This is a genomic window from Arthrobacter globiformis NBRC 12137, from assembly GCF_000238915.1.
In the GTDB taxonomy this organism is placed as follows: Bacteria; Actinomycetota; Actinomycetes; order Actinomycetales; family Micrococcaceae; genus Arthrobacter; species Arthrobacter globiformis.
Map to the genome: position 1 here is coordinate 57,672 of NZ_BAEG01000010.1, position 56,973 is coordinate 114,644.

At 67.1% G+C, this 56,973-nt stretch carries 56 protein-coding genes, 1 tRNA gene, 1 pseudogene and 1 riboswitch (2 of these 59 running past the window's edge); of the genes and pseudogenes, 20 read left to right on the forward strand and 38 right to left on the reverse strand.

Features of this window, described 5'->3' with window-relative positions; genetic code table 11:
- The 3 genes and pseudogenes from ARGLB_RS01425 to ARGLB_RS01435 form a co-directional block, all read left to right on the forward strand.
- Positions 1-300 (forward strand): annotated as a pseudogene (locus ARGLB_RS01425) (branched-chain amino acid ABC transporter permease) (it extends 670 nt beyond the left edge of the window).
- Complete coding sequence (locus ARGLB_RS01430) at positions 297-1,391, forward strand: ABC transporter ATP-binding protein (RefSeq protein ID WP_003798051.1); 1,095 nt, start codon at positions 297-299, stop codon at positions 1,389-1,391. The pseudogene ARGLB_RS01425 and the gene ARGLB_RS01430 overlap by 4 nt, the downstream one beginning before the upstream one ends.
- Positions 1,388-2,158: an ABC transporter ATP-binding protein gene (locus ARGLB_RS01435; RefSeq protein ID WP_003798053.1), complete on the forward strand. Its 771-nt coding sequence runs from the start codon at positions 1,388-1,390 to the stop codon at positions 2,156-2,158. Before ARGLB_RS01430 ends, ARGLB_RS01435 begins: the two co-directional genes overlap by 4 nt.
- A 73-nt stretch (positions 2,159-2,231) precedes the next feature.
- On the opposite strand, the gene ARGLB_RS01440 is transcribed toward ARGLB_RS01435, so the two are convergent.
- From ARGLB_RS01440 to ARGLB_RS01535, 20 genes are all read right to left on the reverse strand, one after another.
- On the reverse strand, positions 2,232-3,578 hold the full coding sequence (locus ARGLB_RS01440) for an ABC transporter substrate-binding protein (protein ID WP_003798054.1): 1,347 nt from the start codon (positions 3,576-3,578) through the stop codon (positions 2,232-2,234).
- Positions 3,579-3,751: 173 nt separating this feature from the next.
- Positions 3,752-3,825 (reverse strand) — tRNA-Leu (locus tag ARGLB_RS01445).
- Positions 3,826-3,845: 20 nt separating this feature from the next.
- The gene (locus ARGLB_RS01450) at positions 3,846-4,796 is read right to left on the reverse strand and encodes an N-acetyltransferase (RefSeq protein ID WP_043417635.1); all 951 of its coding nucleotides are present in this window, start codon (positions 4,794-4,796) and stop codon (positions 3,846-3,848) included.
- Positions 4,797-4,978: 182 nt separating this feature from the next.
- Positions 4,979-6,454, reverse strand: coding sequence for an NAD(P)/FAD-dependent oxidoreductase (locus tag ARGLB_RS01455; protein WP_043417637.1), 1,476 nt, complete (start codon positions 6,452-6,454; stop codon positions 4,979-4,981).
- A 34-nt stretch (positions 6,455-6,488) separates the two neighbouring features.
- Entirely contained in the window at positions 6,489-7,886 is a 1,398-nt protein-coding gene (locus ARGLB_RS01460) for a S8 family serine peptidase (RefSeq protein ID WP_003798059.1), read from the reverse strand.
- A gap of 18 nt (positions 7,887-7,904) precedes the next feature.
- A complete protein-coding gene (locus tag ARGLB_RS01465) occupies positions 7,905-8,861 on the reverse strand; it encodes a Ppx/GppA phosphatase family protein (protein WP_003798061.1) in 957 nt (318 codons plus the stop codon).
- Complete coding sequence (locus ARGLB_RS01470) at positions 8,858-9,577, reverse strand: DUF501 domain-containing protein (protein ID WP_003798063.1); 720 nt, start codon at positions 9,575-9,577, stop codon at positions 8,858-8,860. Before ARGLB_RS01470 ends, ARGLB_RS01465 begins: the two co-directional genes overlap by 4 nt.
- A gap of 75 nt (positions 9,578-9,652) precedes the next feature.
- Positions 9,653-10,423, reverse strand: coding sequence for an FtsB family cell division protein (locus ARGLB_RS01475; protein WP_003798065.1), 771 nt, complete (start codon positions 10,421-10,423; stop codon positions 9,653-9,655).
- 92 nt (positions 10,424-10,515) lie between these two features.
- Positions 10,516-11,796, reverse strand: coding sequence for a phosphopyruvate hydratase (gene eno, locus ARGLB_RS01480; RefSeq protein ID WP_003798068.1), 1,281 nt, complete (start codon positions 11,794-11,796; stop codon positions 10,516-10,518).
- 120 nt (positions 11,797-11,916) lie between these two features.
- Positions 11,917-12,609 (reverse strand): MazG nucleotide pyrophosphohydrolase domain-containing protein, encoded by a 693-nt coding sequence (locus tag ARGLB_RS01485; protein ID WP_003798069.1) that lies wholly within the window; start codon positions 12,607-12,609, stop codon positions 11,917-11,919.
- The gene (locus tag ARGLB_RS01490) at positions 12,602-13,747 is read right to left on the reverse strand and encodes an adenosine deaminase (RefSeq protein WP_003798071.1); all 1,146 of its coding nucleotides are present in this window, start codon (positions 13,745-13,747) and stop codon (positions 12,602-12,604) included. Before ARGLB_RS01490 ends, ARGLB_RS01485 begins: the two co-directional genes overlap by 8 nt.
- Before the next feature lie 88 nt (positions 13,748-13,835).
- Positions 13,836-14,534 carry a DedA family protein gene (locus tag ARGLB_RS01495; RefSeq protein ID WP_003798073.1) on the reverse strand — a complete coding sequence of 233 codons (699 nt, stop codon included), beginning with the start codon at positions 14,532-14,534 and terminating at the stop codon, positions 13,836-13,838.
- Positions 14,535-14,636: 102 nt separating this feature from the next.
- Positions 14,637-15,254: a DedA family protein gene (locus tag ARGLB_RS01500; protein ID WP_003798076.1), complete on the reverse strand. Its 618-nt coding sequence runs from the start codon at positions 15,252-15,254 to the stop codon at positions 14,637-14,639.
- A gap of 2 nt (positions 15,255-15,256) precedes the next feature.
- The gene (locus tag ARGLB_RS01505) at positions 15,257-16,567 is read right to left on the reverse strand and encodes a thymidine phosphorylase (protein WP_085929177.1); all 1,311 of its coding nucleotides are present in this window, start codon (positions 16,565-16,567) and stop codon (positions 15,257-15,259) included.
- Positions 16,568-16,575: 8 nt separating this feature from the next.
- Positions 16,576-17,007 (reverse strand): cytidine deaminase, encoded by a 432-nt coding sequence (locus tag ARGLB_RS01510; protein ID WP_003798079.1) that lies wholly within the window; start codon positions 17,005-17,007, stop codon positions 16,576-16,578.
- A gap of 179 nt (positions 17,008-17,186) precedes the next feature.
- A complete protein-coding gene (locus tag ARGLB_RS01515) occupies positions 17,187-18,215 on the reverse strand; it encodes an NADP-dependent oxidoreductase (RefSeq protein WP_003798083.1) in 1,029 nt (342 codons plus the stop codon).
- Positions 18,212-18,643 (reverse strand): organic hydroperoxide resistance protein, encoded by a 432-nt coding sequence (locus ARGLB_RS01520; protein WP_003798085.1) that lies wholly within the window; start codon positions 18,641-18,643, stop codon positions 18,212-18,214. The genes ARGLB_RS01515 and ARGLB_RS01520 overlap by 4 nt, the downstream gene beginning before the upstream one ends.
- A gap of 34 nt (positions 18,644-18,677) precedes the next feature.
- On the reverse strand, positions 18,678-19,112 hold the full coding sequence (locus tag ARGLB_RS01525; protein WP_003798086.1) for a MarR family winged helix-turn-helix transcriptional regulator: 435 nt from the start codon (positions 19,110-19,112) through the stop codon (positions 18,678-18,680).
- Positions 19,113-19,246: 134 nt separating this feature from the next.
- A complete protein-coding gene (locus ARGLB_RS01530) occupies positions 19,247-20,446 on the reverse strand; it encodes an amidohydrolase (protein WP_003798088.1) in 1,200 nt (399 codons plus the stop codon).
- A 159-nt stretch (positions 20,447-20,605) separates the two neighbouring features.
- Positions 20,606-21,739: a mannose-1-phosphate guanylyltransferase gene (locus tag ARGLB_RS01535; RefSeq protein WP_003798089.1), complete on the reverse strand. Its 1,134-nt coding sequence runs from the start codon at positions 21,737-21,739 to the stop codon at positions 20,606-20,608.
- 257 nt (positions 21,740-21,996) lie between these two features.
- Here ARGLB_RS01535 and sdhC point away from each other — a divergent pair, with 257 nt between their 5' ends.
- The 5 genes from sdhC to ARGLB_RS01560 all read left to right on the forward strand — a co-directional run bounded on the left by sdhC (position 21,997) and on the right by ARGLB_RS01560 (position 26,459).
- Positions 21,997-22,377: a succinate dehydrogenase, cytochrome b556 subunit gene (gene sdhC / locus ARGLB_RS01540; protein ID WP_076798412.1), complete on the forward strand. Its 381-nt coding sequence runs from the start codon at positions 21,997-21,999 to the stop codon at positions 22,375-22,377.
- A 3-nt stretch (positions 22,378-22,380) separates the two neighbouring features.
- The gene (locus ARGLB_RS01545) at positions 22,381-22,872 is read left to right on the forward strand and encodes a succinate dehydrogenase hydrophobic membrane anchor subunit (RefSeq protein WP_003798094.1); all 492 of its coding nucleotides are present in this window, start codon (positions 22,381-22,383) and stop codon (positions 22,870-22,872) included.
- Positions 22,873-22,979: 107 nt separating this feature from the next.
- Entirely contained in the window at positions 22,980-24,782 is a 1,803-nt protein-coding gene (gene sdhA, locus ARGLB_RS01550) for a succinate dehydrogenase flavoprotein subunit (RefSeq protein ID WP_003798095.1), read from the forward strand.
- Between the two features lies 1 nt (position 24,783).
- The gene (locus ARGLB_RS01555) at positions 24,784-25,566 is read left to right on the forward strand and encodes a succinate dehydrogenase iron-sulfur subunit (RefSeq protein ID WP_003798097.1); all 783 of its coding nucleotides are present in this window, start codon (positions 24,784-24,786) and stop codon (positions 25,564-25,566) included.
- Between the two features lie 122 nt (positions 25,567-25,688).
- Positions 25,689-26,459, forward strand: coding sequence for an alpha/beta hydrolase family protein (locus ARGLB_RS01560; protein WP_003798098.1), 771 nt, complete (start codon positions 25,689-25,691; stop codon positions 26,457-26,459).
- Here the strand turns inward: ARGLB_RS01560 and ARGLB_RS01565 are convergent.
- The 13 genes from ARGLB_RS01565 to glyA all read right to left on the reverse strand — a co-directional run bounded on the left by ARGLB_RS01565 (position 26,416) and on the right by glyA (position 38,346).
- Positions 26,416-27,480 (reverse strand): YihY/virulence factor BrkB family protein, encoded by a 1,065-nt coding sequence (locus ARGLB_RS01565; protein WP_003798100.1) that lies wholly within the window; start codon positions 27,478-27,480, stop codon positions 26,416-26,418. The genes ARGLB_RS01560 and ARGLB_RS01565 overlap by 44 nt on opposite strands.
- A 37-nt stretch (positions 27,481-27,517) precedes the next feature.
- Positions 27,518-28,126: a 2'-5' RNA ligase family protein gene (locus ARGLB_RS01570; RefSeq protein ID WP_003798102.1), complete on the reverse strand. Its 609-nt coding sequence runs from the start codon at positions 28,124-28,126 to the stop codon at positions 27,518-27,520.
- A 4-nt stretch (positions 28,127-28,130) separates the two neighbouring features.
- Entirely contained in the window at positions 28,131-29,219 is a 1,089-nt protein-coding gene (gene trpS, locus ARGLB_RS01575) for a tryptophan--tRNA ligase (protein WP_003798104.1), read from the reverse strand.
- Between the two features lie 19 nt (positions 29,220-29,238).
- Positions 29,239-30,072 (reverse strand): exodeoxyribonuclease III, encoded by an 834-nt coding sequence (locus ARGLB_RS01580; RefSeq protein ID WP_043417661.1) that lies wholly within the window; start codon positions 30,070-30,072, stop codon positions 29,239-29,241.
- A 10-nt stretch (positions 30,073-30,082) separates the two neighbouring features.
- Entirely contained in the window at positions 30,083-30,646 is a 564-nt protein-coding gene (locus ARGLB_RS01585) for a hypothetical protein (RefSeq protein WP_003798109.1), read from the reverse strand.
- 62 nt (positions 30,647-30,708) lie between these two features.
- Positions 30,709-31,542: an ABC transporter permease gene (locus ARGLB_RS01590; protein WP_003798112.1), complete on the reverse strand. Its 834-nt coding sequence runs from the start codon at positions 31,540-31,542 to the stop codon at positions 30,709-30,711.
- Positions 31,539-32,387: an ABC transporter permease gene (locus tag ARGLB_RS01595; protein ID WP_003798116.1), complete on the reverse strand. Its 849-nt coding sequence runs from the start codon at positions 32,385-32,387 to the stop codon at positions 31,539-31,541. Before ARGLB_RS01595 ends, ARGLB_RS01590 begins: the two co-directional genes overlap by 4 nt.
- Positions 32,380-33,315 (reverse strand): ABC transporter ATP-binding protein, encoded by a 936-nt coding sequence (locus ARGLB_RS01600; RefSeq protein WP_050934220.1) that lies wholly within the window; start codon positions 33,313-33,315, stop codon positions 32,380-32,382. Before ARGLB_RS01600 ends, ARGLB_RS01595 begins: the two co-directional genes overlap by 8 nt.
- Positions 33,316-33,503: 188 nt before the next feature.
- Positions 33,504-33,839, reverse strand: a complete 336-nt coding sequence (locus tag ARGLB_RS01605; protein WP_003798120.1) for an SHOCT domain-containing protein — start codon at positions 33,837-33,839, stop codon at positions 33,504-33,506.
- Between the two features lie 305 nt (positions 33,840-34,144).
- Positions 34,145-34,810, reverse strand: coding sequence for a response regulator transcription factor (locus ARGLB_RS01610; RefSeq protein WP_003798122.1), 666 nt, complete (start codon positions 34,808-34,810; stop codon positions 34,145-34,147).
- A complete protein-coding gene (locus ARGLB_RS01615) occupies positions 34,807-35,997 on the reverse strand; it encodes a sensor histidine kinase (RefSeq protein WP_003798124.1) in 1,191 nt (396 codons plus the stop codon). The genes ARGLB_RS01610 and ARGLB_RS01615 overlap by 4 nt, the downstream gene beginning before the upstream one ends.
- Positions 35,998-36,138: 141 nt before the next feature.
- Entirely contained in the window at positions 36,139-37,038 is a 900-nt protein-coding gene (locus ARGLB_RS01620; RefSeq protein WP_003798126.1) for a bifunctional methylenetetrahydrofolate dehydrogenase/methenyltetrahydrofolate cyclohydrolase, read from the reverse strand.
- Positions 37,039-37,041: 3 nt separating this feature from the next.
- Positions 37,042-38,346, reverse strand: a complete 1,305-nt coding sequence (gene glyA / locus ARGLB_RS01625; RefSeq protein ID WP_003798129.1) for a serine hydroxymethyltransferase — start codon at positions 38,344-38,346, stop codon at positions 37,042-37,044.
- 175 nt (positions 38,347-38,521) lie between these two features.
- Positions 38,522-38,608, reverse strand: a riboswitch (ZMP/ZTP riboswitch).
- Between the two features lie 42 nt (positions 38,609-38,650).
- Here glyA and purU point away from each other — a divergent pair.
- Positions 38,651-39,511: a formyltetrahydrofolate deformylase gene (purU, locus tag ARGLB_RS01630; protein WP_003798131.1), complete on the forward strand. Its 861-nt coding sequence runs from the start codon at positions 38,651-38,653 to the stop codon at positions 39,509-39,511.
- Between the two features lie 101 nt (positions 39,512-39,612).
- Positions 39,613-39,972: a class I SAM-dependent methyltransferase gene (locus tag ARGLB_RS01635; protein ID WP_003798133.1), complete on the forward strand. Its 360-nt coding sequence runs from the start codon at positions 39,613-39,615 to the stop codon at positions 39,970-39,972.
- Positions 39,973-39,989: 17 nt separating this feature from the next.
- Here ARGLB_RS01635 and ARGLB_RS23470 read toward each other — a convergent pair whose 3' ends face one another.
- Both ARGLB_RS23470 and ARGLB_RS01640 read right to left on the reverse strand, forming a co-directional pair.
- A complete protein-coding gene (locus ARGLB_RS23470) occupies positions 39,990-40,139 on the reverse strand; it encodes a hypothetical protein (protein ID WP_175304933.1) in 150 nt (49 codons plus the stop codon).
- 68 nt (positions 40,140-40,207) lie between these two features.
- Positions 40,208-41,176, reverse strand: a complete 969-nt coding sequence (locus tag ARGLB_RS01640) for a DMT family transporter (RefSeq protein ID WP_043417641.1) — start codon at positions 41,174-41,176, stop codon at positions 40,208-40,210.
- On the opposite strand from ARGLB_RS01640, the gene ARGLB_RS01645 reads away from it, so the two are divergent.
- The 3 genes from ARGLB_RS01645 to ARGLB_RS01655 all read left to right on the forward strand — a co-directional run bounded on the left by ARGLB_RS01645 (position 41,175) and on the right by ARGLB_RS01655 (position 43,588).
- Positions 41,175-42,587, forward strand: a complete 1,413-nt coding sequence (locus ARGLB_RS01645; RefSeq protein ID WP_043417642.1) for an aminotransferase-like domain-containing protein — start codon at positions 41,175-41,177, stop codon at positions 42,585-42,587. The two genes, ARGLB_RS01640 and ARGLB_RS01645, sit on opposite strands and share 2 nt — an antisense overlap.
- Positions 42,588-42,686: 99 nt before the next feature.
- Complete coding sequence (locus ARGLB_RS01650; protein WP_003798137.1) at positions 42,687-43,007, forward strand: DMT family transporter; 321 nt, start codon at positions 42,687-42,689, stop codon at positions 43,005-43,007.
- A gap of 53 nt (positions 43,008-43,060) precedes the next feature.
- Positions 43,061-43,588, forward strand: a complete 528-nt coding sequence (locus ARGLB_RS01655) for a gamma carbonic anhydrase family protein (protein ID WP_003798139.1) — start codon at positions 43,061-43,063, stop codon at positions 43,586-43,588.
- Between the two features lie 117 nt (positions 43,589-43,705).
- Here ARGLB_RS01655 and ARGLB_RS01660 read toward each other — a convergent pair whose 3' ends face one another.
- On the reverse strand, positions 43,706-45,442 hold the full coding sequence (locus ARGLB_RS01660) for a flavin monoamine oxidase family protein (RefSeq protein ID WP_175304934.1): 1,737 nt from the start codon (positions 45,440-45,442) through the stop codon (positions 43,706-43,708).
- A gap of 33 nt (positions 45,443-45,475) precedes the next feature.
- Positions 45,476-47,014: an amino acid permease gene (locus ARGLB_RS01665; protein ID WP_050934222.1), complete on the reverse strand. Its 1,539-nt coding sequence runs from the start codon at positions 47,012-47,014 to the stop codon at positions 45,476-45,478.
- Positions 47,015-47,116: 102 nt separating this feature from the next.
- On the opposite strand from ARGLB_RS01665, the gene ARGLB_RS01670 reads away from it, so the two are divergent.
- Entirely contained in the window at positions 47,117-48,832 is a 1,716-nt protein-coding gene (locus ARGLB_RS01670; protein ID WP_003798145.1) for a PucR family transcriptional regulator, read from the forward strand.
- 7 nt (positions 48,833-48,839) lie between these two features.
- Here ARGLB_RS01670 and ARGLB_RS01675 read toward each other — a convergent pair whose 3' ends face one another.
- Positions 48,840-49,676 (reverse strand): nitrilase-related carbon-nitrogen hydrolase, encoded by an 837-nt coding sequence (locus ARGLB_RS01675; protein WP_043417669.1) that lies wholly within the window; start codon positions 49,674-49,676, stop codon positions 48,840-48,842.
- A 206-nt stretch (positions 49,677-49,882) separates the two neighbouring features.
- Between ARGLB_RS01675 and ARGLB_RS01680 the strand changes: the two genes are divergently transcribed.
- From ARGLB_RS01680 to ARGLB_RS01705, 6 genes are all read left to right on the forward strand, one after another.
- Positions 49,883-51,073: an ROK family transcriptional regulator gene (locus ARGLB_RS01680; protein ID WP_003798149.1), complete on the forward strand. Its 1,191-nt coding sequence runs from the start codon at positions 49,883-49,885 to the stop codon at positions 51,071-51,073.
- Positions 51,074-51,201: 128 nt separating this feature from the next.
- Complete coding sequence (mmsA, locus tag ARGLB_RS01685) at positions 51,202-52,758, forward strand: multiple monosaccharide ABC transporter ATP-binding protein (RefSeq protein ID WP_003798151.1); 1,557 nt, start codon at positions 51,202-51,204, stop codon at positions 52,756-52,758.
- Between the two features lie 44 nt (positions 52,759-52,802).
- A complete protein-coding gene (gene mmsB / locus ARGLB_RS01690) occupies positions 52,803-54,080 on the forward strand; it encodes a multiple monosaccharide ABC transporter permease (RefSeq protein WP_003798152.1) in 1,278 nt (425 codons plus the stop codon).
- 55 nt (positions 54,081-54,135) lie between these two features.
- Complete coding sequence (locus ARGLB_RS01695; protein ID WP_003798155.1) at positions 54,136-55,236, forward strand: substrate-binding domain-containing protein; 1,101 nt, start codon at positions 54,136-54,138, stop codon at positions 55,234-55,236.
- 211 nt (positions 55,237-55,447) lie between these two features.
- Positions 55,448-56,914 (forward strand): ABC transporter permease, encoded by a 1,467-nt coding sequence (locus tag ARGLB_RS01700; protein WP_003798157.1) that lies wholly within the window; start codon positions 55,448-55,450, stop codon positions 56,912-56,914.
- 2 nt (positions 56,915-56,916) lie between these two features.
- On the forward strand, positions 56,917-56,973 hold the beginning of the coding sequence (locus ARGLB_RS01705) for an ABC transporter ATP-binding protein (RefSeq protein ID WP_003798160.1). Its footprint extends 651 nt past the window's final position; 57 of the gene's 708 nt are visible here — the first part of the coding sequence; the start codon lies at positions 56,917-56,919; its stop codon lies beyond the right edge, outside the window.

The following is a 56,973-nucleotide window of genomic DNA, read 5'->3' on the forward strand; positions in this document are numbered from 1 at the left end:
GGCGCCGTGCAGCCCGCCAACTACGGCACCGAGCTGACATTCTTCCTGTGGACCTGCCTCCTGCTGGGCGGCATGGCCACGGTCCTGGGGCCGGTGATCGGCGCCATGATCTTCTGGGTAGTCCTGTCCCTCACGCAGGGCGTCCTGTACGGGCTGATCGAATCCGGCGCGGTGACCTGGCTGACCACTGTCCAGGCCGGCCAGCTGCGCTACATCCTGGTGGGCATCGCCCTGATGCTGCTGATGATTTTCAGGCCGCAGGGTGTCTTCGGCAATAAGAAGGAGCTGGCGTTCGCATGAGCAAGCACAGCGAAGAATCAATGGAAGCGGGCGTCGACTACATGACAGACGCCCGGCCGATCGCCGTCGGGGACAACACCCCCGGCTGCAAGAAGCGGGATGCGATCGTCGTCGCCGAAAACGTCACCCGCAGCTTCGGCGGCATCAACGCCGTCGACGTCGAATACCTGGAAATCCCGCGGCACAAGATCACCGCCCTGATCGGCCCCAACGGGGCCGGCAAGACCACCCTGTTCAACCTGCTCACCGGCTTTGACACACCGAACTCCGGCAAGTGGCAGTTCGAGGGCCAGAGCATCGCCGGGGTGTCCTCCTACAAGGTGGCCCGGATGGGGATGGTGCGCACGTTCCAGCTCACCAAGGTCATGGGCAAGCTGACCGTCATGGAAAACATGCGGCTCGGCGCGTCCAACCAGCCGGGCGAGAGGCTGTCCAAGGCCCTGTTCAAGAACATCTGGGGCGGCCGCGAAAAGGAAATCACCGAGCACGCCAACGTCCTGCTGGAGAAGTTCAAGCTCGACACCAAGAAGGACGACTACGCGGCGTCGCTGTCCGGCGGCCAGCGCAAACTGCTGGAAATGGCCCGCTCCCTGATGGTCCGGCCCAAGCTGGTGATGCTGGATGAACCGATGGCAGGGGTCAACCCGGCACTGACGCAATCGTTGCTGGATCACATCAAGAACCTTAAGTCCGAGGGCATGACCGTCCTCTTCGTGGAACACGACATGCATATGGTCCGGCACATCGCGGACTGGGTGGTGGTCATGGCCGAGGGCAAGATCGTGGCCGAGGGACCCCCGGTCGATGTCATGAAGGACCCCGCCGTCATCGACGCCTATCTGGGCGCCCACCATGACGTCGATCTCGGCGACACCGAGGGCATCAAGGCGCTTGAGCAGGAACTCGCGGCAGACGAGGAATCGATCGTCGGTACCGAGGACGCGGGCATCATCGCGGTGGACATCGTGGCGCCCACGATCACCGAAGCAGGCCCGGTCACCAAAGCCGCCCCGGATACCCGACGCACAGACGACGGACGGACAGACGCCGGATCCACAGCTGTCGGCCAGCCAGAAAAGGACAAGGAATGAGTGCCACGAGCGCGGCCCCGGCCGCAAGCAACGCAGCCGCGGACGGCGCCGTCGTCAAGGTCACCGATCTGGTGGCCGGCTACCTTCCCGGCGTCAACATCCTCAACGGGTGCAGCATCGAGGCCCGGAAGGGCGAACTGATTGGCATCATCGGCCCGAACGGGGCCGGCAAGTCCACACTGCTGAAAGCCATGTTCGGCCTGGTGAAGGTGCACTCCGGATCCGTGGTGGTCAGGGGCCAGGACCTCACAGGGCTCAAGGCGAACAAACTGGTGACCCAGGGCGTTGGTTTCGTGCCCCAGACCAACAACGTCTTCTCCACCCTCACCATTGAGGAAAACCTGCAGATGGGCATGTTCCAGCGGCCCAAGGACTTCGCGGAGCGCTTCGACTTCGTCACCAGCCTTTTCCCGGAACTGGGTAAACGCAGGGCGCAGCGTGCGGGCTCGCTGTCCGGAGGCGAGCGGCAGATGGTGGCCATGGGGCGGGCCCTGATGATGGAGCCGGCAGTGCTGCTGCTGGACGAACCCTCGGCGGGCCTCTCCCCCGTCAAGCAGGATGAGACCTTCCTGCGCGTGCACGAGATCAACCGTGCCGGGGTGTCCGTCATCATGGTGGAACAGAACGCCCGCCGCTGCCTTCAGATCTGCGACCGCGGCTACGTCCTGGACCAGGGCAGGGATGCCTACACCGGCACGGGCCGTGAGCTCATGAAGGACCCGAAGGTCATCCAGCTGTACCTCGGCACGCTGGCCGACGAGGACTAACTGCCCCACAGAAGACACACAGAAGCCCCCGTCCGGCCGGACGGGGGCTTCTGTTGTGCGGCGGGAAGGCGGCTTACAGCTTGCCGAATTCCTCCCGGGCCGGCGTGTACTTGTTGTCGTCCTGGTACTCGTAGATGCCAATGGAGGCTTCCGTCGGGTCACCGGCGTCGGAGAAGGTCACCGGGCCGGACTCGCCGTCGTAGTCGATGTCCTTGCCGTTGCGGAGCAGCGTGACGCAGGACGCGAAGTCCGTGCACTTCTCGCCGCCCTCGGAAACTGCCTTGAGCTGCTTGGCGATCTCCGTGCCCTTCGTGCTCTTGGCGGCCTCCGCTGCCAGCGAGATCAGGTTGACGGCGTCGTAGGACTCACCGGCGTAGCTGTAGTCCTTCAAGGCGGGGTCGATGGCGAGGAGCTTCTTCTTGAAGTCCTCCTTGGCGAAGGTGCCGGGGATGGTTCCCTGTGCGCCCTTCAGCGTGCCGGGCTTGAAGTCCTTGCTGTAGTCGGACGTGTTGCCGTCCACCATGAACAGCTGCGTCGCCTTGATGCCCTTGCCCGTGATCAGCGGGACGATGCTCTTGGCCTGGTCAAAAGTGATCAGTGCAATGGCATCCGGCTTGGCGGCGATGACCTTGTCCACCTGGCTGCTGAACTGCGAGTCGCCCTCGTTGAAGAGCTCCTCGGCCACAACCTGGCCACCGGCCGCTTCAAACGCGGACTTGACGTTCTTGGCCAGGCCCGTGCCGTAGGCGTCGTTCAGGACGATCATGCCTACCGTCTGGGCGCCACAGGTTGCCATGTAGTTGCCCAGCACCTTGCCTTGCAGCACGTCCGAAGGAGCCGTGCGCCAGTACAGGCCCTTGTCATCCCAGGTGGTGAAGTCCGGCGAGGTGTTTGCCGGGGAGAACTGGATGACGCCCGCTCCGGTGATCTGGTTGATCACGGTCTTGGACACACCCGAGGAGGCCGCACCGATGATGGCGCTGACACCCTGGCCGAGGAGCGCTGTGGTGGACTGGGTGGCGATGTCGGTCTTGGTGTCGCCGGAGTCACGGTGCGTGATCGAAACCGGCTTGCCGAGCACGCCGCCGGCGTCGTTGACTTCCTTGATGCCGAGGTTAACGCCGGCAATTTCGGGCGGGCCGAGGAACGCCAGCGACCCCGTCGTCGGCAGGAGCGATCCAAGTTTCAGCGGTGTGGGGGTGGTGGTGGTTGCTGCCGGCACGCCGCCGGTCTCCGTGGTGGTGCTGGTTGCCCCGGCCGTGGCACTGGGGGCAGGGCACGCGATGCCGCCTGCCGCTGCGGAGGATTCGGTCGCGCTTGGGGTGGAACCGCCACCACAAGCCGTGGCCAGAAGGGCGACGCCGATGCTAAGCGCTGTGAGCTTAGCGACCCTTGGCGCCGTCTGGGGGAGTGAAATCATTTAGAGTCTCCTCGATCGAAAGGTGCGAACGGCCTTTGATGCGATTTTTGGTCAGGGGTTCCTGAGCTAAGTTCAAGCTAATCCAATTCGAGCGTGAACATAAGTGACTAAGGTCACATCCTCATAACACTCGTTGCATATTGGAACACCGGCGACGTGGCGGAGCAAAGTTGTACCCCAGGTGGGACTCGAACCCACAACACGCGGATTTTAAGTCCGCTGCCTCTGCCAATTGGGCTACTGGGGCGCCCGGTCAATCGTATCGCCTCAGACGGCGGCCAATGGCCCCGCGTACCGGAATGTGCCGTGGACCCCGCCGGGCCACAGGGCGAGGGGCAGCAGTTGGAAATGGTCGCCCCAGTTCTTGTCCGGCGCCTCGACGCCCAGGGACGCCGCCGGAACGAAGCCGAAGCGCGGGTAGTACTCGGTGCTTCCGAGCAGCGCGATGCCCTTCTCCCCCGCAGCATTGGCACGGACGACGGTTTCGCGCATCAGCGCCGAGCCGATGCCATGGCGCTGCAGCCGGGGCGTCACGCAGATGGGCCCGAGCCCCAGCAGCTCAAGGTCATCCACCCACGCACGGGTGCTGATCACGTGGCCGACGATTTCGCCGTCGAGTTCGGCGACGATGCTGAACTCCGGCAGGTATTCCTCGGCGACAAGCAGCTCGCGGAGCACTTTGACCTCAACCGGCTCCCCCGCCACGGGCAGGCCGGTGACCGGCGAAACGGCGAACGCATCGGCGGTCAGGGCGAGGAGGGCGTCGCGGTCCCCGGGCTGTTCGCTGCGCAGGACCACTTCCCGCACCGGTTCGGGCTCGGCGGCGTTGGCGGCTGAGAGGCCGGCCAGGACCTCCAGCGCCCGCGCCGCATCAGCCACCGGCACCAGGAGATGGTCGTGGTGGAAGCCGGCCAGAACGTTGCAGCTGATCCGGGCCTGGGTCAGTGCCCTGCTGACGGCCGCGGTCAGGCCCACCGCCTCCAGGGCCGAGTGGACCTCGAGGGTGATCCAGGCGGCCACGAAATCGTAAGGCAGGTCCAGCGCGTCCGCTTCGGCCCGGGGCAGGACCACCGTGAGCCCTTCGGCCTCCCGGACGGCGGCCTCGATGTGCCCCGCCAGCGGCTTGCCGTGCGGCCAGAGCACATAGACGTACTCCCCCTCCCTGAGCACCGGACGCATCGAGGCAAGGAGAGTTTGGAGGTTCTTTTCACCCGTCATGCAGCCAGTCTATGGCTGCACCCTGCCGTTCCCGGGAGGGCCGCACCAAGGTAGACCGCCCCGCCCGGGAAACGCGAAAGCGGCCGTTCCCAAAAGGGAACGGCCGCCGTCGTCGTTTGTGGGGCCTCCGCCGCCGAGGGTTCCCTGGCTGAGCTGAGCGAAGCGAGGGAGGCGGTGGGGATTTACTTGGCCTCAGCCTTGACGGGATCCTTGGCGCCGCCCTGGGGAGCGTCGGCAGCCTTCTCAGCCGGTGCGGCCGGAGCCGGAGCGGCGGGAGCTGCCGGCTTGGGCGCCGGGGTGGCGGCGGCCACGAAGGCGCCGCGCGGGTTGTCCAGGTCCAGCAGCTGGGTGGTGTCGCGGCCTGCGAAGAAGCTCAGGACCCAGTTGAAGATCACGCGGAACTTGCGCTCGAACGTCGGCATGGCCATGCCGTGGTAGCCACGGTGTGCCAGCCACGCGAGGGGGCCCTTGAGCCCGATGCGGCCGAGCAGGTTGATGTTGGCAACACCCTTCCACTCACCGAAGCCGGCCACAGCACCGAGGTTCTTGTGCTTGTAGTCCACCAGCGGCTTGTCCCAGCGGGAAGCCCACAGGTTCTTCGCGAGGCGCTTGGCCTGGCGCAGCGCGTGCTGGGCGTTGGGAACGCAGGTGCCGTCCGGCAGGCCGCCGCCGGTCAGGTCGGGAACCGCGGCGATGTCACCGGCTGCCCAGGCGTTGTCGATGATGCCTTCGTCGCCCGAGATGCGCAGGTCCGGCAGGACGCGGACGCGGCCGCGGGGCTCCAGCGGGAAGTCGGTGGAGCGGACCATCGGGTTGGCCTGCACACCGGCGGTCCACACGAGCGTGTCGGTCTCGAATTCCTGGGCCGGGGTCTTGTCCGGCAGGTTGATGAGCTTGAGGGAACCCTCGGCGTTGTCCAGCGACGTGTTCAGCAGGACCTCGATGCCGCGGCTGCGGAGGTGCTCGACGACCCACTCGGCCTGCTTCGCGGTGACCTCGGGCATGATGCGGCCCATGGCCTCGACGAGGACGAAGCGGACTTCCTCCTGCTTGACGCGCGGGTTGTTCTTGACGGCAGCGCGGGCGAGGTCTTCCATTTCGGTGATGCACTCGATGCCGGCGAAGCCGCCGCCCACCACCACGAAAGTAAGGGCGCGGGCGCGTTCGGCGGGGTCGGTCATGGTGGAGCCGACCTCGATGCGGTCAAGGACCTTGTTGCGCAGCGCAACGGCTTCCTCGATGGTCTTCAGGCCGATGCCCTTGTCCGCCAGGCCCTTGATGGGGAACGTGCGGGTGATGGCGCCGGCGGAAAGCACGACGTCGAAGTACGGCACCTCGAAGTTGTCGCCACCGTCAGCCGGGGCAACCACGGCCGTGCGGTTGGCGTGGTCGATGGATACGACGCGGCCCTGGATGAGCTCGGTCTGCTTGAGGTGCTGGCGGTGCGAGACCACTGCGTGGCGGGCCTCGATGTTTCCGCCGGCAACTTCCGGCAGGAAGGGCTGGTAGGTCATGTAGGGCAGCGGATCAACGACGGTGACGATGCCGCCTGCGTTCGCGATCTTCTTCTGCAGTTTGAGGGCTACGTAAAGGCCGACGTACCCGCCGCCGACGACGAGCACACGCGGACGATCCTGGAGCTGTGGGGTGGTTGCCATAACTCCAGAGTACAGTACTTTGTGAAAATCTTCACTAACTTCGCCTGTGGGCCGGTTCCACCTTTGTCACCGCGCCCGTTTCCGGGTCCTCCACTCCCCCTCCGGTGGCCCGGTACGCCCTCCGGAGCTGGACCGTGCCGGCCACAATGATGGCTATGAACAGCCCGCCAAACCCGATGACCACCGCGGCCGGCAAAGCACTGTCCAGCTGCGACGGCGGCACCGCAACCGGCACGGTCGCCTTGGGCAGGGTCGCCTGGGCGGTGGCTGCCGGGGCCGTCGGCTCGGGAGCGGGCGTGGCGAGGTTCCCGCGCCGGTGCACGCGGATCCAGTCCGCGATGGAACCCAGCGGGTTGGACTTCGTCTCGGCCACGTCGTCCTTGAGTGCCGCCTCCGCGTTGAGGACGCCGAAGCCGTACAGCGGGTCCTTGCCCGGTGAGCCCTCGTCCTTGGCGGTGGAGACGATCCTGTTGATGACCTGCTTGGCGCTCATCTCGGGCCACTTGGAGCGGATCAGTGCCGCAACGCCGGAGACGATGGGCGTGGCACCGGACGTGCCGGCCCATTCCGCGTAGCTGCCGCCTGGCAGTCCGCCGGCGAGCTTCTCCGCAGGTGCTGCCACTCCGATGCTGATGCCCTGGGAGGAGGAATCGGTGCTTGCCTGTCCGTTCAGGTCCAGGCCCGCTACGGTCAGCACGCCGGGGATGGTGGCAGGAGCCCCGACCTGGACGTTGCCGCCCACCCGGTTGCCGGCCGCGGCCACGATGACCACGTCCTTCTGCTCGGCGTACAGGAAGGCGGCGTCCCAGCTTTGCGGCCACTCAGGCGACGTGCTGCCCAGCGAAATGTTGATGACCTTGGCGCCGTTGTCCACCGCCCAGCGCACAGCCTCCGGGATCTGGTCCTGGTCGCTCTTGCCGCCGGGGTTGGCCGATCCCAGCCAGGTGGACACGGACAGGATCTGCGCCTCGGGTGCCACGCCCATGATGCCGTCCGGCTTGGTTTTGGAGGCCGTTGCGGTGGCGTTCGGGGAAGGCTTGGCGCTGGCCGTCGCCTTCTTCGCCGGCTCGTGTCCGCGGCCCGCGAGCATGGTGGCCACCAGCGTGCCGTGCTCGGGCTTGGCACCGATGCTCTTCTCGCCGTCGGGGGCGCCGGCACCGGAGACGTCATGGCCCCCGGCCAGCACGCCCTTGAGGTCGGGGTGGCCGCCGTCCACGCCGCTGTCGATGACAGCAACCTTCACGTTGGCGCCCTTGGAGACCTCCCACGCCTTGGTGATGCCGGCTTCTTTGAGCCAGTACTCCTTGTCCCGCCAGGAGTCGGCCTGCGCGGCCGGTGCGGTGGCGACGGCGGACGCGGCGATCCCGCCGGCAAGCACCGCGGACAGAAGGGCCGAGACCGTCCGGCGAAGCCGGGCTGTTGCTCTGGTCATGCAGGATCCAATACTTGGTTAACTTGGTGCCTCGGCACTCAGGGCAATTCCATCAAGAATATCGTGCTCGCTGGCGGTGGCCGTAATTATGCGGCCGCTGCTGAGTTCGCCCATGCGGCTGAGGATGCGTCGCCAGACCAGCGCGCCGGCGCCAATGACGTCCACCCGGCCGGGGTGCATGTACGGCAGTTCGGCCCTCTGCGCCCGCGGCATCTGCAGCAGGTCGGTGGCTGCCGCCTGGACCGCAGAGATGGACAGTTCGGCGCCGTGGATGGCCCCGGGCAGGTATTCGGGCAGCTTGAGCGCGTGCGCGGTGATGGTGGTGATTGAGCCGGCAACCCCGACGACGGCGGTGCTGCGTTCCAGCGGAACGTCCAGGTGCGCTTCGGCAATGGCGGCGTCGACGTCTGCCTCCGCGGCGGCGATCTGTTCGGCCGTGGGCGGATCCGACGTGAGGTGGCGCTCGGTCAGCCGGACGCAGCCGATGTCCACCGACTTCGCGGCGATCACGCCGTTGGCGTCACCGAGCACAAACTCCGTGCTGCCGCCGCCCAGGTCCACCACCAGGACTTTGTCCTCGGCCGAGATAGGCAGCACGCTGCTGGCGCCGGCGAAGGAAAGCGCTGCTTCCTCTTGGCCGGTGATCACCTCAGGCTCCACGCCGATGAGGTTCCGGATGCCGTCCACGAAGACCTGGCGGTTCCGGGCGTCCCGGCTGGCCGAGGTGGCCACGAAGCGGACTTTCCGGGCCTGGTACTCGCGGATAAGCGCGGCGTAGTCAGCCGTGGCCGCGAAGGTGCGCTCCAGCGCTTCGGGCGCCAGCTCGCCGGTAGCGTCGACGCCCTGGCCGAGGCGGACCACGCGCATTTCGCGCACGATATCGGTGAGCCTGGCGGCCCCGTTGCTGCGGTCGATGTCGGCGATGAGCAGGCGGATGGAGTTGGTACCGCAGTCAATGGCGGCCACCCGGGTCATGCGCCTGCCTCCGTTGTGGTTGCGCCGGTGGTGTCTGTGGCGGGGGCGTCCGTTGTGGTTGCGTCCGCCCTGGATTTGCGGACGGGCGCCGGCCGGCCGACGATGTCCGGCAGCCCCTGCGGGCCGTGGCGGCTGAGGTCCCGGGAAGGTGCCTCACCGGCCGTGTCCCAGGCGCCGTCGCAGTAGCAGCGGTCGGCGGTCCACCATTCGCTGATGGCCGCGACGGCCTCGTCTCCCAGCGGATTGACGCCCGGCCCGGCGGCCAGCGAGTGTCCCACCAGGACGTGCAGGCACTTGACGCGGGTGGGCATGCCGCCGGCGGAGACGCCGTCGATCTCCGGGACGTCACCGATGCCCGAGCGTGCTCCGATGTCGGCGCGGGCAGCCAGGTACGCCTCGTGGGCGTTCCGGTAGGAGGCCGCCAACGATTCGTCGGCGGCAAGCCGGTCGTTCATGTCGTTCATGAGGCCGCCTGCTTCAAGCCGGGAGACCGCCGACGTGATGACGGGGTGGGTCACGTAGAACGTGGTGGGGAATGGTGTTCCGTTGCTGAGGCGCGGGGATGTTGCCGCCACGAGCGGGTTCCCGCAGACGCAGCGCGCCGGGATTTCCACAACGTCACGCACCGGCCTCCCCAGCTGGCGGCTGAGCACATCGAGGTCCTGCGCTGATGGCTGCCGGGATTCACCGGGGGCGGTTGCCGTGTTGTCGTCCACTGGCGTGGCCGTCCTTCCTGCCCGGATCTGGCTGCCCCGAAAATCCGGTGGACAGTCCCGCGGCGGGCGCCGCTCCTAGTCTGTTGCCGAGCGCCTGACGGACTCCCAGAGGGAATCCACCCAGGGCACGTCGGCGGGGTCTTGTGTTTCTGCTGCACTGGGCTGGCTGCCTGATGCGCCGGCCGGCAGGTCGCTGCCGAACACCCAGTAGCCGGTCTCTCCCGGCATAACCATGTTAATGCGGTCCCGGGCCTGCTGCTTGACGTAGTTAGGATCCTGCCAGCGCGAGACCTGCCGTTTGAGGTTGTCCTGGGTCGCCTTGCTGTCTGCGATGTCCGACTCCAGGGCCGCGATTTCCGCCCGCTTGTCGATAAAGATCTTCACGGTGGGGGCCAGCATGATGGTGATGGCAACCATCACCACGGCCAGCGCCAGCATGCGCCCGGAAAACGCCTTGGCGGGAACGGGGTCCAGGTTCTCTTCCTCGGCCGCAACGGCTGATGACCCGGACTTTCCGCGGCTGTTCCCGGCGCTGCCAGGCTTTCCGGCGGTTCCCTTGCTGCCGGCTCCGGGCTTCGGGCCGGCCTTGTCACCCGGACTTGCTTTGGTGCCAGTGGCCGTCCTGGTAGCGTCTGTCCTGGAACCGCCACTTTTGGTGCCGGCGCCGGTGGCGCTGCCCGGTGCTTTCGCGCCCGCGCCTGGGTGTCCCGTCCCGGATTCATGGGTGGCCGTGGCCGGACGCGGGCCGCCGAAGTCCGCCTGGATGACGTCTCCCCCGGCCGATCCGGCGGAGGACTGCTGTGCAGGTGGGGTCACCCTGGGAACTTTGGGACGGCGGGTAGCCATGACACTCCTGTAACGTGTGGGCGCCTAAAACAAACAAAACCGGTGGCTATGGTCTTTCCACCATAGCCACCGGTCAGCTGTTTCTTGGGCTACTAGGCCTTGAAACGCGGGAACGCGCTGCGGCCGGCGTAGCGTGCGGCGTCGTCGAGTTCCTCTTCGATGCGCAGCAGCTGGTTGTACTTTGCAACGCGCTCGGAGCGGGCCGGGGCACCGGTCTTGATCTGCCCGGCGTTGGTGGCAACGGCGATGTCGGCGATCGTGGTGTCCTCGGTCTCGCCGGAGCGGTGCGAGGTGATGGTGGTGTAACCGGAGCGCTGGGCCAGGGAAACGGCGTCCAGGGTTTCGGTCAGGGAGCCGATCTGGTTGACCTTGACCAGCAGGGAGTTGGCCGTGGCGGCGTCGATGCCCTGCTGCAGGCGCTCGGGGTTGGTGACGAACAGGTCGTCACCCACCAGCTGGACCTTGTCACCGATGGTGTCGGTGAGGATCTTCCAGCCTTCCCAGTCGTTCTCGTCCAGCGGGTCCTCGATGGAAACCAGCGGGTAGTCGGCAACGAGTTCGGCGTAGTAGGCGCTCATCTCGGCGGCGCTCAGGGCCTTGCCCTCGAACTGGTAGGCACCATCCTTGAAGAACTCGGAGGAGGCGACGTCCAGGGCCAGGGCGATGTCGGTGCCCGGGGTGTAGCCGGCGTTCTGGATGGCTTCCTGGATCAGGTCCAGGGCAGCGCGGTTGGACGGCAGGTTCGGGGCGAAGCCGCCCTCGTCGCCGAGGCCGGTGGAGAGGCCCTTCTGCTGCAGCACGGACTTGAGGTTGTGGTAAACCTCAACACCCCAGCGCAGGCCCTCGGAGAAGGTCTCGGCGCCGATCGGGGCGATCATGAATTCCTGGATGTCGACGTCGGAGTCCGCGTGCGAGCCGCCGTTGAGGATGTTCATCAGCGGAACGGGCAGGACGTGGGCGTTCGGGCCGCCCAGGTACTTGTACAGCGGCAGGTCAGCGGAGGCTGCTGCGGCGTTGGCAACGGCCAGGGAGACGCCCAGGATGGCGTTGGCGCCCAGCTTGGCCTTGTTGGCGGTGCCGTCCAGGTCGATCATGGCCTGGTCGATGCTGCGCTGGTCGGTGGCGTCAAAGCCGGTCAGGGCCGGTGCGATCTGGTCGATGACGGCGTCAACGGCCTTCTGGACACCCTTGCCGAGGTAGCGGCCCTTGTCGCCGTCGCGCAGTTCGACGGCTTCGTGCTCGCCGGTGGACGCACCGGACGGAACGGCAGCGCGGCCGATCTGGCCGTCGGAGAGGAGAACTTCAACTTCGACGGTGGGGTTGCCACGGGAATCGAGGATCTCGCGGGCGTGGATGGCATCGATAAGCGCCATGGATTTGCTCCTTATGGGCAATTTACTGGGGAACTTTAGCGGAAAATCTCGACGTCCTCGTCTGGGACTAGCCTAGTCGAGAGTGGTGCACGTTACGGAAACCTATCCAGAACCCGGACGTCATGATCCGGGTGCTGAAGATTCCGGGTAGCGGTTCTGGTATCGCCGGACGGCCCCGCGGAGGGCACGTTCGGCGTCGAACCCCCTGTCCCGGGCAGAACGGACGACGGCGAGCAGCAGCTCGCCGAGTTCGGCTTCGGTCTCCATCGTTTCGGCGAGGCTGGTTTCGAGGGGCCTGGTTTCGACGGGCTCAACCGGCGGGAGCAGCCCGGCCCGTTCGGCCCGGTCAAGGGTTTTCTGGGCCCGGGCCAATGCCGGCAATGCCACCGGGATGCCTTCGAAGGGCGTGCTGCGCTCCGGGCTTTCGGCCTTTTTCACGGCATCCCACTTGAGCACGATCTCCTCCACCGTGGCGGGAAAGGAGTCCTGGAGGGAACCGTCCGGGCGGAAGACGTGGGGGTTGCGGCGGATCATCTTCCCGGTGAGGCCGCGCGCGACGTCGCCGAAGCCGAACACCCCGCGTTCCTCGGCGAGCCGGGCATGCAGCACCACCTGGAGCAGCACATCGCCCAGCTCGCCTTTCAGGTCAGCCTCGTCCGCACCGGTCTCGATGGTCTCGGCCACTTCGTAGGCCTCCTCCAGCAGGTATTCCACGAGTGACTCGTGGGTGAGGGCGCCCATCCACGGGCAGTGCTCGCGGAGGGCGGCAATCACCCGCAGCAGCTCCCCCACCGGGTCGGGGCTTTCAGCCAAGGTCGCCGTACGCGTCGTTGATGTACTCCACGAGGGCTTCCTTTTCCTCGAGGGGCAGGAAGGAGGCCTCGGCGGCGTTGAGCGTGAGCTCCAGCAGGTCGTCGAGGTCGTAGTCGAAGGTCTCGACCAGCAGTTCGAACTCGTCGGTGAGCGTCACGCCGCTCATCAGCCGGTTGTCGGTGTTGATGGTCACGTTGAAACCCAGCTGGTAGAGCATGTCCAGCGGGTGGCTCCCGATGCCCTCACCGAAGGCGGCAATGGCTCCGGTCTGCAGGTTCGAGGACGGGCAGATTTCCAGGGCGATGCCGCGGTCGCGGATCCAGCTGGACAGGTTGCCCAGGGTGACCAGGCCGATGTTGTCGCTGTCCTCGTCGTCGGCGTCGTCCTCGTCGAACTCCACCATGATGTCTTCGGCGATGCGGACACCGTGGCCCAGGCGCAGCGCGCGGCCGTCAACCAGGGCGGACTGGATGCTGTCCAAGCCGGCGGCTTCGCCGGCGTGCACGGTGGCCGGGAAGTTGTTTTCGGCCAGGTAGGTGAAGGCGTCCCGGAAGCGCGAGGGCAGGAAGCCGTCCTCGGCGCCGGCGATATCGAACCCTACGGCGCCCTTGTCGCGGTGCCGAACGGCGAGTTCGGCGATTTCCTGGCCGCGGTCGGCGTGGCGCATGGCCGTGATGAGCTGGCCAACCTGGATCTCGCGGCCGGTCTCGGCCACGGCCTCCACACCGGCTTCGAGGCCTTCCTGGACCGCTTCGACAACCTCGTCCAGGGTCAGTCCCTTCTGGAGGTGCTGCTCAGGTGCCCAGCGCACTTCGCCGTACACCACGCCGTCGTCCGCCAGATCCTCCACGAACTCCTTGGCGACGCGGAACAGCCCTTCCTTGGTCTGCATAACGGCGACCGTGTGGTCGAACGTCTCCAGGTAGCGGACCAGCGAGCCGGAGTCGGCGGATTCGCGGAACCATTCGCCCAGCGCGGTCGGGTCGGTGGAGGGGAGGGTGTGCCCCACCGCCTCCGCCAGCTCAATGATGGTGGCAGGGCGCAGGCCGCCGTCGAGGTGGTCGTGAAGGGATACCTTGGGCAGGCTCTTCAGGTCGAAGTCAAGGGCAGGGGCGGCGTCAACGATTGGCTCAGTCACGTACCAACTCTAGGGTTGGACCGGCAGCAATGCCAACGCGCGTTGCTGCCCGGTAACGGGCGGCGCGAAAGACCGCTCGGCCGCGCAGTTAGGCCACGCGACTGGCCTGTTCCCGACCGCCGTCCGGGACAGTCTCCCCGTCCAACGCGGGGGTCCCTTCCGGCTCAGCGGCGGCATCGTTGCGGCCGAGGCGCTTGTGCCACCAGCGGAGGGCGTGGTCGATGATGATTCCCAGGATGATGGCGAACACGACGGCGATGCCGGCACCGAGCAGCGGGTTGTGGTGCAGCCACGGGAAGGAGCTGGCGACGAGGCCGATGCCAATCGAATAGCCCACCCACGTGAAGCAGGCGAAGGCATCCAGCAGGAAGAACCTGCGGTGCGGGTACCCGGTGGTGCCGGCGACGTAATTCACGGCCACGCGGCCCCACGGGATGTAGCGCGCCGTGAAGATCAGCACGGCGCCGCGCTTCTCCAGTTCGTACCGCGCCCAGCCGAAGACCTTTTGAACCCTGGGCCGCCGCATCCATTTCCAGCGCTCCAGGCCGATCTTCCGGCCCAGCATGTAGGCCATGTTGTCACCGGCGATGGCGCCGGTCAGGGCAGTCAGGCCGAGGATCCAGAGATTGGGCTCGCCGCTGTGCCGGGAGAAGGCCGCCAATGCCACGATGAGCGTCTCGCTGGGGACCACCATCGCGAACCCGTCAACGAAGAAAAACACCAGCAAAACGGGATAAATCCACCACTGACCCGCTGCATGGAGCACGGCCTCATTAATAAACTCCACGCGGGTGTTGCTCCTAGGGACTATAACAAGACGGGAAGTGACGCAAATCGCTCTTTAGTGTCGCATGGCGGGAGGATAGTCCGCTACGCCTTGATTGGAAAGTCAACGTTCTTCCAACGGGTCCTGAACGCGGTTCCTGAGCCGGTTGATACCGACGTCCACCAGGATGCCCAGAACAATGGCGCAGATAATGGCGATTACGGCCCCGAGCAGGTGGTTTTCCTCGAACCACTGGCCGAAGAACAGCCCGATGGCCACTGAGTACGAGGCCCAGAGGGTGGCGGAAAGCACAGTCAGCCCGATGAAGCGGGGATGGGAATAATGCGTGGCTCCGGCGGTCAGGTTGACTGCCACCCTGCCGATGGGGACGAACCGCGCCACGAGTATCAGCGACGCCGGCCGCTTGCGCAGCTCCCGTCCGGCCCACCGGAACGCGCGCTGCATCCGCGGCCCCCGCATCCACGCCCAGCGCTGTGTGCCCACGCCCCGGCCGATGAGATAGGCGGCGTTGTCGCCGGTAAACGCGCCCAGTCCTGCTACCGCCGCGAGCAGCCACGGGTTGGGAACGTCCGCCGTAGCGGCGACAGCGGCCAGCCCCACCACCACGGATTCGCTGGGGATGGGCGGGAAGAAGCCGTCGATGACGCAGCAGGCGAGGACGATGAACAGGACCCAGGGCTGGCCGGCGGCAGCCAGGATGAAGTCATTGATGGCCTGCACGGTCAGGCGATGCGGTCGATGATGAGCTGCTGGGCAGGCCTGGAACCCTCCGGCGCGATGGTGACGGCATGGTCGAGCGCCTCCTTGGCCCGGGCAAACTTCTCCGGCGTGTCCGTCAGCAGGGTCATCAGCGGTTCACCGGCACGCACAGTTGCGCCGGGCTTGGCGTGCATCCGGACGCCCGCGGCTGCCTGCACCGCGTCTTCCTTCCGCGCCCGGCCGGCGCCGAGCCGCCAGGCCGCCACACCCACGGCGAACGCGTCGAGCTCCACAAGAACACCGTCGGCGGGCGCGTAGATGGTTTCCGTTTCCCTGGCCACCGGCAGCTTGGCCCGCGGGTCGCCGCCCTGCGCAGCGATCATCCGGTTCCAGACGTCCATGGCCCTGCCGTCTTTGAGCGCAGCGGCGGGATCGGCGCCGGAAACACCGGCACACCGCAGCATCTCCTCTGCGAGCCTGACCGTCAGCTCGACGACATCGGCAGGGCCGCCGCCCGCAAGGACCTCGACGGATTCCTCCACCTCGATGGCGTTGCCGGCGGTGAGTCCAAGAGGAGTGCTCATGTTGGTCAGCAGGGCCACGGTTTCCACTCCGGCGTCTTTGCCGAGGGCCACCATGGTCTCAGCCAGTTCGCGTGCGCCGGCCTCGTCCTTCATGAACGCCCCGCTCCCCACCTTGACGTCCAGCACCAGCGAGCCTGTGCCCTCGGCGATCTTCTTGCTCATGATCGACGAGGCCAGCAGCGGGATGGACTCGACGGTGCCCGTGACGTCGCGGAGCGCGTAGAGCTTCCGGTCCGCGGGAGCGAGCCCCGCGCCGGCGGCGCAGATCACCGCACCCACGTCCTGGAGCTGGGCCAGCATTTCATCGTTGCTCAGGGACGCGCGCCAGCCCGGAATGGACTCGAGCTTGTCCAGCGTGCCGCCGGTGTAGCCCAGCCCGCGCCCGGACAGCTGCGGCACTGCCACTCCAAACACGGCGACGAGGGGCGCCAGCGGCAGGGTGATCTTGTCCCCGACTCCGCCCGTGGAGTGCTTGTCGGTGGTTACCTTCACACCGCCGTCCGGCCGCCGGAGGCCGGAGAAGTCCAGCCGCTCCCCCGAGGCGATCATCGCCGCGGTCCACTGCGCGATCTCGGCACGGTCCATGCCGTTGAGCAGGATGGCCATGTTCAGGGCGGCCATCTGCTCCTCCGCGATGACGCCGCGGGTATACGCGTCGATGGTCCAGGCAATCTGCTCGGGGCTCAGGGCACCCTTGTCGCGCTTGGTCCGGATGATCTCGACGGCGTCGAACGCCTGGGTTTCCTTCAAAGGACGTGTCACCGGGTTCCCTCCAGGTGTTCGGGGCCAAATGCGTCGGGCAGCACCTGGTCCATGGTCTTGATCCCCTGCGTGGTCATCAGCTCCATGCCGGGTGCCCGGAACTCGTGCAGCAGCTGCCGGCAGCGTCCGCAGGGCATGAGCACGTTGCCGCCGCCGTCGACGCAGTAGAAGGCGCGCAGCAGGCCGCCGCCGGTCATCTGCAGGTTCCCCACGAGGACGCACTCGGCGCACAGGGTCAGGCCGTAGCTGGCGTTTTCCACGTTGCAGCCGCTCACTATCCGGCCGTCCGCCGTGAAGGCCGCGGCCCCCACCGGAAAGTTCGAGTAGGGCGCGTAGGCGGACTTCATGGCGTCGAGCGCGGCGGCTTCCAGGGCCGTCCAGTCGATGTTGGCGCCCGTTTCGTTGGCGTCGTTCTGCACGGCCGTCACCCCTTGGCGTACTGGATGCCGCTGGCCGGCACCCGGGTGCGCCGAAGCGCACTCATGACCCCACTTTAGTGTCCTGTGGCATGTCCCGTTAACGCGTCGAGCGCGAACGCACACCTGTGGCCCCTGGGGTAGGAGATTAAGTGTCCGTTCGCGCTCGGGGGTGACGGCCGTTGCACGGGCTAGAGCCGGACGAGCATCTTCCCGGTGTTCCCGCCGTCGAGCATGTCCATGAAGGCCTGCGGTGCGTTCTCCAGGCCGTCGACTATGGTCTCGTCGTACCGGACGGTCCCGTCGGCGAGCCAGCCGGCCATCCGCCCGGCGAATTCGGCGGCATGCTGGCGCTGGCCGCCCACCAGGAACCCGCGCAGGGTGAGCTGCTTGCCGATCGCCACGGCCAGGTTGCGTGGCGCGGCCGGCGGTTCCGTCGAGTTGTACTGGGCGATGGCGCCGCACATGGCCACGCGGCCGGCCACGTTCAGGACGGACAGCGCCGCCTCGAGTTGGTCACCGCCAACGTTGTCGAAGTACACGTCTATGCCGTTGCTGCCCGCGGCGGCCTTCAGCTGGTCCAGCACCGGGGCATCGCGGTAGTTGAACGCCGCATCGAAGCCCAGTTCCAGCAGCCGGGCAACTTTTTCCGGTGTGCCCGCACTGCCAATTACCTTTGAGGCTCCCATCGCCTTGGCGATCTGTCCCGCGAGCGAGCCAACCGCACCGGCGGCCCCCGAGACGAAAACAGCGTCCCCGGGCTTGAACTCCGCCACCTTCAGCAGACCGGCGTACGCGGTGAGTCCGGTCATGCCCAGCGCACCCAGGAAGGCAGAGGCCGGGGCGAGGGTTGTGTCCGCGGGGGTAGTCCGCTCCGCGTCCACCACCGCATGCTCCCGCCAGCCGAGTTGATGTACGACGACGTCCCCCACCTTGCGCTGATCGGACCGGGACGCGATCACCTCGCCCACCGCACCGCCGTCGAGCGCTTCGTCCAGCGCGAACGGCGCTGAATAGGATTTCGCGTCGTTCATGCGGCCGCGCATGTAGGGGTCCACCGAGATGAACAGGTTCCGGACCAGGACCTGGCCCTCCTTGAGGGCCGGGACGGCCGTCTCGGCGAGCCTGAAGTTTTCCGGGACGGGCCGTCCCGACGGGCGCGAGGCCAGCTGGATCTCGCGGGTGATCACCGGCAATGCCGTTGCTGCGCCGGCGCTCACGCTGCGAACTCCACGAGCGTGAGCGCGACGTCCATGTTGCCGCGCGTCACATTGGAGTACGGGCAGATGCTGTGCGCCTTGGCCATGAGCGTCTCGGCGGTACCGCGGTCCAGTGCCGGGAGGGCGACTTCCAGCTCGGCGGCGAGGCCGTAGCCGTCGCGGTCCTCGAGGGCGCCGAAGTGGATCTTGGCTGCGACAGCGGAGTCAGTGAGGTCTGCCTTTGCCTGCCGGCCCACCACGCGGAGGGCGGAGTGGAAGCAGGCCGCATAGCCGGCAGCGAACAGCTGCTCCGGGTTGGTGCCGTGGCCGCTGCCGCCCAGCTCCACCGGGCTGGCCAGGTTGACGTCGAGTTTGCCGTCCTTGGTGCGCGCGGAACCGTCGCGGCCTTCGCCGGACGCGAGGGCCTCGGCTGTGTAGAGAGTTTTCAAAGTGTTCCTTCCGGTTGGGAGGTTTGGGGGCTGCCTAAAGCGAACCGTGCAGGGCAGCTGTGAGCTTGCCGAGGGTTTCGCGCAGCTGGTCAAGTTCGCTGGGGCTCAGGCCCGCTGCGGCGGCAAGGTGTTGGGGTACGCCGGAGGCCTTGCTGCTGAGGGCCTTGCCTGCCCCGGTCAGGTGCACGGCGACGCGGCGCTCATCCTCCGCCGAGCGCCGCCGCTCCACGAGGCCCAGCGCCTCGAGACGCTTGAGGAGGGGCGAGAGGGTTCCGGAGTCGAGGCCCAGCTCCTCCCCCAGTTCCCGCACGCCGCGCGGCTCGTTCTCCCACAGCACGAGCATGACGAGGTACTGCGGGTACGTCAGGCCCAGTTCCTCCAGGAGCGGGCGGTAGACGGCGGTGGCGGCCCGCGACGCGGAATAGAGGGCAAAGCACACCTGGCGGTCAAGACGGGGAGCATCGGGCATACCCACAACGGTAGCGGGCAATTCAATTGTGCACAACTTACCGGCGGGAAGGAAAGCGCGAACTGGCAGCTGATGCCCGCAAACCAGGGATTTGAGGGGATCAGCTGCCAGTTCGCGCTATGGCGTTGCGGGGCCTAGAGATCGCGGATGGTGCGGAGCGCTGCGGCGGTGAGGACCTGGATGCCGAAGCCGAGGGCCCGCTCGTCCAGGATGTAGTCGCCGCGGTGCAGGTCGTACTCCTCGCCGCCGGGCGTCTTGGTGCCGAGGCGCATCATGGCCCCCGGCAGCTCGGCCAGGAACCAGGCGAAGTCCTCCCCGCCCATGGACTGCGGCGTCAGCACTACTGCGCCTTCGCCGATCTCGGCTCGTGCGGCCGCCTCGATCAGCGCCGTCTCGTGCTCGGAGTTGACCACCGGAGGAACGCCCCGGGTGTGCTCCAGCCGCACGTCGACGCCGTACGGCGCGGCCACCTGGTGCACCACTTCGTCCAGCAGTTCGCCGGCGCTGTGCCACGCGTCGCGGTCCAGGCAGCGCATGGTTCCGGCCATGTACCCCGTGCCGGGGATCGCGTTGGGCGCCGAACCCGCGGAGATGTGCCCCCACACAACGGAGACGCCGCTGCGGACATCCACCCGGCGGGAGAGGACGGCCGGCACGTTCACGGCGATCTGCGCCAGCGCGAAAACAAGTTCCTCGGTGAGGTGCGGGCGCGAGGTGTGCCCGCCGCGGCCGGACAGTTCAATCCGGATGGTGTCCGACGCCGAGGTGATGGCGCCGATGCGGGTGCCGATCTTGCCCACTTCGATGCGCGGGTCACAGTGCAGCGCCAGGATGCGGGGCACGCCTTCCAGCACGCCCTGCTCGATGCAGGAGTGCGCCCCGCCGGGCATGGTTTCCTCGGCAGGCTGGAAGATGATGCGCACGGATCCGCCCAGCGGGGACTCCTGGTGCATGCGGTGCAGCACGAGGGCGATGCCCAGCATGGTGGTGGTGTGCACGTCGTGGCCGCAGGCATGCGTGACGCCATGGTTCTTCGAGGCGAACGGCAGTCCCGTTTCCTCGATGATCGGCAGGGCGTCAATGTCACCGCGCAGCGCCGTGGCGATCGGGCCTTCGCCGATGTCAACGGTCAGGCCGGTGCCCTCGAGCCGGCGGGGCTCGAGGCCGGCAGCCTCCAGCCGCTCCACCAGTTTGTCCGTGGTCCGGAATTCCCTGAAGGACAGTTCGGGGTGCGCATGCAGGTCACGGCGAAAATCGATCAGTTCCGGCAGCAGGGGCTCGAGCCACGGCCCCACCAGGGCGGTGGGCTCAGCTTCAGTAGTGTAATTGCGCACACCTCAACTGTAGCGAGGCCGGGAAAATTAGCGGCATCGCCTTCTCCGCGTTACGTGTTCGCCGTCCCCGGTCTACTTAGGACCGGTGGGCGCACAACGGCAGGGGCCGGCGCACTGAAGTGCACCGGCCCCTGGAACGTTCTGCAGGAAGACGTTCTGCTAGAGGACGTCGGTGTCGCCGCTGGCCTTCAGGGCGTCCACCGCCTGCTTCACCCGCTGCGAGTGCTGCTTGGTGGTGACCAGCAGCGCATCCGGGGTATCGACGATGACGACGTCCTTGATGCCGATCAGCGCGATGACACGCTTGGTGTCCGAGACCACCACGCCGCTGGCGTTTTCGGTGAAAACGCGTGCGCCCTCACCGAGGACGGTCACCTCGTCCACTTCCTTGGCGCTGTTGAGCCGGCCCACGGAGGCGAAGTCACCGACGTCGTCCCAGCGGAAGGAACCGGGCACTACGGCGACGTCCCCGGCCGCCGCTGCGGGCTCGGCGACTGCATAGTCAATGGCGATCTTGGGCAGGGTGGGCCAGATTCGGGCTGTGACTTCGTCACGCTGCGGCGTGTCCCAGGCCTCGGCGATTTCCTGCAGGCCGTTGAACAGTTCGGGCTGGTTCGCTTCCAGGTGCTTGAGCATGAGGGACACGGGCGCCACGAACATGCCGGCGTTCCAGACGTACTCGCCGCTGTCCACGTACTGCTGGGCAACGTCCTCGTCCGGCTTCTCCACGAACTCCACTACGGCCTGGGCGCTGGACGCGCCGGGAATGTGCAGCGAGTTACCGGACCGGATATAGCCGAAGCCCGTGGACGGGTGGGTCGGCTTGATGCCGATGGTCACGATCTTGCCGGCCGCCGCGGTGTGGATGGCTTCCCGTACGGCGTCCTGGAAGAGACCGTCGGGGCTGATCACGTGGTCCGCGGCAAAGGAGCCCATGATGGTGTCCGGATCGCGCTGGTGCAGGATGGCTGCGGCCAGGCCGATCGCGGCGCCGGAGTCCTTCGGTTCACTCTCGAGCACGAGGTCGCCGTCCTGGACCTCGGGCAGCTGGCGGCACACGGCCGCACGGTGCGCCACACCGGTAACCACGAGGACGCGGTTGCCGGCCAGCGGTTCGAGTCGGTCGTAGGTGGCACGCAGAAGCGTGCTTCCTGAACCGGTGAGGTCATGAAGGAATTTGGGAGCTGCTGCACGTGACAGAGGCCAGAGGCGGGTCCCCACACCGCCCGCAGGAATCACAGCGATAAAACGGCTGAGCGGTGAATCCTGGCTTGTCACTTTGTCGTTACTCATCAGTGCCTACTTTAGCCGACGCGCCTCAAGGCGGCCTTTCGCCGGGAGCTGGGGTGCGGATACAGTGGCAACACATGTGGTGTTCGTCTCAAAATTGCCGAAAATCCGTACAGTACGTGGCGGGCAAGGGACACCTGAATTGAATAAGCTGTGAGCGAAGCCTAGATTTAGGCCTGAGCTACGAGTGCTCTCGCAGTAGGCGTTCCCCCCGCGTGGATCCCACGCCAGCGCCGCTGTGTCGCAGGGAGGTTTATTCAGTGCCGACGAAACCAGCTGGCACCTTGTACCGCGGCCGTGAAGGCATGTGGTCTTGGGTTGGACACCGCATTACTGGTGTAGTGATCTTTTTCTTCTTGTTGGTCCATGTGCTGGACACCTCGCTGGTGAGGGTGTCGCCTGAGGCCTACACCGCCGTCATCGGCGCCTACAAGAACCCGCTGATGGCCCTGGGTGAAACGGGCCTCGTCGCAGCGATCGTGTTCCACGCCTTCAACGGCCTGCGGATCATCGCCGTCGACTTCTGGAAGAAGGGCGCCAAGTACCAGCGTCAGATGCTCTGGGTGGTGCTGGGCCTGTGGGTCGTCACCATGGTCGCCTTCGCCATCCGCCACCTGTCCCTTGCGCTCGGAGGTCACTAAGCCATGTCTGCAACTGAGATCCAGTCCCCGCGCAGCGGACAGATCGGCGGCAAGCCCGAGTCCGGCAAGATCGCCCCGAAGTACCGCCGCAACGGTAGCTCGCGCGGCAACTTCGAAATGCTGGCCTGGCTGTTCATGCGTCTTTCCGGCGTGGTCCTGGTTGTGCTGATCTTCGGCCACCTCATTGTGAACCTCCTGGTGGGCGAGGGCATCCACGCCATCGACTTCGGCTTCGTTGCCGGCAAGTGGGCAGATCCGTTCTGGCAGTTCTGGGACCTGGCCATGCTGTGGCTCGCCATGCTGCACGGCACCAACGGCGTGCGCACCATCATCAACGACTACGCCGAGAAGGACTCCACCCGCTTCTGGCTCAAGATGGTCCTCTACGCAGCCTCCGCCGTCATCATCATCCTCGGCACCCTGGTGATCTTCACCTTCAACCCGTGCCCGGTCGTGGACGGCGTCCAGCTGCCCGGCGGCTTCTGCCCCGCGTAGCATCCCGTGGCGGCCCGCCAGCCATTGGCGGGCCGCAATTTTGTGCGGAGACGGCTCAGACCGCGCCCGCTGTTTTATTGCGAATTTTGAGAGAAAGAGCGTCTGGTATGCAGGTCCATAAGTACGACGTCGTCATCGTCGGTGCCGGTGGCGCCGGGATGCGCGCCGCGATCGAGTCCGGTCAGCGTGCGCGAACAGCAGTACTGACCAAGCTGTACCCCACCCGCTCCCACACGGGTGCGGCGCAGGGCGGCATGTGTGCAGCCTTGGCCAATGTCGAGGAAGACAACTGGGAATGGCACACCTTCGACACCATTAAGGGCGGCGACTACCTGGTTGACCAGGACGCCGCCGAGGTCATGGCCAAAGAGGCCATCGACGCGGTACTGGACCTGGAAAAGATGGGCCTGCCGTTCAACCGCACGCCCGAGGGCCGCATCGACCAGCGCCGCTTCGGCGGCCACACCCGTGACCACGGCAAGGCTCCGGTGCGCCGCGCGTGCTACGCCGCCGACCGCACGGGCCACATGATCCTCCAGACCCTCTACCAAAACTGCGTCAAGCACAACGTTGAGTTCTACAACGAGTACTACGTGCTGGACCTCCTGACCGTGGAGGAAGACGCAGTACGCGAGGACGGCACGCCGTTCAAGCAGAAGCGCGTTGCCGGCGTCGTGTCCTACGACCTCGCCTCCGGCGAGCTGCACGTGTTCCAGGCCAAGTCCGTCGTGTTCGCCTCCGGCGGCGCCGGCAAGGTCTTCAAGACCACCTCCAACGCCCACACCCTGACCGGTGACGGCATGGGCATCGCGTTCCGCCGCGGCATCCCCCTGGAGGACATGGAGTTCTTCCAGTTCCACCCGACCGGCCTCGCAGGCCTGGGCATCCTCCTGTCCGAAGCCGCCCGCGGTGAAGGCGCCATCCTGCGTAACTCCGAGGGTGAGCGCTTCATGGAGCGCTACGCGCCGACCATTAAGGACCTCGCCCCGCGTGACATCGTGGCCCGCTCCATGGCCAACGAAGTGCGTGAAGGACGCGGCTGCGGACCGAACAAGGACTACGTGCTCCTTGACCTGACGCACCTTGAGCCGGCCCACATCGACGCCAAGCTGCCCGACATCACCGAGTTCGCCCGCACCTACCTCGGCGTGGAGCCCTACACCGAGCCGGTTCCCGTCTTCCCGACGGCGCACTACGCCATGGGCGGCATCCCGACGAACATCACCACCGAGGTCCTGCAGGACAACGACACCGTGGTCCCGGGCCTCTACGCTGCCGGCGAGGTCGCCTGCGTTTCCGTGCACGGCTCCAACCGCCTGGGCACCAACTCCCTGCTGGACATCAACGTGTTCGGCAAGCGCGCCGGCATTGCCGCCGCAGAGTACGCCAAGACGGCTGACTTCGTGGAGCTGCCGGAGAACCCGGAAGCGTTCACCATCCAGCTGCTGGATGTGGCCCGCAACGCGAACGGCACCGAAAAGGTCTCCGCGATCCGCAAGGAACTGCAGGACACCATGGACGCCAACATGCAGGTGTTCCGCACGGCAGACACGCTCAACCAGGTCCTGAAGGACATCGAGTCCTTCGAGGAGCGGTACACGCGCATCAACGTCCAGGACAAGGGCAAGCGCTTCAACCTTGACCTCCTGGAGGCCGTTGAGCTCGGCTTCCTGCTGGAGCTGGCCAGGGTCATGACGGTTGCTGCCCTGCACCGTGAGGAATCCCGCGGCGGCCACTTCCGCGAGGACTTCCCGGACCGCGACGACGAAAAATTCATGAAGCACTCCATGGCGTACAAAGAAGACCACGCACCGGCCGACGGTTCCGCGGAGGAGGCAATCGCCGGTGTCCGGCTTGCCACCAAGCCGGTTGTCTTTACGCGCTACGAGCCGATGGTGAGGAAGTACTAATATGTCCGCTGAACTTGCTGAGCCAGCCTCCAAGATCGAACTTCCCGCCGGTGTTGGCGGCGGCGGGGAAATCCCGACGTTCGACATCACCCTGCGCGTGCGCCGCTACGACCCCGAGGTTTCCGCCGAAGCCCACTGGGACGACTTCAAGCTGACGATGTACGGCACCGACCGCGTGCTGGACGCCCTGCACAAGGTCAAGTGGGACGTGGACGGCAGCGTCTCCTTCCGCCGGTCCTGCGCCCACGGCGTCTGCGGTTCCGATGCCATGCGCATCAACGGCCGCAACCGCCTCGCCTGCAAGACCCTGCTGAAGGACCTGGACACGTCCAAGCCCATCACGGTTGAGCCCATCAAGGGCCTGCCGGTGGAGAAGGACCTGATCGTGGACATGGAGCCGTTCTTCCAGTCCTTCCGTGAGGTCATGCCGTTCCTCATCAACAAGGGCCACGAGCCCACCAAGGAACGCCTGCAGTCCGCCGAGGACCGTGAGCGCTTCGACGACACCACCAAGTGCATCCTGTGCGCGGCGTGCACGTCCTCCTGCCCGGTGTTCTGGACCGATGGCCAGTACTTCGGCCCGGCAGCGATCGTGAACGCCCACCGGTTCATCTTCGACTCCCGTGACGATGCCGGCGACATGCGCCTGGAGATCCTCAACGACAAGGAAGGCGTGTGGCGCTGCCGCACCACCTTCAACTGCTCCGAGGCGTGCCCCCGCGGCATCCAGGTCACGCAGGCCATCGCAGAGGTCAAGCAGGCCATTCTGGCCCGCAAGATCTAACACCGTTTACCAGCGGACGTAACGGACGACGGCGTCGCTCACCCTGTACGGGAAACGTACGGTGGGCGGCGCCGTCGTCGTTTTCCCAACAAAGCCATTCGCATCACACGAAAGGGGACGCCGTGTCCCGCTCCGAAAAAGTCTCGTTCGAAGGCACCACCGGTGAACTGCTGTCCGGCATCCTCGACGTGCCGGACGGTCCGGTGAAGGGATGGGGCGTCTTTTCGCACGGCTTCACGCTGGGCAAGGACAGCCCCGCGGCGTCCCGGATGTGCAAGGCCCTGGCCGACAACGGGATCGGCATGCTGCGCTTCGACAACGTTGGCCTCGGCGGCTCCGCAGGGCAGTGGTCCGCAGGGTCCTTCAGCCACAAGGTGGCGGACACCGTCCGCGCGGCGGAGTACATGCGGGCAGAGGGCCGGGGCATCTCCCTTCTGGTGGGGCATTCCTTCGGCGGCGCCGCCGTACTCGCGGCCGCGTCTGAAATCCCGGAACTCGATGCGGTCGCCACGGTCGGGGCGCCCTTCTCCCCCAAACATGTCGCCCACGTCTTCGATGCGGCGCTCGACAAGATCCTCAGCGAAGGCAGCGCCGAGGTGGATCTGGGCGGCAAGCGCGTAGAGATCCGCAGGCACTTCGTGGAGGATCTCGAGAACGCCGACCTCACGGACTGCATCCGGCGGCTGCACAAGCCCCTGATGGTCCTGCACTCCCCCACGGACAACACCGTGGGCATCGAGAACGCCAGCACGATCTTCCAGACTGCCCGGCACCCGCGGAACTTCGTCTCGCTGGAGGGCAGCGACCACCTGCTGACCGGCAAGGGGCAGGCCGCGCGGGCGGCCAAGATTATCGCGGCGTGGGCCGACCAGTACCTCGACGCCGGACACTGACGCCCACGGGGCGCGGGTGCTCGGCCGGGTGGCGCCGCTCCACCGGTGTTTTTCCGGGCTGCACCTGCCGTGACCCCCAGCCGGTGGTTTTGGCTGCCGGAGAGGCCTTCAGGTCCTCCTCGCGGATGGCCGACCAGGACGCGGAAACCAGGTAGACCTGGCTGACCAGGTTGAACCAGATCAGCAGGCCGATGATGATGGCAAACGGTGCCAGGATGGGGTTGCGTCCGGCCCCGGCGAGCAGTTCGGTGCTGAAGACCTGCAGGACCGTGGTGCCGACGCCGGCGAGGATGGTTCCTTCCAGCAGCGCCTGCCGGGAGAGCTTCAGGCCGCCGGCCAGGCGGAACATGATGAGCGCGGTGATCCAGTTCAGGAGCAGCGGTACGGCGATCTTGATCAGCGCCGCCACCGGCCCCGCCACGGCCGGGTCCAGCCGGAGCTGCTCCATCGCCCAGCCCGCCGCGGTACCGAACACGAGGGACGCACCCGAGCTGATGACCAGGGCGACGCCGAGCAGCAGCAGCGTTCCGGCGTCGTGCAGTTTGAGGACCACGGGGTTGAGCTTGCGCGGGCCCAGCATCATCACTCCGCGGAGCCCCTCCCGGAGTCCGGCGATCCAGCCCAGGGACGTAATGACGGTAACGACGGCGGCGATCACTGCCGTCCAGCCGAGACCGTCGGGGTTCAGGAGATCCTTGGGGTCCACCAGCCCGTCACTGCCGTTGACCTTCAGCAGCCCGGGGGCACTCTCGGCCACGCTGGCGGTAATCCGGTCCAGGAGCGCCGGCTGGCCGCGCAGCGCCAGCCCTGCGATGGAGAACCCGGTGGCCAGCAGACCGGTAATGGAGAAGAACATGTTGAAGCCGGTGCCGGCACTCATCAGCGGGCCGTGCTGCCGCGTGTAGTGCTGCCAGGCCCGCATGGGGCGGAAGGCGTTCAGCCGGGCCTGCAGGAACTGGACCAGGGCCATGAGCCGGGGGAAAGTCCCCTGGCCGGACCTCCGGGCTTTGCCCCACTCCACCTGTTTGCGGATGACCTCCAGCTTCAGTTGGGCACGCTCAGTGGGGAGCGGTGGCTCCGTCGGCGTTTGTTGCTCGGAGGGCGTCCCGTTCGTCGTCTGGTTCGGTACCAAAGTCAAACTCTTCCCGTAGCTGCCAAATACCGCCGGTGTCGTGCTCGTAGAGTCCCATGCTAACCACCGGGAAGGTGGCCCTGTAGTCTTTCAGCACCGTTTCCGCCTCATCGAGGCTCTCCGGGGCGACGTCGTGGGCAATGGTCACATGGGGATGGTAGGCAAAGGGCAGCTCACGTTCGAGCGGTCCGGTCTGGAGCTTTTCGTGGAGGTCAACACACTCCTGGAAGCCCTCCTCGACTTTGATGAAAACCACCGGGGAGACGGGCCGGAAGGACCCCGTTCCGCAGATGGTCACCATGAACGGGGCCTGCGTCCGGGCCACCTCCCGCACGTGCTCCCGGGCCGCTTCCCAGTCGTGCGTGGGCGTGGTGGTGACGAGCGTGATGTGGGCCGGGATCACGGTGGCCATGGGATCCCCGAAGGACGCCCGCCACCGCTGCAGTTCCTCGGCAATTTCAGGCGGGAAGGCCAGAATGACGCCGAGGCTCATTCCGTTGCTGACTCCGCTGTTGGCGGGCTTGGGGGCCGGCATCTTGCTAGCGGGCTCCGGCATATGGCAGGAAGCCGGTCTTGGCATAGACGTCTGCGAGGGTGGCAGAGGCGATCGCCCGGGCCTTGTCGGCACCCAGGGCAAGCAGCCGGTCAAGTTCGGCCGGGTCCGCCAGGAGTTCGTTGGCGCGGTCACGGATGGGGGTCAGCCGCTCGGTCACCACCTCGGCCAGATCCACCTTCAGGTGGCCGTACATCTTGCCTTCGTAGGCGGCCACCAGCTGGTCGACGGTCTGCCCGGTGATGGCCGAGTAGATGGTCAGCAGGTTCGACACTCCGGGCTTGGTTTCCCGGTCGAACCGGATGTCGGTCTCCGCGTCGGTCACGGCGGACTTGATCCGTTTGGCGATGACCTTGGGGTCATCGAGCAGGTTGATCAGGCCGTTGGGCGACTCTGCGGACTTGGACATCTTGGCGGTGGGCAGCTGCAGGTCATAGATCTTGGCCGATTCCTTCTGGATGAAGGGCTCGGGAACGGTGAAGGTGTTGCCGAACCGGGTGTTGAACCGGGCGGCGAGGTCGCGGCTGAGTTCCACGTGCTGGCGCTGGTCCTCCCCCACCGGCACGCCGTGCGGCTGGTAGAGCAGGATGTCCGCGGCCTGCAGGATGGGGTAGGTGAACAACCCCACACTGGCGTACTCGGAGCCCTGCCGGAGCGCCTTGTCCTTGAACTGGGTCATACGGGACGCTTCGCCGAAGCCCGTGATGCAGTTCAGGACCCAGGCCAGCTGGGCGTGTTCGGGCACCTGGGACTGGACGAACAGGGTGCACTTGTCCACATCCACGCCACCGGCGATGTACTGCGCGGCCGTGACGCGCGTCCGCCGGGCCAGCTCCGCGGGATCCTGGGGAACGGTGATCGCGTGCAGGTCCGGGATGAAGAAGATGGCGTCGTACTCATCCTGCATCCGCACCCAGTTCACCAGGGCGCCGAGGTAGTTGCCAAGGTGCAGGGAGTCGGCGGAAGGCTGCATGCCGGAGAGGATGCGGTGCCGGATTCCGGCCTCTGGCGGGGTGCCGTTGGCTGCTTCGGGCTGCGCGGCTGCGGCGTCGGTCACGGTGGGGGTGGAGGTCATTCGTCAGGAGCCTTAGGAACTAGAGCCGGTAGTCCACTACCAGCGGGGCATGGTCAGAGAAGCGGGTGTCCCACGAGGGCGCCCGGTCCACGACGGCCGAAACTGCTGCGGCCGCGAGGGCGGGGGTGGCCAGGTGGTAGTCGATGCGCCAGCCAGTGTCGTTGTCGAAGGCCTGGCCGCGCTGCGACCACCAGGTGTAGGGGCCGTTGACGTTGCCCGCCAGGCCCCTGTGAACATCCTTCCAGCCGATCTCCTCACCGAAGAAGCGGTCAAAGTAGGCGCGCTCCTCCGGCAGGAAGCCGGCACGCTTGACGTTGCCCTTCCAGTTCTTGATGTCCAGCTCGGTGTGGCCGACGTTCAGGTCACCGGTGACCAGGGCGTGGTCGCTGTGCTTGGTGAGCTCGGGCAGACGCGTGCTCATGACATCCAGGAAGCGGTATTTGTCCTCCTGTTTGGGGGTGCCGGCCTCGCCGGGGTGCACGTAGGCGCTCACGACGGTCAGCTGGGAGGCGTTGCCTTCGGCGTCGCGGACCCGGAAGTCCGCCTCCACCCAGCGGCCGGCCGTGGCGAAGTAGTCATCGCCGATGTGGTCACGGGTGACGAGGGGCTCCTCGCGGGAGGCGATGGCCACGCCGGCGCGGCCCTTGGCCTCGGCTTCGGCGTGCAGGATGTGCCAGCCTTCGCCGATGAGCTGGCGCACGATGGCGTCAGGGGCCCGGACTTCCTGCAGTGTCAGGATGTCCACTTCGCGGGTCGCAAGCCATTCGGCCATGCCCTTTTTGTAGGCAGCGCGGAGGCCGTTGACGTTGACTGTTGCGATGCGAAGGTGGTCCTTCTTCAATGCCGAGCTCACCCGTTCCACTCTAGTCGATGATGGTTCCGGTCACGGGCTCGCCGGAGCCGCCGGACGACTTGATCATGTCACGGGCGTTGGTGGCAGTGATTTCGATGGTCTCGAGGGCACGGCGGATGGTGTCCTGGTCCGCGGCTGCGCCCTTGGCGCGCTCCTGCTCCACCACGCGCACCTGCACCTGCACGATCTTGAAGGAGTGGTCCAGCTTCATGTCCCGGATCTCCTCCGCCTCGCCGCGTTCACGGACCAGGCGGGTACCGCCGTGGTCGGCCGAGACGGTGGAGGGTGCGCGGCCGGTGGCGGCGTTGAACGCGTTGTGCGCCTCGTTGATCTTGGCTCCGGCCTTCTTGGCCGCCCGCTGGATGCTGAAGACCACGAAGGAGGCGAGCGCCAGCCAGAACAGTGCGATGACGGCAACAACCCAGCCGACGACGTCGTTCTGGTTGGCGGCGAAGATCACGGCCACCAGGAAGGCGGTGATCAGGACCAGCAGGCCCGGACCGCTGATGCGGAACATGGAGAATCCGCCCCGGCCGGGGGTGGATGACGACTTGGAGCTGCCCAGAGATTGCATGAAGCTATTCTCTCAAATCCCCGGAGCGCCCCAGGACGCTTCCACCGGCGGCGAACACCTGCCTACTTCAGGAACAGGCTCCGCAGCCTCCCGGTGGTGAGCATGAGGCCCAGGACGATCATGACCAGGTAGTAGCCGATGTGGATGGCCGTGGCCGGCGTGAAGGCGGCAGCGCTGATCTGCCGCAGCAGTTCCACGCCGTGCCACAGCGGCATGGCCTGGATCAGCCACTGGATGTATTCGGGGTAGACGCTCAGCGGATAGAAGGTGGCGCTGAAGAGGAACATCGGCAGCATGATGAAGTTCACCCAGTCCATCTGCTGGAAGGTCTTCATGAAGCTGGTGATGCCCATGCCGAAGCTGGCGAACCCGAAGGCGATCAGCACCGAGGCCGGAATCATCAGCAGTGCCCACGGGGTGGTGATCAGGCCCATCAGCCCCATGACCGCCGTGAACCCGGTGGCGTACAGCAGGCCGCGCAGCAGCGCCAGGAAGATCTCGCCGATGGCCACGTCCAGCGGGCCGAGCGACGTGTACAGCATCCCCTGGTAGAGCCTGGCGAAGTTCATCTTGAAGAAGACGTTCCAGGTGGAGTCGTACACCGCCCCGTTCATGGCCGAAACCGCCAGGAGCGCCGGTGCGATGTACGCCGCGTAGCTGATCTCCTGCCCGCCCGGGCCGGTGACGGAGCCCACCACGGCGCCCATCCCGACGCCCATCGAAATCAGGAACAGCACCGGCTCGAAGAACCCGGACAGCATGACCAGCCAGTTGCTGCTCTTGGTGGCCATCAGCCCGCGCCCGATCACCGCACGGGCGTTGCGCGAGTACAGCGGGCCGAAGCGCCGGTTCCGGGCTTCCTCCGTGACGGCGTGGCCCTGGGTCAGGACTGTCACTGTCCCATCCTCCTGACGAATTGGCGCTTGGTGAGGACCCAGCCGAACCAGGCCAGTGCCAGCAGGAACACGACATGGATGATGGTCAGCACCGGGGATTCCTCGTAGCCGAAGGTCATCACCCGGCCCAGTTCCGTGCCGTGCCAGATGGGCGAGATCCAGCCGATCCAGCGGACCAGGACGGGCAGCGTGTCCAGCGGGAAAAACGTGCCGGAGAACAGGAACAGCGGCATGACGATGAACCGCATCACCATGGCGAACTGGCCCTTGTCCTCCTTGATGGATGCCGCGTACGCCATGAGCGGCAGGCCGAACGAGAGCCCGGCCAGGGTTGCCACCAGCACGGAGCCCCATCCCCAGCCACTGGGTGACGCGCCGAACATGGCCACGATGGCGAAGTAGATGACGGACTGCAGCAGGAACCGCAGTGTCACCGCGATGATCTGCCCGGCAGCGATCTGCTCGGGGGTCAGCGGGGAGGCGTGCGGACCGTAGTAGACCCTGCGCCATTTGAAGCCGTCCATGACCGGGAACGTGAACTCGTTGGCTGCGGTCATGACCGCGGCGGACACCAGCAACGCCGGGGCGATGAAGGCGATGTAGCTCACCCCGCCGAACGCGGAGACGGTGTTGGTGTCCACCAGCGTGGCCAGGCCGACGCCCATCGCAAACAGGTACGCCGCGGGCTGGCCCACGCTGTACAGGAAGATGGACCAGCCGTACCCCTTCATGACGCGCAGGACCTGCTCGGCGTAGTAGAAGGCGCCCCAGCGCCGCGCCTTGGCGGCCGACACCCCGGGTGGGTGGGCGCGCAGGGTGCGTCCCGCCGTCGGCAGCTCAGTCAACGAGGCTCCTGCCGGTGAGCCGGAGGAACACGTCCTCCAGCGAGGACCTGCGCACCAGCGAGGTCAGCGGCCGCAGCCCGCGCGCGGAGACTTCCTCCAGTGCCGCCTCGCCGTCGTGGGTGTAGATCAGCACGCGGTCCGGGAGTGTTTCCAGGCGTTCGCCGATGCCCCCGAGCTCGGCACCGATACTGGCGTTGCGCTCCGACCCGAACCTCAGCTCCAGGACCTCGCGGGTGGAGTAGTCCCGGATGAGCGCGGCCGGTGAGCCTTCCGCCATGATCCGGCCCTTGTCCACCACGATCAGCCGGTCGCAGAGCTGCTCCGCCTCATCCATGTAGTGCGTGGTGAGGATGAGGGTGACGCCCTGCTCCTTCAGCCGGAACAGCCGGTCCCAGAGAATGTGGCGTGCCTGCGGGTCCAGGCCCGTGGTGGGCTCGTCGAGCAGCAGGATGCGGGGCTCGTTGATGAGTGAGCGCGCGATCGTGAGGCGGCGCTTCATGCCGCCGGACAGGGCATCCACCTTGGACTTGGCTTTATCCGTCAGCTGCGCGAACTCCAGCAGTTCGTCGGCCTTGGGTTTGAGGTAGCTCATGGGCAGGCCGAAGTAGCGTCCGTAGACCAGCAGGTTGTCCCGGACCTTGAGTTCCTCGTCCAGGTTGTCCTGCTGCGGCACCACACCCAGGTGTGCGCGCACCTCGGGACCGTTCTGCTCGGGGTCCAGCCCCATGATGGTCAGGTTCCCGGAGGTCCGCTGGGACACCCCGCCGATCATTTTCATGGTGGTGGACTTCCCCGCGCCGTTGGGGCCGAGCAGCCCGAAGGACTCCCCCGCCGGGACGCTGAAGGAAATGCCGTCGACGGCGGTGACGTCGCCGTACGTCTTGGTCAGGTTCTCTGCGGTAATCACGTACCGCGGCGCGGCGGGCACGGCGCCGGGTTCTGTCTGGTTGGTGGGCCCTGTCTCGTTGGCGGGCACAGGCTTCTTGGACGTTCCTTCGGCGGAATGGAGTTCGGGCACCCCATTACGCTAGTACGCGGCACGGGCCAAAGGAATAGCTAAATCTCAAAAAACCCGGACCCAACGCGGGGTCATCTGACCCCGCGTTGCGGTAGGTGTTACCTGCGGTTCCCCCGGGAGTCCCCCCTTGAGTCGCCGCGGAGGACCTCCAGGCGCTGGCGGTACTCGGTCTCGTCGATTTCGCCGCGTGCGTAGCGCTCCCGCAGGACACTTTCACCGCCGCGGGCCGTGGCCCACTCGTGGTTCCTGCGCCAGGTGCGCCGGGCGAAGAAGATGAACAGTCCGATCACCAGGATCCAGAACAGCGGGAACAGCAGGAACCATGGCGAGAATCCGGTGCCCCACGGGCCGGTGCCCCAGGGACCGTGGGCGACGGGATCGGCCAGCAGCTGCGCGGACTGGACCGCGAAAGTGGCGGCTAGGGATGAAGTCATGTCATGCTCCCAGAATCTCGGTAAGGGGCCGTCTTTCGGCTCTGCTTCGAGTCTTGTCGTCCGACGGCGGCGGGTCGTCCGACGGCGGGAGTCACCTTGGGTGCCCCGCGTACTCCGCCGGGAGTCCTGCCCCTGCCGCCTTCGAGGGGACCCTCTCTCAGAACCGATTCCTCACGGAAACCGGCATCGTATTTCTTCCTTCGCGCGGTCACCTGAAGGCGAGGCTCCCATCAAGCTGTCTCACAAAACCATGCGGCCGCACCTGGAAACCTGCAGGAAGTGAGAGAGCCTCGTTTGGTGCTGCCCTAACCCGCCCAGCCGGGCCGCACGAGCCCCGATTCGTAGGCCAGCACCACCAGCTGTGCCCGGTCGCGGACCAGCAGCTTGGTCATGATGCGTGATACGTGGGTCTTGGCCGTGAGGGGCGTGATCACCAGGCGTTCCGCGATCTCCGCGTTGTTCAGCCCCTCGCCCACCAGCCGCAGGACCTCGCGTTCACGTTCGGTGATGTTCTCCAGCGATACTGGAGCCGCCGTCGCCCGGGACTGCAGCGCCAGCTGGGCCATGATGCGCCGGGTGACGGACGGCGAGAGCAGGGCGTCGCCGTCGTGGACCACGCGGACGGCGCGGAGCAGCTCCTCGGGCTCGGTGTCCTTCACCAGGAACCCTGCCGCGCCCGCCCGCACCGCCTCCGCGATGTATTCGTCCAGTTCGAAGGTGGTGAGGATGATGACGCGGGTGCCTGTCAGGTTCTGGTCCGCCATGATTTTCCGGGTGGCCTCCAGCCCGTCCGTCTCGGGCATCCGGATGTCCATCAGCACCACATCCGGACGTTCGCGTGCGGCGAGGCGGACGGCGTCGCGGCCGGTGCCGCACTCGGCCACCACCTCCATGTCCGGTTCGGCGTTCAGGAGGGCGCGGAAGCCGGCGCGGATGAGGGTTTGGTCATCGGCCAGCAGGATGTTGATCACCGCGTCTCCCGTTCCGGTCCGGGCATGGCCGGCGGTGCGGCCAGCGGAATCACGGCCCGGACCCGCCAGCCGGGACGCAGAGGCGACAGGTTCAACGGCGCCAGGTGCAGCGAACCGCCCGCGGCGGCCGCCCTCTCCCGCATCCCCGTCACTCCGTTGCCTTCCGGCACCCCGGCGGCCCCGGCGCCGTCGTCGTCAATGGTCACGGTGAGCTGCCTTCCGGCGTCCGCCGCCGGCGTCGTGCCCTCCAGGGCGAGGACGACGGCGGCCTTCCGGGCGCCGGAATGACGCACCACGTTGGTGAGCGCCTCCTGGACGATCCGGTACGCCGCTTCCTGCACGGCGTCCGGAAGCTGATGCACAGCGGCCGCCTCCGGCTGGGTCAGGCTGACCTCGAGCCCGGCGCGGCGGGCGTCGTCGGCGAGCCCCGGGATCCGGTCCAGCCGCGGCGGCGGTGCCGGACTCAGCGGGGCGTCCTCGCGGAGCACGCCCAGGAGCTGGCGGACCTCGGCGAGCGAATCCTTGCTCGCCGCCTTGATGGCTTCCAGCGCGGGGCGGAACTGGGCGGGGTCCTTCTCTCCCAGGTGCAGCGCCACCGAGGCACGGACGTTGATCAGCGACAGGGAGTGGGCAACGACGTCGTGGATGTCACGGGCGAGGGCCAACCGGTACTCGTCACGGGCAGCCTGCTCGCGGGCCTCGTGCTGGCGGCGGCGTTCCGCCACCCGGTCGGTGCGCAGCCGAACGCCCTCGCCCATCAGCACCAGGATGGCCAGCCATGAGGTGCCGGCGAATGCCCGGACCAGGGCGAACTCGTCGCCGCTGCCCGCCGCGCCGGCCACCAGGACGGCTGCGCAGGCGGCGGCCACGGCCCAGGTCTGCCAGCGCTTGCCGGCAGCGGCGGACAGCACGATCGCCAGCGCCAACGACAGGAACACCGGACCCCACGCATAGCCAAGGGCCAGGTACGCCACGACGGACGCCGCCGCGGCCGGAAGCATCACGAGCGGGGCGCGGCGCCGCAGCGACAGGGAGGCCGGCCCCGCCAGCAGCAGCACGAACGCGAGGGCATCCAGCGGCCGGTGGTCCGGCTGCCGGGCGGAGGCGACCACGGTGCCCACCACCTCGAAGACGGCCACGGCAACCACGATGGCGGCTGTGGGCGGTCCCCGGAAACGGCGCTGCATAGGTCCGAGCCTAGCCGGGGAGGCCCCGCCCGTCGTCCGCTTAACGGCGTAGGGCGCCTACTCCCGTCGGAGTAGACGCCCCACCGGCACCCTAACCTCGGCCAGGGGAACCCTGCCGGCGTGGGCCCAGCCTGTCGGATCCTAGCGGAGGCCTGCCTGCCGTTCCGCGGTTTCCACCACGTTGGCCAGGAGCATGGCGCGGGTCATCGGACCCACGCCGCCCGGGTTCGGGGACAGCCAGGCGGCGACGTCGGCGGCGTCGGGGTGGACGTCACCGGTGACCACCGCCTTGCCGGTGCCGTCGTCAACACGGCTCACGCCGACGTCGAGCACGATGGCGCCGGGCTTCAGGTCCCCCGCCTTGACCAGGTGCGGCACGCCGGCCGCGGCGATCACGACGTCGGCCTGCCGGAGTTCGGCGGGCAGGTCGGCGGTGCCGGTGTGCGCCAGAACGACGGTGGCGTTGACGTCCTTGCGGGTCAGCAGCAGGCCCACCGGGCGGCCGATGGTGACGCCGCGCCCGACCACGAGGACGCGCTTGCCCTTCAGGTCAATGCCGTGGCGGCTAAGCAGTTCCACGCAGCCCTTGGGGGTGCAGGGCAGCGGGGACTTCATGGGGCCGCTGATGTTGGCCACGAGGCGGCCCAGGTTCATCGGATGCAGGCCGTCGGCGTCCTTATCCGGATCCATGGCCTCCAGGATGACGTCCTGGTCGATGTGCTTGGGCAGCGGCAGCTGGACGATGTAGCCCGTGCACTCCGGGTTGTCGTTCAGCTCACGGACCACGGCGAGGAGCTCGTCCTGGGTGGTTTCCTCGGGCAGGTCGCGGCGGATGGAGTTGATGCCCACCTCGGCGCAGTCCTTGTGCTTTCCGCCCACGTACCAGGTACTGCCGGGGTCAGACCCCACCAGAATGGTGCCCAGTCCCGGAGTGATGCCCTTGGCCTTGAGTGCGGCCACGCGTTCGGCCAGCTCGGCCTTGATGGCAGCGGCGGTAGCCTTGCCGTCAAGGATCTGCGCGGTTTTTGCGGTTTTAGTCACGGATCACCACTGCTCGTGCTGCGGGTACAGCGGGAAGTCGGCAGCGAGCTTGTCCACCCGGGACTGCAGGGCCTCGACGTCCGTGGCGGAGCCGGCCTTCAGCGCGGTGGCGATGATCTCGGCAACCTCGGTGAACTCCGTGGCACCGAAGCCGCGGGTGGCCAGGGCCGGGGTGCCGATGCGCAGGCCGGAGGTGACCATCGGCGGGCGCGGGTCGAACGGCACGGCGTTGCGGTTGACGGTGATGCCCACGGAGTGCAGGAGGTCCTCGGCCTGCTGGCCGTCCAGCTGCGAGTTGCGCAGGTCCACCAGCACCAGGTGAACGTCGGTGCCGCCGGTGAGGACGGAGACGCCGGCCTCGGCAACATCGGACTGGTTGAGGCGGTCGGCGATGATCTTGGCGCCTTCCAGGACGCGCTCCTGGCGCTCCTTGAATTCGGCAGTGCCGGCGATCTTGAAGGCCACGGCCTTGGCAGCGATCACGTGCATGAGGGGTCCGCCCTGCTGGCCGGGGAAGACGGCGGAGTTGAGCTTCTTGGCCCATTCCTGCTTCGCCAGGATGACGCCGGAGCGCGGCCCGGACAGCGTCTTGTGCACGGTGGAGGTGACGACGTCGGAGTGCGGGACCGGGCTCGGGTGCAGTCCGGCGGCGACGAGGCCGGCGAAGTGCGCCATGTCGGTCCAGAGCAGGGCGCCTACCTCGTCGGCGATCGAACGGAACGCGGCGAAGTCGAGGTGGCGCGGGTATGCGGACCAGCCGGCGATGATGACCTGGGGCTTTTCGGCGATGGCCTGCTCGCGCAGCTTGTCCATGTCAATCCGGAAGTTGTCTTGCTCGACCTGGTAGGCGGCAACTTCGTAGAGCTTTCCGGAGAAGTTCAGCTTCATGCCGTGCGTGAGGTGACCGCCGTGTGCCAGGGAGAGGCCCAGGATCTTGTCCCCCGGGGTGATCATGGCGTGGAGCGCGGCAGCGTTGGCCTGCGCGCCGGAGTGCGGCTGGACGTTGGCATACTCGGCACCGAACAGGGCCTTGACGCGGTCGATCGCCAGCTGCTCGGCGACGTCCACGTACTCGCAGCCACCGTAGTAGCGGCGGCCCGGGTAGCCCTCGGCGTACTTGTTGGTCAGAACGGAGCCCTGGGCTTCCATGACCGCGCGGGGAGCGAAGTTCTCGGAGGCGATCATTTCCAGGGTGCCGCGCTGGCGGCCGAGTTCCTGGTCCAGGACTGCGGCGATCTCGGGATCGAGTTCAGCCAGCGGCTGGTTGCTGACGGAGGAAGTGCTAACGGAAGTCGGTGAAGTAGTCACGAAGAACTCCTGGCTAGGGATGGGCACTGCTAAAGGTCAGGCTACCGGCTTGAACGTTGCTCCGCCCCTTCGATGACCACCATCCGGAAACGCTTCCGGGCGCACGTCTATTAAGGGCGCCGCAGCGCACTGGGTGGCTGCACTTCGAGAAGCGCAGCGCTACCGGCAAAACATGACCCTCGGCCCAGGCGTACGATCCGTGGTCTTCGTGAATGCCGCTCCCTGGTGGTTAGCCACCCAAACGCCAGTTGCGACGCCACAACACTATCAAAAGCGGCGCCGACGCGCGGGTAGGCTGTTCTTCGTGAATGAAGACCAGCTCGCCAAATCGTACGTAGTAACCCTGTCCTGCCCCGACCGCCCCGGAATTGTGCACGCCGTCGCCGGCGCCCTGCTCGTGGCCGGCTGCAATATCACGGACTCCCAGCAGTACGGCAGCGAGTCCACAGGCACTTTCTTCATGCGCGTGGAAGCCACCACCACCGCCTCCCAGGCCGAGGTGGTTGCCGCCCTGGAGCCAGTGGCCGAGGCCTTCGGCATGCAGTGGAACCTGAACCCCGTAGGCCGGAAAGTGCGAACGCTGCTGATGGCCAGCAAGTCCGCCCACTGCCTGAACGACCTCCTGTTCCTGCAGCGCTCCGGCACCCTGCCCATCGAGGTTCCCGCTATTGTCTCCAACCACCGGGACCTGGCCGGGCTGGCCGAGTTCTACGGCATCCCGTTCCACTACATCCCGGTGACGGCCGACACGAAGGAACAGGCCGAGGACCAGCTTCGCAAGATCATCGCCGAAGAGGGCGTCGAACTAACCGTCCTGGCCCGCTACATGCAGATCATCTCGGACGACTTGTGCACTGAGCTGACCGGCAAGGCCATCAACATCCACCACTCCTTCCTGCCGTCCTTCAAGGGCGCCAAGCCCTACCACCAGGCCCATGCGCGCGGCGTGAAACTGATCGGCGCCACCGCGCACTACGTCACCGCCGCGCTGGACGAGGGCCCGATCATCGAACAGGAAGTCATCCGGGTGGACCACGCGCGCACGCCGGAGCAGTTCGTGCAGATGGGCCGGGACGTGGAAGGCCGCACCCTCGCCCAGGCCGTGCAGTGGCACGCCGAACACCGCGTGTTGCTGGACGGCAACCGGACAGTCGTCTTTAACTGATGCTCCGCCGCTAAATTCGCCGCCGCGGGCCGTGCGCCCGCGGCGGCGGTTTTCGGTGGCGGTTCCCACGCGGCGGGTTTTAACCAAGACTGGTTAACACGATGACTCTGCTGACGGAAACCTCACTGGAACCCTTCATCGCCCTGCTCAAGGCCCAAGGCAGGCACGCCGTGCTGGACGTGTGCTGCGGCCCGGGCGACGACGGCCTCCGGTTCGTCCAGGCCGGAATCCACTACACGGGCGTTGATCCCTTCGACGGCAACGTCAGGTACGCCATGGCCCGCCGCCTGAGTGTGTCCGTGGCGGACCCCACGCGCCTGCCTTTCGCCGCGAATACGTTCCCCGCGGTCTGGGCGGTCCAGTCACTCGAAGGGCTGACAGCAGACCAGGCGGAAGACGTCGTGCGGGAGCTTGAGCGCGTGGCAGAGCCCGGTGCGCCGATCGCCGTCGTCCTTCCCTGACTGCCGCCGGATCCGAACTAGACCCGGGACGCTGAGTCCCGGGCCTTCTCTGCCTCGTAAGACCGCAGGCCGTGCTTCACTCCGAGCCGGATGATCCAGTACAGCACTGTGATACCGAGCGCAGCCGGAACCGCGAAATAGAGAATGGCGGCCAGTATCCCAAGCATGTTTCCCCCTGTGAGCATTCAGTACTGCGCACAGCCTCTCATGCGGCGCGGCAGCGGGAACAACTCCGCTAGGGCGCTGCCCGCCGGTTGTGCCGGACGCGGACCGCGGCGCCGGCGCAGAGTATGACGGCAAGTCCGCCAACAATGACCGCCCACGTCAGCTGCTCGCCAAGCAAAACCGCGGCCCAACAGATGCTCATCACCGGCTGCGCGAGCTGGACCTGGCTCACCTGGGACATGGGACCGATGGCCAGGCCGCGGTACCAGGCAACGAAGCCCAGAAACATGCTGACGACGCCGAGGTAAGCCAAGGCAGCCCACTGCACCGGCGTGGCCGCGGGCGGCTGCTGCGACACGGAGAAAGCCACTAGCGCGGTCATCAGGGGCGAGGCGAGGACGAGTGCCCAGGATATGGTCTGCCACGCGCCGAGTTCGCGGGCCAGCAGCCCTCCCTCGGCGTACCCCACGGCCGCGGCCAGCACCGCGCCGAAGAACAGCAGGTCCGTCCCATGCAGTTGGCCGAAGCCCCCCGGCTGTGCGCTGGCGAATGCGACGGCGGCGATGGCGCCCGCTCCTGTCGCGATCCAAAATGCTGCCCGTGGACGCTCGCGGCCGCGGAGCACCGCCATCGTTGCAGTCGCAGCCGGGAGCAGGGCGATCACCACGGCCCCATGGCTGGCCGGCGCGGCGGTGAGGGCGAAGGACGTAAGCATCGGGAAGCCGACGACGACGCCGCCGGCGACCACCGCCAGACGAAGCCACTGCACACCGCGCGGCAGGCGCTGGCGTGTCAGCAACAGGGCTGCGGCGGCCAGGACAGCCGCCACCACCGCCCGGGCCGAGCCAATGAACAGCGGCGACAGCCCCTCCACGGCGAGGCGGGTAAAGGGAACAGTTAACGAGAAAGCCACTACGCCCAGGAGGCCCCACCAGATTCCGGCAGGTGAGGCAGCGCCGTGTGGCGAGCCGGCGCCTGACGAAGTTGGCGACGGTATCACTGGGCGGACTGGAACAGTAGCGCTACTATTGTCTCTCATGAACAACGATAGCAGCTCCCGGATCGCGTCGCGGCTGAGGGAATGGGTTGCCGCGGCCGCACCGGGATCGCGTCTGCCGTCGACGCGGTCGCTCGTCGCGGAGCACCAGGCCAGCCCCGTTACTGTCCAAAAGGCATTGCAGGCCCTCACGAGGGAGGGCGTGATCGAGAGCCGTCCGGGGGTGGGGACATTCGTGCGGGCCGTCCGGACCGCGCGGCCCTCGGACTACGGCTGGCAGACGGCGGCCCTGCGGTCACCGCAGGCCCCGCTTCGGCCAGGTTCCGCTGCAATGCGCACCGCATCGAACGACGTCATTGCGTTCCATTCCGGCTATCCGGACCGCGAGCTCCTGCCGGAGCGGCTGGTGCGCGCGGCGCTCACGCGGGCGGCCCGCGGCGAGGCAGCGTTGTCCCGTCCCCCGGCGGCAGGGCTTCCCGAGCTGCAATCCTGGTTTGCCCATGAGCTGGGAAGCTCCACCCCGGCCGGCATTACGCCGCCAACCCCGAGCGACGTCGTCGTGCTTCCGGGCAGCCAAAGCGGCCTCAGCTCCATCTTCAGGGCGCTCGTCGGCTACGGACAGCCGCTCCTCATGGAGTCCCCGACCTACTGGGGCGCCATCCTGGCCGCGGCGCAGGCCGGCGTCCGGGTCATCCCCGTACCGAGCGGTGCCGGCGGACCGGACCCGGCCGAGCTGGCCCGCGCCTTCGAGGAGACGGGCGCCCGGATGTTCTATGCGCAGCCGAACTACGCGAACCCCACCGGCGCGCAGTGGGACGGCCGGCGCGGCGAACAGGTACTGGACGTCGTGCGCAAGAACGGCGCCTTCCTCCTCGAGGACGACTGGGCACACGACTTTGGCATCACCACCACACCCCAACCCGTGGCGGCCCGCGACGATTCGGGCCACGTTGTGTATCTCCGTTCACTGACCAAGAGCGTCTCCCCTGCCATCCGCGTGGCCGCCGTCATCGCCCGCGGCCCGGCGCGCGAACGCATCCTGGCCGACCGGGCAGCCGAGTCGATGTATGTCAGCGGCCTGCTCCAGGCCGCTGCACTCGACGTCGTCACGCAGCCGGCCTGGCAGACCCACCTGAGGAGCCTCCGGCACCAGCTCCAGTCCCGCCGCGATCTGCTGCTCACGAGCCTGATTCAGCACGCGCCCCAGGCCCATATCGAGAATGTCCCGAAGGGTGGGCTGAACCTGTGGGCACGTCTTCCGGACGGGACCGACGCCGAACAGCTCGCCCGGAACTGCGAAAGCGCCGGCGTCATCATTGCTGCCGGAGCGGAGTGGTTCCCGGCCGAACCTGCCGGGCCTTTCATCCGGCTCAACTACGCGGGCCCCAACCCGGGAGCCTTCACCGAGGGCACCCGGATTCTTGGCGAGCAGCTCTCACGGGCCCTCGGGTAATTCTCCTGTTGCGCGCGCACCTAGGATGGGAGTCGTCTTGGTGCGAAGCGCCGGCAGCACGCCGGCCAGGGCTCCAGCAATGAGAAAGGACGATACTTCTTGGGCTACGTCTATCTGGCGCTGGCGATCGCCGCGGAGGTCCTGGGCACCAGCCTCCTGAAATCGACAGAAGGATTTAGCCGGCTCTGGCCCAGCGTCTGGTGCCTGGGCTCCTACGGAATTGCCTTCGCGCTGCTGTCGCAGGTGATCAAGAGTGTGCCGGTCGGCGTGGCCTATGCCCTCTGGTCGGGCCTCGGAACTGTTGCCATCGTGGCCATCGGCGCCGTCTTCCTCGGCGAGGAACTGAACCCCATGAAGGTCCTCGGGATCGCACTGGTGGTGGCCGGCGTCGTCGTCCTGAACGTCGGCGGAGCACACTGAAGCGCCCTCCGGGAAGACGGTACTCAAAGCCCGGCTTGTCCTAGGCTTGGGGCATGGCTCCCATTTATCCCTTCGCCGGCGACACGCCGGACATCCACCCCTCCGTGTTCGTTGCCCCGACGGCGTCGGTCATCGGCCGTGCCACGCTCGCCGAGGACGCCAGCGCGTTCTACGGCGTCTCGGTGCGTGCGGACACCGCCGCCATCACCGTGGGCACCGGCAGCAACCTGCAGGACAACGTGGTCCTGCACGCCGACCCCGGTTTCCCCTGCAGCGTCGGGGCGCGCGTCAGTGTCGGGCACAGCGCCGTCGTCCATGGCTGCACCGTCGAGGACGACTGCCTCATCGGCATGAGCGCCACCATCCTCAACGGAGCGGTGATCGGCGCCGGATCGCTCGTGGCGGCCGGAGCCGTCGTGCTGGAAGGCACGGTCGTCCCGCCCCGCTCGCTCGTGGCCGGGGTCCCGGCCAAGGTCCGCCGCGAACTCACCGATGAGGAGTTCGACGGCGTGAAGGGGAACGCGGCGCGCTACCGCGAGCTCGCCCGGGCGCACCGCGAACTCCACTGGCACAACCGCTGAGCCGAGGACCCGCATCCGGTGCCAGGACGCCAAAACGGTCGGGGGACACCCGGAGTCGGGTGTCCCCCGACCGCTGGCGCGTCCCAGTACCATTCCGGTGTCGCCGGCTCCGCCCACCTAGTCCAGGCTGATCGGTCCCAGCTCGTCCAGCAGGTCGCCGGGGCCGGGGTTGCCCGGTGCCGATGAGCCGCCGAGGTGGTTCAGCACGCCCCACACCGCGTTCAGGCCCGTGGTCACTGCCCCCTCGGCCCAGCCGGCGGTGAAGGAGACGTCGTCGCCGGCGAGGAAGATCCCGCGCTGGCTTTCCGGCAGCTGGTCCTGCTTGAAGTGGGTGAACAGCCGCTGCTGGTAGCGGTAGTGGCCGGGCAGGTTCGCCTTGAACGCGCCCATGAAGTTGGGGTCGGCCTCCCAGGAGACAGTGATGGGCTGGCCCACGATGTGGCTGGCGATGTCCACGCCGGGGTAGATCTGCTCGAGGGAGTGCAGCATCAGCTCCACCCGCTCGTCGGCGTCGAGTGCCAGCCACTTCAGGGCGTCATCGTTCCAGGTGTAGGACAGCAGGATCACGGCCGGCTGGTCGGGCCCGTTGTCCAGCAGGTACGTGGCGCGGTTAAGCCGGTCCGTGAGCGTCATGGACAGCACTTCCCGGCCCGTCTCCGGATCGATGTCCTTCCAGAACGGCCGGTCGACCATCACGAACGTCTTGGACGACTGCATGTAGTGCGAGCGCTCGATCGCCGTCCACAGCTCAGCCGGGAACAGCGCCTCCTCGGTGTGGATCCGGGTGGACAGAAGCCACGACTGGCAGGTGGTGACCACGGCCGGGTAGGCGGCTTCCCTCCCCCAGCGTTCCCGGATGCGGAGGTTGCCGTCGGCGTCGCGGCTGATCCGTTCCACCGCTCCGCGCGGGGAGCCGGAGTGCAGGGACGCCAGGGACGTCCCCTCTGGCCAGTGCGCCATGCCCGACGGCGCGTGGCGCCAGAGTGCCTCGGGGAGCCTTTGCGCTCCCCCGGCGATGAGCCGGTGCTGGTCGTCGGCGTCGGTATAGACGACGCGGAGGATTTCCAGGATCGAGTTGGGGAAGTCGGTGTCCCAGCCGCCGGTGCCGAAGCCGACCTGGCCGAACGCCTCGCGGTGCGCGAAGCCCGCCTTCCGGAACGACTGGCTGCCGGCGATGAAGCCGTAGAACGTCTCCTCGTCGAGCTCCGGAAGAAGCTCATTCCACAGCTCCTTGATCCGGGTTGTGTCCCGCGCCCGGATGGCCTCCTGCATCTGGGTGAACTGCGCGCCGTCGTTCACGGCCGCCTTCCAGGCATCGGCCACTTCGCGGAAGAACGGCGGCAGGTCCGCGGAGGTGGCGGCGTAGTGCTTCTGCCCCGCCAGTTCAATCACGGTGCTGGAGGTCACCGGTGCCAGCGGGTTGGGGAAGTCCCGCGTCTCCAGGCCCAGCAGGTCCACATAGTGGTAAAACGCCTTGCCTGACACCGGGAACCGCATGCCGCCCAGGTCCGCCACCACATCCGGGGCTGACGGGAAGCTGGCGGTGCGCAGGCGCCCGCCGAGCTGGTCCGCTTCGTAGAGCACCGGACGCAGCCCGAGCCGCATCAGTTCGTACGCCGTCACCAGCCCGGACAGCCCGGCGCCCACCACGGCGACTTCGGTGCCGTGCAGTTCCGGCGGGACCGAACCAAGGCCGTCCGGGTGGGACAGGTAGTGGTCGTAACTGAACGGGAAGTCCGGGTTCAGCATGGTCACCGGGGCCTGGCCCGGTGACCCGGCCCCGGGCAAGATGCCGGGTGCTGCGGTGGTGGTGCTGGACGGATCGGATGCCGGCAGTTCGGTAGCGGTTGTCATGGAAGGTGTGTCTCCGTGGTCTCGTCTGTTGTCTTACTGGTGAAAGATTGTCGCTTCAGCGGGTGCGGGAGTTGGGGAAAAATCACGGCCGGATAGCTCACGGTATTCCTCCTGCCCCAGCGCGGCCACCCGCGAGTGCCTCCTGCCGTAGCCGAAGTAGGCGGCCAGTCCCACGAGCATCCAGACTCCGAAGGTCACCCACGTTTCGGCACCCAGGTTGGCCATCAGGTAGACGCACATCAGTGCGCCCAGGATCGGTGTCAGCGGGAACAGCGGAACCCGGAAGGTCCGCCTGAGCTCCGGCCTAGTGCGGCGGAGGTAGATGACGGCCACGTTCACCAGGGCGAAGGCGAACAGGGTGCCGATGCTGGTGGCATCCGCGAGCGCCCCGAGCGGGACCAGCCCGGCGGTGAGGGCGACGGCGATTCCCACGATCAGAGTTCCGGCAACGGGTGTGCCGGTGCGGTGGGAGACGCGGCCAAAGACGCCGGGCACCAGCCCGTCGCGGGACATGGAAAGAAGGATGCGGGTCTGTCCGTAGAGGACGGTCAGCACGATGCTGGCAATGGCGAGTACAGCGCCGACGGCGAATACCAGCGCAATCCACGGCTGGCCGGTGACTTCCTCCAGGATCTTCACCAGGGCAGCCTCGGTGCCGTCGAACCAGCCCCACGGGCGGGCGCCGATGGCGGCAACGGCAACCAGCACGTAGATGGTGGTCACTATCAGCATGGACAGCATGATGGCCCGGGGCAGGTCGCGCTTGGGATTGCGGGCCTCCTCGCCCGCGGTGGAGGCGGCGTCGAAGCCGATGTAGGAGAAGAACACCCGGGAGGCGGCAGCCGAGACGCCGGCGGCGCCCATGGGCAGGAGCGGCTCGAAGTGGCCGCCGTTGAAGGCGGTAAAGGCCACGGCGCAGAAGAAGGCCAGGATGCCCACCTTGACCAGCACGATCGCAGTGTTGATCCACGCGCTCTCCTTGGCGCCGCGGACCAGCAGGACCATGGCCAGCACCACGATCACCATGGCCGGGATGTTGACCAGGCCGCCGTCGCCCGGAGGCTGCGACACCGCATCCGGCAGGGCGAGCCCGAAGACCGCCAGCGCTTCGTTGACGTACTGGCCGGCGCCCACTGCCACCGCTGCCACGGAAACGGCGTACTCAAGCACGAGGCACCAGCCGCAGATCCAGGCCATGCCCTCACCCATGGTGGCGTACGTGTAGGAGTAGCTGGAGCCCGCCGCCGGCACCAGGCCAGCCATTTCGGCGTAGGACACGGCGGAAAGCAGCGCGGCCAGTCCGGCAATGGCGAACGAGATCCAGATGGCCGGCCCGGCCAGCGGCACGGATTCGCCCAGGATCACGAGGATGCCGGTGCCGAGGGTGGCGCCCACGCTGATCATCGTCAGCTGCATGACCCCGAAGCTGCGGACCAGACGGGTTCCCCCATGGCCGGTCTCGGCTTCCCGGACCATCTGCCCGATCGGCTTGCGGCGGAGCAGCTGGGCTGCCAGCCCGGGGCGGCCGGCCTGCACCGGAGGCCGCTGTCCTGCTTGGGTGGGCACAGTCATCATTGACGTCCGTTCGTGAGTAGTTGGGGGCTTTCCGTCGCTCCAGCCTAGGCGTGTGAGTCACCTCTCAATGCTGTGCAAAATGACCTAGAGTGTTCTGGCATGGGACGTAATGCACAACAGGCTGGTGCGCCTGAGACGGCCGGCGGCACTTCTCCGGCGGGCGGTTCGGCGGCGGAACATCAGAGCGGTGTCACCCTGGACCAGCTCCTGGCGAAGCTGCCTTCCGAACTTCTGATGCTGCACGACGGCGGCAACGGCTCCCGCCTGCTGCGGTGGGTTGAGCCGAGTGAGCTCGAGGACCCCACGCCCTACCTGCTCGACGGCGAATTCCTCCTCACGGCGGGGTTGCCCTTCGTTGGCGCCGCAGATGGCGGTGCGGGCGCCGACAGCGCTGCCGGCGCGGGGGCCGGCGCGTATGTCCGGCGCCTGGTGCAGGCCGGGGTCGTGGCACTCGGCTTTGGCCTGGAGCCGTACTTCAGTGCTGTCCCGGAGGCGGTGGTGGAAGCCTGCATCCGGCAGAACCTGACGCTCGTGCAGGTGCCGAGTACTGTTCCGTTCGCGGCGATTGGCCTCGAGTTCTCCCGGCTCCTGGAATCGGACAACGCGAAACTGTTCAGGCATCTCGCGGACACCAACCGGCAGCTGATGCGCGCCGTCCTGTCCGCCCGGCCGGAACACGAACTGCTCGCCGCCCTGGCCCAGCGCGTTCCGGTGTGGGCCATGCTGATGGGCGCCGACGGGCGGCTGCGCGCCCGGGCGGGCTCCGGCGTCGAGGCTGCAGCCCTGCAGCCCCTGCTCGGCAGGCTCCTGGGCGGAAGCGGTCCCCGCGTGGAGATGGATTCCCTGGACCGCCCCGCCTCCCGGCTCGTGTTCGGACATCCGCTGCGCAGCACCCGCGACGCCAACCTCGGGGCGCTGGTGCTGGGCACCGACACGCCGCTGACCCCGGCGCAGAACAGCGTTGTCTCCTCCGCCGTCGGACTCCTGGAGCTCCTGGTCCGGCAACGGACCAGCGGGTCACTGGCCCCGAGCCAGCTGGCGACGTCGCTGCTGCTGCATCCGGACAGCCTGTCCGCCGGCGGTGCGCGGCAGATCAACGGACTCCGCGACCTGCTGGCCCAGAGCACTTCGTCCACGCGTTCCGGTCCGCTGCGCATAGTGCAGGGCATCAGGGCAGTGCAGGGAATCAGGGCAGTGCAGGGAATCGGCGCAGTGCCGGGCACCCGGCCGGATCAGGCCGCCGGACGCGCCGGCGACAGCCCGGTGCGGGAGCTGCTGCAGTGGCGCCGCCTGTTCGACACCAAGCTCGTGGAGCTCACCGACTACGGCTTCGCCGCCATCACCAGGCTCAAGGTGGACGACGCACTGCTGGGCGAAGTCGAGAAGCTGGGGTGGCGGCTGGTCATCGGGGACGTCACCGAGCTCACCGACCTGAGCAGCGCCAACCAGCGGGTGACGGCGCTGCGGCAGCGCGTCCAGACAACCGGCAAGAGTGCCAGGGTGGGTGAAGTGACGTGGACAGTCGCCGGGCTGCTGGGTCATGAAGCCGGCGCCATGCTGGCTGGCCGGCTGCTGGAACCGGTGCTCAGCCAGGACAGCGACCGCCGGACCGCGCACCTGTCCGTCCTGAGGGCATGGCTCGGTGAGAACGGGAACTGGGATGCAACCGCCAAGGCGCTGGGCCTGCACCGCAACAGCGTCCGGCGGCAGATCAACGCGGTGGCCGAGCTGTTGGACACCGACCTGAACCAGGCGCAGGTCCGGGCCGAACTCTGGATTGCGCTGCAGTACGTGGACGAGCTGCCGCCCTCCTAGCTGGACCCTATGAAGGCGTTGCGGCGCCGCCGTCCTCTTCGGCGCGGCGGGCTTCCTCCCAGGCGCGGTAAACATCCGGCCGCCGTTCGCGCAGGTAGGGCACGGCATCGCGCGCCTGGCGGGCCGCCTCGGCACTGACCTCGGCGTACAGCAGTTCCGGGTGGGGACCGGCCGCGGCGAGCAGTCCGCCGTCGGGGCCGGCGATGACGCTTCCGCCGAGGAATGTGCAGCCGTCCTCCTCCCCGGAGTGGTTGGCATACGCCACCGTCAGCTGGCTCTCCAGCGCCCGGGCCCGCAGCAGCAGCTGCGGCACCGATTCGAAGCCGTGGGCCAGCGCCGTGGGAACCAGGAGCAGGTGCGCGCCGGCCGCGGCCGCCGCGCGCACCGTTTCGGGAAACTCCACGTCGTAGCAGATGGCCAGCGAGGTTTTGATGCCACCCACATCGACGACGGCGGGGGCTGCTTCCGCGGGGCTGAACGCCCTGCGCTCCTCCGGGCCAAAAAGGTGCACCTTGGCGTAGCTCAGGAGTTCGTCCCCGCGGCCGTCCAGGACCGTCGCGGTGATCTGCCACTGACCGTCGGCCGTGACGGCGGGCAGGCTGTAGACCAGGGCGATCCGGCGCGCGGCAGCGATCCCCGCAAGGGTACGCCGGATGCCGGGCAGGGTTTCGGGGTCCAGCTCCGCCCTGATGCGCAGCGGCGCATAACCCACCGGAAATAGCTCCGGGGTCAGGAGCACGGCAGCACCCGCCTCCGCGGCCCGCTGAGCCGCCCGGTCGATGGCTGCGCAGTTCCGTTCGATGTCCAAAACACTGGAGTTCGCCTGCATCAGCGCCAGCTTCACCGTGATCACCTCAAGTCTTCGTGGCCGCCCAACACTGGACGTCGTTTTCTTCAGCGTATCCGCGGGCGGCACCGGCGATTCCGGTCCATTTGCACCGACCAGCGCTGCCAGTGGGACGGATCGCCCGGCGCCCGCACCCATCCGCATGCTGGGGCATTGCGTTAACTTCTTGACTACAAGGCTGCTGATGGTGCAATGTTCATTTCATGCCCTCACCATCGCGCTCAACGAGGAGCCGAACCAAAAACCCCGGGTCGCAGTCCGCCCTCCGGCACCTGAACCAGCAGCGGATCATCGAATGCCTGCTCAACGGCCCCTCGACCCAGGCGGAGCTCGCGCGGCAGACGGGGCTGTCCACCGCGACAGTGTCCAACATCGTCAAAATCATGCAGGACTCCGGGCTGGCATCCACCGAGCCGACCACCAGCTCCGGGCGGCGCGCACTCAACGTCAGACTCAACAGCAACGGTGCCGTGGCGGTGGGCATCGACTTTGGCCGGCGGCACCTGCGGGTGGTTCTCGCCTCGCTCAGCTACCACGTCATCGCCGAGGAATCCGTGCTCCTGCCCCTCGGGCACCACGCGGAGCAGGGCATCCAGGCGGCCGTCGCCCTGCTCGACAAACTACTGGCTGACAGCGGGGCGGAGCGCACCGCCGTGGTGGGTGCCGGCGTCGGGATCCCCGGCCCAATCGACCGCCGGACCAGCACGGTCGCCCAGGGGGCGATCCTGCCCGAGTGGGTGGGCATCGACATCCAGGAACGCCTCGAAGAGGCGTTCCAGTTCCCCATTTTCATAGACAACGACTCGAATCTGGGCGCCCTGTCCGAGGTGACGTGGGGGCCGCACAGCGGCATCAGCAACCTGCTGTTCATGAAGATCGGATCCGGCATTGGCGCGGGCCTGATCCTCAACGGCAACCCGTACTACGGCAACGTCGGGATCACCGGCGAAATCGGCCACGCGACCATCCACGAACACGGCCTGATCTGCCGCTGCGGCAACAGGGGGTGCCTGGAAACCATTGCCTCCACCACCACCATGATTGAGTTGCTGAGCCGGGGCGAGGAGCGCCCGCTCACGCCCGAGGACATCGTCCGCAAGGCGCTGGCGAGGGATGCCGCCACCCTGCGCGTCGTGGACGACGCGGGCCTTGCGGTGGGCAGGGCGCTGGGGAATGTGGCCAACCTGATCAACCCCGAGGTCATCGTGGTTGGTGGCCCCCTGGCCGGGCTGGGCGACATCTTGCTGGACCCGATCCGGCGCGGGCTGGTGCGGCATGCCGTGCCGGTCATCGGCGAAACCACCACCCTCACGATGTCCTCGCTGAACGACCGCGCGGAGGCTCTCGGCGCCGCAGCCCTGGTGTTCCAGCACGCCGGAATCCGGCGGACGTAGCGTTTCGTTATGCGGCCGTTGCGTTAAATACTTGACGACAACGGCATGCTCCATCTACTTTTTCATCAGACGGCCCTGCGGATTGCAGGGAAGACAACGAAGTCAATGCATTGGAGGCGTAAGGGCAAATGACGTCCCTCAACACGCAAAGCGAGCCGGTTCTCCTGGAGATGCGCTCCATCACCAAGGAATTCCCCGGCGTTAAAGCCTTGTCCGATGTGAGCCTGCGGGTGAAGGCCGGGGAAATCCACGCGATCTGCGGGGAGAACGGCGCCGGAAAGTCCACCCTCATGAAGGTCCTCTCCGGCGTGTACCCCTACGGCAGCTACAGCGGCGACATCGTGTACCAGAACGAGGTGCAGCAGTTCAAGGACATCCGGGCCAGCGAGCACGCCGGCATCGTGATCATCCACCAGGAACTGGCGCTCATCCCGGAGCTCTCCATTACGGAGAACATCTTCCTGGGCAACGAACCGGTCAAGCGCGGCGTGATCGACTGGGCCGAGGCCCGCACCAGGACCCGCGAGCTGCTTGCCCGGGTGGGGTTGCGGGAGAACCCGGATACCCCGGTGAAGGAAATCGGCGTCGGCAAGCAGCAGCTCGTGGAGATCGCCAAGGCGCTGAACAAGTCGGTTCGCCTGCTGATCCTGGACGAGCCCACCGCCGCGCTGAACGAATCCGACTCCCAGCACCTGCTGGACCTGATCCTGGGGTTGAAGGGCAAGGGCATCACGTCCATCATCATTTCCCACAAGCTCAACGAGATCGAGCAGATCGCCGACGAGATCACCATCATCCGCGACGGCAAGTCGATCGAGACGCTGAACGTAAAACGCGATGGCGTTGACGAGGACCGCATCATCAAGGGCATGGTGGGGCGCACCCTGGAATCGCGCTTCCCGGACCACACGCCCAAGATCGGCGAGGTGCTGTTCGAGGTCAAGAACTGGACCGTGGGGCATCCGCAGGTGCAGGACCGCCTGGTCTGCAAAGGCTCCAACTTCTTCGTCCGCCGCGGCGAGATCGTGGGTTTCGCAGGGCTGATGGGGGCCGGCCGCACCGAACTGGCACGCTCCGTGTTCGGCCGTTCCTACGGCCGTTTCATCACCGGCAGCATCTACAAGAACGGCAAGGAACTCCACCTCAAGAACGTCAAGCAGGCCATCGACGCCGGCCTCGGCTACGTCACCGAGGACCGGAAGTCCCTGGGCCTGAACCTTCTGGATGACATCAAGACCACCACCGTCTCGGCCGCGCTGCACAAGATCAGCAAGCACTTCGTGGTGGATGCCAACAAGGAATTCACGGTGGCTGAGCAGTACCGCAAATCGCTGCGGACCAAGACGCCCTCCGTGGAGGAAGGCGTGGCGAAGCTCTCCGGCGGCAACCAGCAGAAGGTGGTCCTGGCCAAGTGGATGTTCACCGATCCTGACCTGCTGATCCTGGACGAGCCCACCCGCGGCATCGACGTCGGCGCCAAGTACGAGATCTACGGCATCATCCAGCAGCTGGCCAACCAGGGCAAGGGCGTCATCGTGATCTCCTCCGAACTCCCCGAACTGCTGGGCCTCTCCGACCGGATCTACACCATCTTCGAAGGCGCCATCACCGGAGTCCTGAACAAGGACGACGCCAGCCAGGAAAGCCTGATGAAACTCATGACTTCCGCCCGAAAAACCGCCTGACCCTCTGGAACCCTCCAGAACCTTCCAGAACAAGGACTGACATAATGAACGCGCTCAAGAAGCTCTTTGGCGGCAACACCCGCCAATTCGGCATGATCTTCGCCCTGGTTGCACTGATCGTTTTCTTCCAATTCGCCACCGAAGGCCGCACGCTCACCCCGGGCAACGTCATCAACCTCTTCAACGGCAACTCCTACATCCTGATTCTGGCCATCGGCATGGTGCTGGTCATCATCGCCGGCCACATCGACCTGTCGGTCGGCTCCGTGGCGGCGTTCGTCGGCGTCACCGTGGCCCTGGCCATCAGGGACTGGGGCATCCCCTGGTACCTGGGTATCCTGCTTGGACTCGGGCTCGGCGTCCTGATCGGGGCCTGGCAAGGGTTCTGGACGGCCTATGTGGGGATACCAGCCTTCATCGTGACACTGGCCGGCATGCTGCTGTTCCGCGGCTTCAACCAGTTCGTCGGCAAGTCCAACACCATCCCGGTCCCCGCCGACTTCCAGTACATCGGCTCCGGATACCTTCCCGAGGTCGGCCCGAGCACCGGCTACAACAACCTCACCCTGCTCCTTGGCCTGCTGGGGGTGGCGTTCGTGATCTTCAGCGAACTCCGCGCCCGCCGCACCGCCAAGGCGCTCGGCGCTGAGGTCCCCGAAGGCTGGGTGGTGGTCACCAAGCTCGTGCTGGTCTGCGGTGCCATCCTGTACGCCACGTACCTGTTCGCCACGGGCCGCCCGGGAACGTCGTTCCCGATCCCCGGACTCATCCTCGCCGTCCTGGTCCTGATCTACGGCTTCATCTCCTCCAAGACGGTCGTCGGCCGCCACGTCTACGCCGTGGGCGGCAACCGGCACGCGGCTGAGCTCTCCGGCGTCCAGTCCAAGAAGGTCAACTTCCTGGTCATGATGAACATGTCCATCCTTGCCGGCCTGGCCGGCATGATCTTCGTGGGCCGCTCCACGGCGTCCGGCCCGTTCGACGGCGTGGGCTGGGAACTCGATGCGATCGCCGCTGTGTTCATTGGCGGCGCGGCTGTCACCGGCGGTGTGGGCACCGTGATCGGCTCGATCGTCGGTGGCCTGGTCATGGCCGTGCTGAACAACGGGCTGCAGCTGCTCGGCGTCGGTGCCGACCTGACCCAGATCATCAAGGGCCTGGTCCTGCTGATCGCCGTCGCATTCGACGTCTACAACAAGAGCCAGGGCAAGCGTTCCATCATCGGCTTGCTGACCCAGGGCTTCAACCGCCCCAGCGGCGGCACCCAGCTCCAGCCCGACGAAGTGACCTCCACGAAGGAAACCATCTCCCGGGAAGCCTGAGCACCGCCCGCTCCCCGGATGCATTTCCCACCCCTATAGAAAGTGAACCGAGCAAATGCGAATGATTGGTAAGGCAGGAAAGGCGGCAGCAATCGCTGCCATTGCGGCACTGGCGCTGACAGCCTGCGGCCGTTCCGACTCCGGCACAACGGGCGGCGGCACCGCCGGCGGCGAGGCGTTCCCCAAAGACTCCTCGATCGGCGTCGCGCTCCCCCAGAAGACCTCGGAAAACTGGGTCCTGGCGGAGAAGCTGTTCAACGACGGCCTTAAGGACGCGGGCTTCAAGCCGGACGTCCAGTTCGCCAACGGCGGCGTCTCGGAGCAGCAGAACCAGATCAGCGCCATGATCACCAAGGGCGCCAAGGTCATCGTCGTCGGCGCGATCGACGGCGCCCAGCTGGGTACCCAGCTGAAGCAGGCCAAGGACGCCGGCGCCACCATCATCGCCTACGACCGCCTGCTGCTGAACACCGAGAACGTGGACTACTACGTGGCCTACGACAACTTCAAGGTGGGCGAGCTGCAGGGCAAGGCGCTGCTGGAAGGCATGCAGGCCAAGAAGCCGAACGGCCCGTACAACGTCGAGCTCTTCGCGGGTTCCCCTGACGATGCCAACGCCAAGGTCTTCTTCGACGGCGCCATGAGCGTTCTGAAGCCGAAGATCGACGACGGCACGCTGAAGGTGCTCTCCGGACAGAAGTCCTTCGAGCAGGCTGTCACCCAGGGCTGGAAGGCAGAAAACGCCCAGCGCCGTGCGGACACGCTCCTGACCGGCAGCTACACATCCGCATCGCTGGACGGCGTCCTGTCCCCGAACGACACCCTGGCCCGCGCGGTGCTGACCGCCGTCAAGGCTGCCGGCAAGCCGCTTCCGGTGGTCACCGGGCAGGACTCCGAGGTTGAGTCGGTCAAGTCCATCATGGCCGGCGAGCAGTACTCCACGATCAATAAGGACACCCGCAAGCTCGTGGAGCACGCGATCGTCATGGTCAAGGACATCCAGGCCGGCAAGACGCCTGAAATCAACGATGACAAGTCCTACAACAACAAGGTCAAGACCGTTCCCGCCTACCTGCTGGAGCCGGTCATCGTGACCAAGGAAAACGTCAAGACGGCCTACGTGGACGATCCGGTTCTCGGCCCGATCACCAAGTAGCGGCTTCCGCCACAGACGCCACAGAGCCCCGGCTCCCCCGCAGGTGACCAGTTCACCCGGAGAGCCGGGGCTCTTCCGTTGCCACCGGACGCTCCACCGCTCCTCGCCTCACAGCGGAAACATAGGTTCAGCCCGTTTCCTGCACAGCAGCGGGCACCAATGTGGGATCCGAAGCCGGCCAATCCCCCGGCATGTGATCCCAAGGAGTGCAGTGAGCGTCCTCGCCCGAAGTGTAGGCAATGCGTTTAGAAACAAGGTCCGAACCGCCGCGGTTGTGGCCGTGCTGGCGGTCGCCATCGGGCTGGCCCTGGCCATGCTCGTGGCCAACCAGGCAGTCGGGGCCAAAGTACAGGAGCTGAACGCCTCGGTAGGGACGGTGTTGACGGTGAACCCGGCCGGCGGCCAGGGCTTCGAAGGCGGCGGTGAGCCGCTCACTGCCGAGCAGGCAGCGACAGCGGCGGACGTCCCGAACGTGACCGCCGTCGTCGGAACCAAGGCGCTGCGGCTGCGGAACGCGGCCGAGGCCGCCGCGCAGGCGGCAGCCGGCACCCAGGCCGGTCCGGGCGGCGGGCAGGGCGGCCCCGGCGGCCAGACGACCACCACGCTGACCACCATCCTCACCGCGGCAGTCGACGCCGGAACGCTGGGCGCGCGCAACCAGGACAGCTCCGGAACCACCGCTGCCACGGGAAGTACCGGATCCACGGGCACCACCGCCACCACCCAGCCGGCGCGGGCCCTGCCCATCACGGCGACCGGCACCGGCGCAGAGGTGGACAGCACCGGCAAGGCGCTGGAACTGACCTCGGGCACCGGGCTGGGCGATTACACGGCGGAGTCCACCAAGGCGCTGCTGGGCACCACCCTTGCTGAAAAGAACAACCTCAAGGTGGGCTCCACCTTCACCATCAACAGCAAGACCTTCACCGTCGCGGGCCTGTTCGACGCCGGCACCGCGTTCGGCAACAACGCCCTCTACGTCACGCTCCCCACCGCCCAGACACTGGCCGAGCTGCCCGGCGAGCTGTCCACAATGATCGTCACCGTCGACAGCATGGAGAACGTGGACGCCGCCAAGACGGCCCTGCAGAACGCGCTCGGCACCGACAAGGCCGACGTCACCCAGGGCCAGCGCAACCTCGAAACCGCCGTCACCTCGCTGGACAGCGTCAAGAACATCTCCATGGTGGCGTTCATCGCGGCACTTGGCACCGCGGGGCTGATCATCCTGCTGATCATGGTCATGCTGGTCCGCGAGCGCCGCCGCGAAATCGGCGTTCTCAAGGCCATCGGCGCACCGAACCGCACCATCTGTCTGCAGTTCGTGCTCGAGGCCCTGGTCCTGGTGGCCCTCGGCAGCGTGGTGGGCGCCGTCCTCGCCTCCTTCGCGAGCGGCGGCATCGCCTCCGCACTGGTCAGCTCCAGCACAGGCACGACGGCGGCCCCCGCCGGCCAGCGCGGCGGCGGGTTCGCCGGGGCTGCGGGCGGACTCCCGGGTGGCCAGGGCGGTCCGTTCGGCGGCGCCTCCCAGCTGCTCACCTCCGTCACCGCCAGCGTGTCCCCCGGAATCCTTGCCGCCGGCATCGCGGCCGTGTTCGGCGTCGCCATCATCGGTGCGCTGGTTCCGGCCCTGCTCACCGCCCGCATCCGCCCCATCGAAGTCCTCCGAGGAGAATAGCCATGATTGAAGTCAAGGATCTGGTCCGCACGTTCAAGTCCGGCGACCGCACCATCAAG

Bases quoted from the DNA above. Each gene is read 5' to 3' on its own strand.
- ARGLB_RS01680 (WP_003798149.1), top strand. From the start codon at position 49,883: ATGCCCTCACCATCGCGCTCAACGAGGAGCCGAACCAAAAACCCCGGG.
- ARGLB_RS01665 (WP_050934222.1), bottom strand. From the start codon at position 47,014: ATGACTGTGCCCACCCAAGCAGGACAGCGGCCTCCGGTGCAGGCCGGC.
- trpS (WP_003798104.1), bottom strand. From the start codon at position 29,219: ATGACCTCCACCCCCACCGTGACCGACGCCGCAGCCGCGCAGCCCGAA.
- ARGLB_RS23470 (WP_175304933.1), bottom strand. From the start codon at position 40,139: ATGCTTGGGATACTGGCCGCCATTCTCTATTTCGCGGTTCCGGCTGCG.
- ARGLB_RS01655 (WP_003798139.1), top strand. From the start codon at position 43,061: ATGGCTCCCATTTATCCCTTCGCCGGCGACACGCCGGACATCCACCCC.
- ARGLB_RS01525 (WP_003798086.1), bottom strand. From the start codon at position 19,112: ATGCCCGATGCTCCCCGTCTTGACCGCCAGGTGTGCTTTGCCCTCTAT.
- ARGLB_RS01545 (WP_003798094.1), top strand. From the start codon at position 22,381: ATGTCTGCAACTGAGATCCAGTCCCCGCGCAGCGGACAGATCGGCGGC.
- ARGLB_RS01465 (WP_003798061.1), bottom strand. From the start codon at position 8,861: ATGACCCGGGTGGCCGCCATTGACTGCGGTACCAACTCCATCCGCCTG.
- ARGLB_RS01645 (WP_043417642.1), top strand. From the start codon at position 41,175: ATGAACAACGATAGCAGCTCCCGGATCGCGTCGCGGCTGAGGGAATGG.
- ARGLB_RS01450 (WP_043417635.1), bottom strand. From the start codon at position 4,796: ATGACGGGTGAAAAGAACCTCCAAACTCTCCTTGCCTCGATGCGTCCG.
- ARGLB_RS01635 (WP_003798133.1), top strand. From the start codon at position 39,613: ATGACTCTGCTGACGGAAACCTCACTGGAACCCTTCATCGCCCTGCTC.
- ARGLB_RS01460 (WP_003798059.1), bottom strand. From the start codon at position 7,886: ATGACCAGAGCAACAGCCCGGCTTCGCCGGACGGTCTCGGCCCTTCTG.
- ARGLB_RS01555 (WP_003798097.1), top strand. From the start codon at position 24,784: ATGTCCGCTGAACTTGCTGAGCCAGCCTCCAAGATCGAACTTCCCGCC.
- ARGLB_RS01455 (WP_043417637.1), bottom strand. From the start codon at position 6,454: ATGGCAACCACCCCACAGCTCCAGGATCGTCCGCGTGTGCTCGTCGTC.
- ARGLB_RS01440 (WP_003798054.1), bottom strand. From the start codon at position 3,578: ATGATTTCACTCCCCCAGACGGCGCCAAGGGTCGCTAAGCTCACAGCG.
- ARGLB_RS01435 (WP_003798053.1), top strand. From the start codon at position 1,388: ATGAGTGCCACGAGCGCGGCCCCGGCCGCAAGCAACGCAGCCGCGGAC.
- eno (WP_003798068.1), bottom strand. From the start codon at position 11,796: ATGGCGCTTATCGATGCCATCCACGCCCGCGAGATCCTCGATTCCCGT.
- ARGLB_RS01695 (WP_003798155.1), top strand. From the start codon at position 54,136: ATGCGAATGATTGGTAAGGCAGGAAAGGCGGCAGCAATCGCTGCCATT.
- ARGLB_RS01615 (WP_003798124.1), bottom strand. From the start codon at position 35,997: ATGCAGCGCCGTTTCCGGGGACCGCCCACAGCCGCCATCGTGGTTGCC.
- ARGLB_RS01670 (WP_003798145.1), top strand. From the start codon at position 47,117: ATGGGACGTAATGCACAACAGGCTGGTGCGCCTGAGACGGCCGGCGGC.
- ARGLB_RS01660 (WP_175304934.1), bottom strand. From the start codon at position 45,442: ATGACAACCGCTACCGAACTGCCGGCATCCGATCCGTCCAGCACCACC.
- ARGLB_RS01640 (WP_043417641.1), bottom strand. From the start codon at position 41,176: ATGAGAGACAATAGTAGCGCTACTGTTCCAGTCCGCCCAGTGATACCG.
- ARGLB_RS01430 (WP_003798051.1), top strand. From the start codon at position 297: ATGAGCAAGCACAGCGAAGAATCAATGGAAGCGGGCGTCGACTACATG.
- sdhA (WP_003798095.1), top strand. From the start codon at position 22,980: ATGCAGGTCCATAAGTACGACGTCGTCATCGTCGGTGCCGGTGGCGCC.
- mmsA (WP_003798151.1), top strand. From the start codon at position 51,202: ATGACGTCCCTCAACACGCAAAGCGAGCCGGTTCTCCTGGAGATGCGC.
- ARGLB_RS01475 (WP_003798065.1), bottom strand. From the start codon at position 10,423: ATGGCTACCCGCCGTCCCAAAGTTCCCAGGGTGACCCCACCTGCACAG.
- ARGLB_RS01570 (WP_003798102.1), bottom strand. From the start codon at position 28,126: ATGCCGGCCCCCAAGCCCGCCAACAGCGGAGTCAGCAACGGAATGAGC.
- mmsB (WP_003798152.1), top strand. From the start codon at position 52,803: ATGAACGCGCTCAAGAAGCTCTTTGGCGGCAACACCCGCCAATTCGGC.
- ARGLB_RS01535 (WP_003798089.1), bottom strand. From the start codon at position 21,739: ATGAGTAACGACAAAGTGACAAGCCAGGATTCACCGCTCAGCCGTTTT.
- ARGLB_RS01585 (WP_003798109.1), bottom strand. From the start codon at position 30,646: ATGCAATCTCTGGGCAGCTCCAAGTCGTCATCCACCCCCGGCCGGGGC.
- ARGLB_RS01605 (WP_003798120.1), bottom strand. From the start codon at position 33,839: ATGACTTCATCCCTAGCCGCCACTTTCGCGGTCCAGTCCGCGCAGCTG.